52 protein-coding genes and 2 riboswitches (2 of these 54 cut by a window edge) are annotated in these 56,591 nt (G+C 64.2%); of the genes, 20 read left to right on the top strand and 32 right to left on the bottom strand.

Going from position 1 to position 56,591, the window contains the following annotated elements; all coding sequences use genetic code 11:
• The 4 genes from ACCO56_RS01045 to ACCO56_RS01030 all read right to left on the bottom strand — a co-directional run.
• A protein-coding gene (locus ACCO56_RS01045; protein ID WP_433636790.1) for an ABC transporter permease crosses the window boundary here: on the bottom strand, nt 1-82 show its start. 968 nt of this gene lie to the left of the window's left edge; 82 of the gene's 1,050 nt are visible here — the first part of the coding sequence; the start codon lies at nt 80-82; the stop codon falls past the left edge of the window.
• A complete protein-coding gene (locus tag ACCO56_RS01040) occupies nt 72-1,625 on the bottom strand; it encodes an ABC transporter ATP-binding protein (RefSeq protein ID WP_433636788.1) in 1,554 nt (517 codons plus the stop codon). The genes ACCO56_RS01045 and ACCO56_RS01040 overlap by 11 nt, the downstream gene beginning before the upstream one ends.
• Before the next feature lie 117 nt (nt 1,626-1,742).
• Nucleotides 1,743-2,792 carry a BMP family protein gene (locus ACCO56_RS01035; protein ID WP_433636785.1) on the bottom strand — a complete coding sequence of 350 codons (1,050 nt, stop codon included), beginning with the start codon at nt 2,790-2,792 and terminating at the stop codon, nt 1,743-1,745.
• A gap of 89 nt (nt 2,793-2,881) precedes the next feature.
• Entirely contained in the window at nt 2,882-3,457 is a 576-nt protein-coding gene (locus ACCO56_RS01030) for a Pycsar system effector family protein (RefSeq protein ID WP_433636783.1), read from the bottom strand.
• Between the two features lie 111 nt (nt 3,458-3,568).
• On the opposite strand from ACCO56_RS01030, the gene ACCO56_RS01025 reads away from it, so the two are divergent.
• Together ACCO56_RS01025 and ACCO56_RS01020 are read left to right on the top strand one after the other, a co-directional pair.
• Nucleotides 3,569-7,270, top strand: a complete 3,702-nt coding sequence (locus ACCO56_RS01025; RefSeq protein WP_433636780.1) for a FecR domain-containing protein — start codon at nt 3,569-3,571, stop codon at nt 7,268-7,270.
• Entirely contained in the window at nt 7,270-9,252 is a 1,983-nt protein-coding gene (locus tag ACCO56_RS01020; RefSeq protein ID WP_433636778.1) for a CHASE2 domain-containing protein, read from the top strand. The genes ACCO56_RS01025 and ACCO56_RS01020 overlap by 1 nt, the downstream gene beginning before the upstream one ends.
• 270 nt (nt 9,253-9,522) lie before the next feature.
• Here ACCO56_RS01020 and ACCO56_RS01015 read toward each other — a convergent pair whose 3' ends face one another.
• The 9 genes from ACCO56_RS01015 to ACCO56_RS00975 form a co-directional block, all read right to left on the bottom strand.
• Nucleotides 9,523-11,103, bottom strand: coding sequence for an FGGY-family carbohydrate kinase (locus ACCO56_RS01015; protein WP_433636775.1), 1,581 nt, complete (start codon nt 11,101-11,103; stop codon nt 9,523-9,525).
• Nucleotides 11,100-11,795 (bottom strand): HAD family hydrolase, encoded by a 696-nt coding sequence (locus tag ACCO56_RS01010; protein ID WP_433636773.1) that lies wholly within the window; start codon nt 11,793-11,795, stop codon nt 11,100-11,102. The genes ACCO56_RS01015 and ACCO56_RS01010 overlap by 4 nt, the downstream gene beginning before the upstream one ends.
• 63 nt (nt 11,796-11,858) lie before the next feature.
• Nucleotides 11,859-13,337 carry a mannitol dehydrogenase family protein gene (locus tag ACCO56_RS01005; RefSeq protein WP_433636771.1) on the bottom strand — a complete coding sequence of 493 codons (1,479 nt, stop codon included), beginning with the start codon at nt 13,335-13,337 and terminating at the stop codon, nt 11,859-11,861.
• Between the two features lie 103 nt (nt 13,338-13,440).
• A complete protein-coding gene (locus ACCO56_RS01000) occupies nt 13,441-14,211 on the bottom strand; it encodes an L-iditol 2-dehydrogenase (protein ID WP_433636769.1) in 771 nt (256 codons plus the stop codon).
• Nucleotides 14,208-15,206: an ABC transporter ATP-binding protein gene (locus ACCO56_RS00995; protein ID WP_433636767.1), complete on the bottom strand. Its 999-nt coding sequence runs from the start codon at nt 15,204-15,206 to the stop codon at nt 14,208-14,210. Before ACCO56_RS00995 ends, ACCO56_RS01000 begins: the two co-directional genes overlap by 4 nt.
• A 9-nt stretch (nt 15,207-15,215) precedes the next feature.
• On the bottom strand, nt 15,216-16,040 hold the full coding sequence (locus ACCO56_RS00990) for a carbohydrate ABC transporter permease (protein WP_433636765.1): 825 nt from the start codon (nt 16,038-16,040) through the stop codon (nt 15,216-15,218).
• Between the two features lie 9 nt (nt 16,041-16,049).
• Nucleotides 16,050-16,922, bottom strand: a complete 873-nt coding sequence (locus tag ACCO56_RS00985) for a carbohydrate ABC transporter permease (protein ID WP_433636763.1) — start codon at nt 16,920-16,922, stop codon at nt 16,050-16,052.
• A gap of 90 nt (nt 16,923-17,012) precedes the next feature.
• Nucleotides 17,013-18,323 carry an ABC transporter substrate-binding protein gene (locus tag ACCO56_RS00980; RefSeq protein ID WP_433636761.1) on the bottom strand — a complete coding sequence of 437 codons (1,311 nt, stop codon included), beginning with the start codon at nt 18,321-18,323 and terminating at the stop codon, nt 17,013-17,015.
• Between the two features lie 137 nt (nt 18,324-18,460).
• Entirely contained in the window at nt 18,461-19,366 is a 906-nt protein-coding gene (locus ACCO56_RS00975; protein ID WP_433636759.1) for a LysR substrate-binding domain-containing protein, read from the bottom strand.
• 101 nt (nt 19,367-19,467) lie between these two features.
• Between ACCO56_RS00975 and ACCO56_RS00970 the strand changes: the two genes are divergently transcribed.
• On the top strand, nt 19,468-19,650 hold the full coding sequence (locus ACCO56_RS00970; RefSeq protein WP_433636757.1) for a hypothetical protein: 183 nt from the start codon (nt 19,468-19,470) through the stop codon (nt 19,648-19,650).
• 4 nt (nt 19,651-19,654) lie between these two features.
• Here ACCO56_RS00970 and ACCO56_RS00965 read toward each other — a convergent pair whose 3' ends face one another.
• Nucleotides 19,655-20,614 (bottom strand): sugar-binding transcriptional regulator, encoded by a 960-nt coding sequence (locus tag ACCO56_RS00965; RefSeq protein WP_433636755.1) that lies wholly within the window; start codon nt 20,612-20,614, stop codon nt 19,655-19,657.
• A gap of 191 nt (nt 20,615-20,805) precedes the next feature.
• On the opposite strand from ACCO56_RS00965, the gene ACCO56_RS00960 reads away from it, so the two are divergent.
• Nucleotides 20,806-21,936: a glycosyltransferase family 4 protein gene (locus ACCO56_RS00960; protein ID WP_433636752.1), complete on the top strand. Its 1,131-nt coding sequence runs from the start codon at nt 20,806-20,808 to the stop codon at nt 21,934-21,936.
• A gap of 3 nt (nt 21,937-21,939) precedes the next feature.
• Here the strand turns inward: ACCO56_RS00960 and cobD are convergent, their stop codons facing one another.
• On the bottom strand, nt 21,940-22,965 hold the full coding sequence (gene cobD / locus ACCO56_RS00955) for a threonine-phosphate decarboxylase CobD (RefSeq protein WP_433638277.1): 1,026 nt from the start codon (nt 22,963-22,965) through the stop codon (nt 21,940-21,942).
• A 1-nt stretch (nt 22,966) separates the two neighbouring features.
• Between cobD and cbiB the strand changes: the two genes are divergently transcribed.
• Nucleotides 22,967-23,935 carry an adenosylcobinamide-phosphate synthase CbiB gene (gene cbiB, locus ACCO56_RS00950; RefSeq protein WP_433636750.1) on the top strand — a complete coding sequence of 323 codons (969 nt, stop codon included), beginning with the start codon at nt 22,967-22,969 and terminating at the stop codon, nt 23,933-23,935.
• 223 nt (nt 23,936-24,158) lie between these two features.
• Here the strand turns inward: cbiB and cobO are convergent, their stop codons facing one another.
• From cobO to ACCO56_RS00930, 4 genes are read right to left on the bottom strand one after another with little or no spacing between them, the layout of a single operon-like run.
• Nucleotides 24,159-24,773, bottom strand: coding sequence for a cob(I)yrinic acid a,c-diamide adenosyltransferase (gene cobO, locus ACCO56_RS00945; RefSeq protein WP_433636748.1), 615 nt, complete (start codon nt 24,771-24,773; stop codon nt 24,159-24,161).
• A 1-nt stretch (nt 24,774) separates the two neighbouring features.
• Nucleotides 24,775-25,290, bottom strand: a complete 516-nt coding sequence (gene cobU, locus ACCO56_RS00940) for a bifunctional adenosylcobinamide kinase/adenosylcobinamide-phosphate guanylyltransferase (protein ID WP_433638275.1) — start codon at nt 25,288-25,290, stop codon at nt 24,775-24,777.
• The gene (locus ACCO56_RS00935; protein ID WP_433636745.1) at nt 25,283-26,014 is read right to left on the bottom strand and encodes a CbtA family protein; all 732 of its coding nucleotides are present in this window, start codon (nt 26,012-26,014) and stop codon (nt 25,283-25,285) included. The genes cobU and ACCO56_RS00935 overlap by 8 nt, the downstream gene beginning before the upstream one ends.
• 15 nt (nt 26,015-26,029) lie before the next feature.
• On the bottom strand, nt 26,030-26,209 hold the full coding sequence (locus ACCO56_RS00930) for a CbtB domain-containing protein (protein ID WP_433636743.1): 180 nt from the start codon (nt 26,207-26,209) through the stop codon (nt 26,030-26,032).
• A 35-nt stretch (nt 26,210-26,244) separates the two neighbouring features.
• Nucleotides 26,245-26,436: riboswitch (cobalamin riboswitch) on the bottom strand.
• A gap of 61 nt (nt 26,437-26,497) precedes the next feature.
• Nucleotides 26,498-26,700, top strand: a riboswitch (cobalamin riboswitch).
• A 35-nt stretch (nt 26,701-26,735) separates the two neighbouring features.
• On the opposite strand from ACCO56_RS00930, the gene ACCO56_RS00925 reads away from it, so the two are divergent.
• The 7 genes from ACCO56_RS00925 to ACCO56_RS00895 are packed head-to-tail and all read left to right on the top strand — an operon-like array spanning nt 26,736 to nt 35,198.
• Entirely contained in the window at nt 26,736-27,266 is a 531-nt protein-coding gene (locus ACCO56_RS00925; protein ID WP_433636741.1) for a DUF1636 family protein, read from the top strand.
• Complete coding sequence (gene cobW / locus ACCO56_RS00920; protein WP_433636739.1) at nt 27,263-28,300, top strand: cobalamin biosynthesis protein CobW; 1,038 nt, start codon at nt 27,263-27,265, stop codon at nt 28,298-28,300. Before ACCO56_RS00925 ends, cobW begins: the two co-directional genes overlap by 4 nt.
• 6 nt (nt 28,301-28,306) lie before the next feature.
• Complete coding sequence (gene cobN / locus ACCO56_RS00915) at nt 28,307-31,645, top strand: cobaltochelatase subunit CobN (RefSeq protein ID WP_433636737.1); 3,339 nt, start codon at nt 28,307-28,309, stop codon at nt 31,643-31,645.
• On the top strand, nt 31,642-33,033 hold the full coding sequence (gene cobG / locus ACCO56_RS00910) for a precorrin-3B synthase (protein ID WP_433636736.1): 1,392 nt from the start codon (nt 31,642-31,644) through the stop codon (nt 33,031-33,033). The genes cobN and cobG overlap by 4 nt, the downstream gene beginning before the upstream one ends.
• A gap of 46 nt (nt 33,034-33,079) precedes the next feature.
• A complete protein-coding gene (locus ACCO56_RS00905; RefSeq protein ID WP_433636734.1) occupies nt 33,080-33,712 on the top strand; it encodes a precorrin-8X methylmutase in 633 nt (210 codons plus the stop codon).
• Nucleotides 33,709-34,440: a precorrin-2 C(20)-methyltransferase gene (locus ACCO56_RS00900; RefSeq protein ID WP_433636733.1), complete on the top strand. Its 732-nt coding sequence runs from the start codon at nt 33,709-33,711 to the stop codon at nt 34,438-34,440. Before ACCO56_RS00905 ends, ACCO56_RS00900 begins: the two co-directional genes overlap by 4 nt.
• Nucleotides 34,437-35,198, top strand: a complete 762-nt coding sequence (locus ACCO56_RS00895; protein WP_433636732.1) for a precorrin-3B C(17)-methyltransferase — start codon at nt 34,437-34,439, stop codon at nt 35,196-35,198. Before ACCO56_RS00900 ends, ACCO56_RS00895 begins: the two co-directional genes overlap by 4 nt.
• On the opposite strand, the gene ACCO56_RS00890 is transcribed toward ACCO56_RS00895, so the two are convergent.
• A complete protein-coding gene (locus ACCO56_RS00890) occupies nt 35,165-35,929 on the bottom strand; it encodes a cobalt-precorrin-6A reductase (protein ID WP_433638273.1) in 765 nt (254 codons plus the stop codon). The two genes, ACCO56_RS00895 and ACCO56_RS00890, sit on opposite strands and share 34 nt — an antisense overlap.
• A 22-nt stretch (nt 35,930-35,951) precedes the next feature.
• Between ACCO56_RS00890 and cbiE the strand changes: the two genes are divergently transcribed.
• Genes cbiE through cobM form a run of 3 tightly spaced genes read left to right on the top strand, consistent with a single transcriptional unit; the run spans nt 35,952 to nt 38,337 of the window.
• Nucleotides 35,952-37,172: a precorrin-6y C5,15-methyltransferase (decarboxylating) subunit CbiE gene (gene cbiE, locus ACCO56_RS00885; protein WP_433636730.1), complete on the top strand. Its 1,221-nt coding sequence runs from the start codon at nt 35,952-35,954 to the stop codon at nt 37,170-37,172.
• Nucleotides 37,151-37,576 carry a cobalamin biosynthesis protein gene (locus ACCO56_RS00880; RefSeq protein WP_433636728.1) on the top strand — a complete coding sequence of 142 codons (426 nt, stop codon included), beginning with the start codon at nt 37,151-37,153 and terminating at the stop codon, nt 37,574-37,576. The genes cbiE and ACCO56_RS00880 overlap by 22 nt, the downstream gene beginning before the upstream one ends.
• Nucleotides 37,573-38,337 (top strand): precorrin-4 C(11)-methyltransferase, encoded by a 765-nt coding sequence (gene cobM / locus ACCO56_RS00875; RefSeq protein WP_433636726.1) that lies wholly within the window; start codon nt 37,573-37,575, stop codon nt 38,335-38,337. Before ACCO56_RS00880 ends, cobM begins: the two co-directional genes overlap by 4 nt.
• Here the strand turns inward: cobM and ACCO56_RS00870 are convergent.
• Nucleotides 38,304-39,419, bottom strand: a complete 1,116-nt coding sequence (locus tag ACCO56_RS00870; RefSeq protein ID WP_433636724.1) for a cobalt-precorrin-5B (C(1))-methyltransferase — start codon at nt 39,417-39,419, stop codon at nt 38,304-38,306. The two genes, cobM and ACCO56_RS00870, sit on opposite strands and share 34 nt — an antisense overlap.
• 53 nt (nt 39,420-39,472) lie before the next feature.
• Here ACCO56_RS00870 and cobA point away from each other — a divergent pair, with 53 nt between their 5' ends.
• From cobA to cobT, 5 genes are all read left to right on the top strand, one after another.
• Nucleotides 39,473-40,279 carry a uroporphyrinogen-III C-methyltransferase gene (gene cobA, locus ACCO56_RS00865; RefSeq protein WP_433636722.1) on the top strand — a complete coding sequence of 269 codons (807 nt, stop codon included), beginning with the start codon at nt 39,473-39,475 and terminating at the stop codon, nt 40,277-40,279.
• Between the two features lie 149 nt (nt 40,280-40,428).
• Nucleotides 40,429-40,842 (top strand): endonuclease domain-containing protein, encoded by a 414-nt coding sequence (locus tag ACCO56_RS00860; RefSeq protein WP_433636721.1) that lies wholly within the window; start codon nt 40,429-40,431, stop codon nt 40,840-40,842.
• A gap of 154 nt (nt 40,843-40,996) precedes the next feature.
• Complete coding sequence (locus ACCO56_RS00855) at nt 40,997-42,313, top strand: cobyrinate a,c-diamide synthase (RefSeq protein WP_433636719.1); 1,317 nt, start codon at nt 40,997-40,999, stop codon at nt 42,311-42,313.
• Between the two features lie 3 nt (nt 42,314-42,316).
• Nucleotides 42,317-43,087, top strand: a complete 771-nt coding sequence (locus ACCO56_RS00850) for an adenosylcobinamide-GDP ribazoletransferase (RefSeq protein WP_433636717.1) — start codon at nt 42,317-42,319, stop codon at nt 43,085-43,087.
• Entirely contained in the window at nt 43,084-44,097 is a 1,014-nt protein-coding gene (gene cobT / locus ACCO56_RS00845) for a nicotinate-nucleotide--dimethylbenzimidazole phosphoribosyltransferase (protein ID WP_433636714.1), read from the top strand. Before ACCO56_RS00850 ends, cobT begins: the two co-directional genes overlap by 4 nt.
• 59 nt (nt 44,098-44,156) lie before the next feature.
• Here the strand turns inward: cobT and ACCO56_RS00840 are convergent, their stop codons facing one another.
• The 11 genes from ACCO56_RS00840 to ACCO56_RS00790 all read right to left on the bottom strand — a co-directional run.
• Entirely contained in the window at nt 44,157-45,722 is a 1,566-nt protein-coding gene (locus tag ACCO56_RS00840; RefSeq protein WP_433636711.1) for an adenylate/guanylate cyclase domain-containing protein, read from the bottom strand.
• Between the two features lie 22 nt (nt 45,723-45,744).
• Entirely contained in the window at nt 45,745-46,110 is a 366-nt protein-coding gene (locus ACCO56_RS00835) for a response regulator (RefSeq protein WP_433636709.1), read from the bottom strand.
• Nucleotides 46,111-46,137: 27 nt separating this feature from the next.
• The gene (locus ACCO56_RS00830) at nt 46,138-48,894 is read right to left on the bottom strand and encodes a response regulator (RefSeq protein WP_433636707.1); all 2,757 of its coding nucleotides are present in this window, start codon (nt 48,892-48,894) and stop codon (nt 46,138-46,140) included.
• Nucleotides 48,891-49,652 (bottom strand): Tll0287-like domain-containing protein, encoded by a 762-nt coding sequence (locus tag ACCO56_RS00825; protein ID WP_433636705.1) that lies wholly within the window; start codon nt 49,650-49,652, stop codon nt 48,891-48,893. The genes ACCO56_RS00830 and ACCO56_RS00825 overlap by 4 nt, the downstream gene beginning before the upstream one ends.
• Nucleotides 49,653-49,776: 124 nt before the next feature.
• Nucleotides 49,777-51,024, bottom strand: coding sequence for a sensor histidine kinase (locus tag ACCO56_RS00820; protein WP_433638271.1), 1,248 nt, complete (start codon nt 51,022-51,024; stop codon nt 49,777-49,779).
• A gap of 11 nt (nt 51,025-51,035) precedes the next feature.
• Entirely contained in the window at nt 51,036-51,737 is a 702-nt protein-coding gene (locus tag ACCO56_RS00815; protein WP_433636704.1) for a response regulator, read from the bottom strand.
• Between the two features lie 75 nt (nt 51,738-51,812).
• Nucleotides 51,813-52,349 (bottom strand): Spy/CpxP family protein refolding chaperone, encoded by a 537-nt coding sequence (locus ACCO56_RS00810; protein WP_433636702.1) that lies wholly within the window; start codon nt 52,347-52,349, stop codon nt 51,813-51,815.
• A gap of 212 nt (nt 52,350-52,561) precedes the next feature.
• Nucleotides 52,562-53,065 (bottom strand): thioredoxin domain-containing protein, encoded by a 504-nt coding sequence (locus tag ACCO56_RS00805; RefSeq protein ID WP_433636700.1) that lies wholly within the window; start codon nt 53,063-53,065, stop codon nt 52,562-52,564.
• Between the two features lie 62 nt (nt 53,066-53,127).
• Nucleotides 53,128-54,699 (bottom strand): hydantoinase B/oxoprolinase family protein, encoded by a 1,572-nt coding sequence (locus ACCO56_RS00800; protein ID WP_433636698.1) that lies wholly within the window; start codon nt 54,697-54,699, stop codon nt 53,128-53,130.
• A gap of 72 nt (nt 54,700-54,771) precedes the next feature.
• Entirely contained in the window at nt 54,772-55,770 is a 999-nt protein-coding gene (locus ACCO56_RS00795; RefSeq protein ID WP_433636697.1) for a zinc-dependent alcohol dehydrogenase family protein, read from the bottom strand.
• Nucleotides 55,771-55,791: 21 nt separating this feature from the next.
• Nucleotides 55,792-56,591: the 3' portion of a M24 family metallopeptidase gene (locus ACCO56_RS00790; protein WP_433636695.1), read on the bottom strand. 301 nt of this gene lie beyond the right edge of the window; only the last 800 of its 1,101 coding nucleotides appear in the window; its start codon lies beyond the right edge, outside the window — the gene reads right to left on this strand; it ends in the stop codon at nt 55,792-55,794.

Raw genomic sequence — 56,591 nt, 5'->3', positions numbered from 1 at the left:
TGACCAGCGTTGCGGCGATGGCACCGAGCGGGAAGAGCAGAAGGACGGCCAGCGAGGGCGCGAGTTTGGGTTCAAGCCGCACGATGAGCGACCTCCGCATGCCCGGCCATCAGCTCTCCCAACTCCCGGATCGAACGCTCGCCGCGGGCCGAGGGCATAGACAGCCTGCCTTTCGACATTACGACGACGCGATCGGAAAGCGCCAGGATCTCCTCTAGGTCTTCCGAGATCAAAAGGATGGCCGCACCACGCTCCCGCGCCTCCAGCAACTTGCGATGGACATAGGCGACGGCTCCAACGTCGAGACCGCGCGTCGGCTGATTTGCGAGGATGATCGAGGGCTCGGCATCGAGCACCCGGCCGAGGATCAGCTTCTGCATGTTGCCGCCGGAAAGCAGCCTTATGCGCGTTTCGGGCGAGGGACATTTCACGTCGTAGTCGCGAATGACGGCGGTCGCGAAGTCTCGCGCGGCGCTCCAATCGACAAAACCGCGCCGGCTGAAGCGGGACGAACGGTATCGCTCCGAAATCACATTCTCGGTGACGCTCATGTCGCCGATCGTGCCGACGGCGTGGCGGTCCTCGGGAATGCGCCCAATTCCGCCGTCGAGCGCGATGCGAGGAGACCAGCCGCGAACCGCCGCTCCGGCGAGGACGATCTCGCCGGCCGAAGGCATTGCGGTCCCGGCGATCACGCCCGCGAGCGCGGACTGGCCGTTGCCGGAGACACCGGCCAGACCGGTAATCTCGCCACCACGGAGGGTCAGGGACACGCCTTCGAGCCTTGACCCCGTGCCGCCGGGCTGCGTGGAAACGTCCCTCAACTCGAGCAGGGGCGGGCCAAGACGCAGCGGACTCACGGGCGGCGAGACGACTTCCTGGCCAACCATCAGGGCAGCCAGTTCCGCGCGGCTGACGCCGGCCGTCGGCCGCTCTCCCGCAAGCTTGCCTCCGCGCAGCACGAGAACGCGGTCGCTTACGGCCATGACCTCGTTCAGCTTGTGCGAGATGAAGATGATCGACAGGCCCTTGGCGACGAGGAGCTTGAGCGTGCGGAACAGCGCCTCGGTCTCCCCCGGCGTGAGAACGGCGGTCGGTTCGTCGAGGATGAGGATCCGAGCGTCGCGGTAGAGAGCCTTCAATATCTCGACGCGCTGCCGTTCGCCGACGGATAGGGAGGCGACGACGGCCGAAGGCTCCACGGTCAGGCCAAAATCGGCGGAGAGCTTGCGGATGCGCTCACGCGCCACCGCACGGTCGAGGCGCGGCCGCCAGAGCGCCTCGGTGCCGAGCGCGATGTTCTCCATGACGGTCATGTTGTCGGCCAGGGTGAAATGCTGGTGGACCATACCAACGCCGGCCGACAGAGCCGCTTTGGGGTCGCCTGGCGGCAGATGCCTGCCGAAGACTTCGACCGTTCCCTCGTCGGCTACATAGTGGCCGAAGAGAATGTTCATCAGCGTCGTCTTGCCTGCGCCGTTCTCGCCGAGAAGCGCGATCACCTCGCCTCCGCCCAGCTCGAACGAAATGGCGTCATTGGCAACCAGAGGCCCGAATCGTTTGGTGATGCCGGTCAGGCGCAGGACCGGTTCACTGTTCTGGCTGCTCGATCTCGGCTGGACCATCAAGGCACTTCCATCGCGGCGCGTTCCCAGTGAGGCAGCCGCGAGACATCGACAAGGGGTGGAATAACTTCCACCCCTTACTGTGCTCTACGTCTCCCATCAAGACAGTGGGAACGGCTAACTCGACTTCGGCTCGGCGTCGTTGATCTCGACGACGAAGGAGCCGTCCTTGATGGCCTTTTCCTTCTCGGCCACCTTGGCCTTGACCTCGTCGGGCACCTTGGACTCGAAGGTTCCGAGCGGCGCCAGAGAGCAGCCGCCGTTCTTCATGAAGGAATAGACGCCGTAATCTTCGGCCTTGAAGGTGCCGGCCTTGACCTCGGCGACGGCCTTGTCGAGCGTCGGCTCGAAATGCCAGAGCGCCGACGCGACAACTGTGTCGGGGTAGTCGGCCTGCGTATCGATCACGTTGCCGATCGCCAGAACACCCTTTTCCTTGGCCGCGTCGGAGACGCCGAAGCGCTCGGCATAGAGGAGGTCGGCGCCGCCGTCGATCTGGGCGAAAGCCGTCTCCTTGGCCTTGGGCGGATCGAACCAGGAGCCGATGAAGGAGACCTGGAACTTCGCGTCGGGCGCGCTTTCCTTCACGCCGGCCATGAAGGCATTCATCAGCCGGTTGACCTCGGGGATCGGATAACCCCCGACCATGCCGATATTCTTCGATTTGGTCATGGCGCCGGCAATGATGCCGGAGAGGTAGGAGGCATCCTGGATATAATTGTCGAACACCGCAAAATTGGGCAGCGCGTCGTCCGGCTTGAAGCTGGAGCCCGCGAGAAAGGCAATGTCAGGATAATCCTGCGCGACGCTGCGGGCAGCATCTTCGACGCCGAACACCTCGCCGATGATCAGCTTGTGGCCGGCCTCGCAATATTCCCGCATCACGCGTTCATAGTCGTTGTTGGAGGTGTTCTCCGAATAGACATACTCGATATCGCCACGTTCCTTGGCTGCGGTTGCGGCCTTGTGCAGGCGGCTGACCCACTGCTGTTCGACCGGAACGGTGTAGACGGCCGCAACCTTGATAGGATCGGCGGCAAAACCCCTGGATGGGAAGGCCCCCAGCGCGGCAAGCGCCGTGCCGGCGCCGGCCGCCTTGAGCAACGAACGGCGAGAAAGGAAGGAGTGGGCAGCTTGGAGTGCCATGGTGTTCGACCTCTGGTTCATGAGTTCTTCCGTTGATCCCACCGCTATTATTTGATTCGACGTTAGGCGAAATCCCGAACAGCGGCAATCAACACATCGCCCCGTGAGATCTAGAAGCCGGCGCCCATTCCGAGCAGCAGGATATAGGCGACGACCGTCACGATGAGCGCACGGAACGACAAGGTGACGAGCCGATACTTCGAACGGTTGATCGCCGAGAGGTTATCCACATTGCCGATGTACTCTCGGAACAGATATTCTGGGTCTCCCGTGTCATGGGCGGCGATGAAAGCGGCGCGATTGGCCGGCCATCCGCCCCAATAGAGGGAGGTCGAGGTCGTGCGGTGACGCGGCAGGACGACCATGATCGAAGAAACCATCGATACGATCGCGGAGACGGCGAGAGCCGCCGAAAAAAAAATGACGACGGGATCGCCGGCCAGGTAACGATTCAGGGTGAAGACACCCCGCCCTTCTGTGGATGAGACCAGAAAGGCGATCATGAAGGTGAAGATATAGGCCGCCTTCTGGTCGGCGATGCGGATCTGGTCGTAGAAGACGTCGTTTATCTTGCGCAAATGGTCCAGGTAGAGTTTTGGATCCTTCGGCAGGACAAATGCCGGCACCTCTACTCCTTTCGGCTGGTCCTGAACGGCCTTCATACGATTAAATACCTCGATCCCCATGTAATTTTCCACATTGTTTGCCGCATTCGAAAAGCAACGGCAACGAAAACTTGACACTAAATTTGATTTGGTTGCATACCTTCCGCGCGAGAGGGGAAAAGCAAAGAAAACATGCGTATGTTTCGGGCGGGAGTTGCAGTACTCGCGGTCGTGGGTTGCGTCGTCGCGGCGCGCGCCGAAGTAGTTCCGCGCGCCTTTCCTGCCGCGGGCTCGGTCATTGCAAGAAAATACGGCGAAGAGGTCCGCTTCATCGACCTGGCGGGCTGGCGCGGCGTCGAGATCGCGCAGAACCTTCTGGCCGGCGACACACTGCGCACCAACGCGACCGGCCACTTGGCCATTCTGTTTTCCGACGACACGCAGGTTCGCATGGGTCGCAACACGACCCTCGTCGTGAAGAAGATAGGGGAAGCCTCCGACAGCGAATTCGCTCTGGAGAACGGCACGATCTGGGCACGGGCCGCCCGCGGCGGCGAGGGACTGATGGTGGAAACGCCAGCGGCCGTCGCCGCGATCCGCGGCACGGACTGGACGATGACGGTCGAGGGAGACAAGACGTCGCTGATCGTCCTGGAGGGGGTGGTCGAGCTGTCCAACCCCTTCGGCTCGGTCAGTGTCGCCCGCGGCGAAGCGGCCGTGGCGCGTATCGGCCAGGCGCCGACCAAGGTCGTCATCGTCGATCCGGTCGACCGCGAACAGATGCTGTTTTATCTGACGCTTCACCAGTCCTTCGCGTGGATGCCCGGCTCGCCTCTCTCCAGTCCGGACATGCGCGCCGAGCGCGTCCGGATTTCGGCCAAGCCGGAGGCCGCGCGCAGCGCCGAGGATTGGTTGGCGCTCGCCGAGATTTCGCTGAGCTATGACGGCAAGCAGGCTGCCGCCCAAGCAGCCAGCCATGCACGGGGCTTCCGACTGACGGCCTCGCAGCAAGCGCGCCTCGATCTGATCGACGCGCTTGCTGCCGGCTCGGACCGACGTTACGCCGACGCCGCCCGGCTGTTCGAGCGGGCGGCGCCTCGCCTCGATCCGAAACGTCGTGCGATCGCCGCCTATGGCGGCTACTTCGCCAGGGCTCTGGCCAACCCGGACCATGTCGAAGCTCCGCCCGCTATCCGGAACGGCGGCCCGTATGCTGCCCTCGCGGAAGCCTGGGCCGCCGGTTTTCTCAGGGATATCAAGAGCGCCCTGGAAGTTCTGAAGCGGGCGGAGGCGCAATATCCGGACGACCCCTCACTGCCTGCCTACCGGGCGCAGCTCGCCTTGCTGTTGGATGACCGCGAACAGGTCCTGTCGGGCGTCGAACGATCGCTCGCGATCGATCCGGACGATCCCAACGGCCTGGAAGCGCGCGCCCACTACAAGGCGGGCATCAAGAGCGACCTCGAAGGGGCACTCGCCGACCTCGAGCGTGCTGCGGTAACCGCGCCCGGCTCGGCCACCGTTTGGAACGCCATCGGCAATGTCCAGAGCGAGCGGGGCGCGGAACGCGAAGCCGAAGCCGCTTTCAAGCGCGCCATCGAACTTGAGCCGAACGATCCCGTCGCCTACGCCAATCTTGCCATCCTCTACCTCAACCAGGACCGGGTGAAGGAAGCAAAGACCCTGATCGACAAGGCGATGACCGTCGATCCGTCCTTCGACATCGGACTCGTCGCACGGGGCCGTTACCATCTGCAGAGCGGTGAGCTCGACCAGGCGATGCAGGACCTGCTCGCCGGCTCGACGGCCAATCCTGCCTATGCCCAAGCCCTCCTGCTTCTGGCTGGGGGCTATTTCGAACGAGGAGAGCGCGAGCCGGGAGAACAGGCGCTCGAAAACGCCAACCGGCTCGATCCGAACGATCCGGCGACCTCCAGCCTCGCCACGGCCATCGCCATCGACGACTATGATTCCGATCGCGCGATCGAGAGCGCCCAGGAAACGTTGAGACGATCGCAAGCGCGCGGCGGCGATTACGCGCCCCTCAGCGCCAACAAGGATGCCGGCTCGCTGCTCAACGAAGCCTTCCGGCTCCAAGGCCTCAATGCCTGGGGGCGGTACTATGGCGACGTCACTTTCGATCCCTTCTCCGGGGCGGGCTATGTCGACCAAGCGCTTGCGGGCAGCATCAACCAGTTCGCGCTCAAACCCAATTTCGGCGACACGATTGCCGACGCCAGCGTGAACAGGACAGCCTTCTCCTCGTTCTTTCAGGGCCTCATGCTCGACCCAGCGATGCTGTCCGGCCGGTCGCGAAGCGCCAATCTGTTCAGGCGGCCATTCGTCGAGGGCTCGCTTGGAGGCGGCTTCGTCAAGAAGGGAGACGACTGGGGCTGGACGTCCGAGGCCGAACTACAAGGCTATGTCGCGGGGCCCATTCCGTGGAGCTTCTATGGCCGGTTCGATGCCGGCCAGTCCGACGAATTCCGCGAAAGCACGCCGCCTGGTTTCCCCGTCCCCAACGCCCAGTTCGATCTCAATTACGAGAATCTCAGCGGCACCGGCTACCTGACGGCGCGTCCGACGCCAAACGACAGGGTGGTGGTCTATGCCGATGTCAGGGACGACGACGCCGACCTGCGCAATGCGATCTTCATCCCGCTGCAGCCGATCGAACTCGTTCCGGGGCTGAATATCGACGCCCTCTCCTACGATCGAACCGTCAACGACAAGACGGGCAATGCGGGCGTCGCCTGGAGCCATACGTTCGGCTATCGCAACGTCGGGAATGTCGCGCTGTTCGGCTCGGGCTTCCGGCGCAAGAGCGAGCAGTCCGCCGTCATCTATTCCGATCTCGGTTTGGGAATCATGCCGATCGGCCTGCGCAATGCCGAGACAACCACCAATCAGACAGCCTATGTCGCGGCCGCGAGCCACCTCTATGGAATCGGCGACCTCATCCTGCGATATGGCGTGGAGGGCGGAACGATCGACCAGGAGACCGAGGAAATCTCTTCGATCGCCACGATCTTCGGCCCTTTGGACTCGACGACAAGCTCCGATTTCGGACTCGGCTTCGGCCGGGCGTATCTGGACGCGGTCTACGATGTCGCTCCGAACCTCAAGGTCGAGGCGGGCATCTTCGGCACCTATATCAATGGCGATGCCGACAGCCTGACCCGGATCGACCCCCGCGTCGCGATAGCCTGGGCTCCCGTCGAGGACCACTGGCTGCGCGTCGGCTTCATGCGTGAGACCTCGGTCGCCACCTCCACCACGCTGGCGCCTATTGGGGTGCTGGGCCTTCAGTCGGACCAGATCCCGCTGGCCACCGGCGGCTATTCCGATGTATTCGCGGCACGTTGGGATGCCCAATGGACGGATTGGTTCTTCACAGCCGTCGACTACCAGCACCAGCAATTGTCGGATCTGTCGATCCTGGTTCCGCTCTCGCTCGACACGATCGACCTGACCGAAGGGAGGATCGACCGGGTCAGTTTCACGGCCAACACCTGGCTCACCCACGGCTTCGGCGCCTTCGCGACTTTCGCATATGCGGATTCGGAAGATCGCGATCCGAACAGCCCTGCCTTCGGCCAAGCCCTGCCTTTCGTTCCGGAGACCGCGGCGCGGTTCGGGCTCACCTACGTCAATCCGATAAACCTCAAGGTCACGGCAGCCGCGACCTATGTCGGCCCCCGCTCGGGCAATGCCTTCGGCGATCGTCTCGACGGCTATTGGACAGCGGACGCATTCCTGACCTGGGAACCCCTGGACAAGCGTTTCGAGCTGGAACTCGCCGCATATAATATTTTCGACACCGACTTTTCCGTGGCTTCCGATACTCCCGGCTGGGGGCGCACGTTGACCGGGACGTTCAAGGTCCGGTTCTGATGTCTTCAGGCTTGTCTTCAGGCAAGCAACGCTCTGCTCTGAACAGGATCGGGCGCCTGCCCGGTTTGGCCGCGACCGTGATCGGGACGCTGGCGATCCTCCTACCGCTGTCTCTCACGGCTCCATGGCGCCTGCTGGACGCTCGCAGCTTCGACTATCTCTCGACGCTGTCGCCCCCTGCCCGGCCGGCGGACGGGCCTATCATCGTGGCGATCGATGAACCCTCCTTTGCCGAAATCGGGCAGCAGTGGCCTTGGCCGCGCGACCTGCACGCCCGGCTGGTCACAGCCCTGAGGAACGCTGGCGCCAGGACGATCGGCCTCGATATCATCTTCGCCGAACCGTCCCGACCCGAAGCAGACGCGCTCCTGGCCGCGGCACTTGGACCGGACGTCGTGTTGGCGGCCGATCTGACGGATATCGATGCGCCGCAGGCGATCCAGATGGTCCGGGTGGAGCCGCTGTTGCAGTTCACCGAGGGCGGAGCCGTGTCCGGCCTTGCATCGATCGTACTGGACCGCGACGGCACGCTCCGGCGCCTGCCCCGCTTTCCCGACAGCTTCGCTGCGAGGCTGCTGGAGAGGAACGGCAGTCACTCGCCGGAGGTCCCAGCAGGGGCGTTGCTCCAATCCTTCGGCCCCGCCAGAACCTATCCCACCGTCTCATACTACCAGGCGCTCGCCCCCGACGAGTTCCTGCCGGCTGGGATTTTCTCGGGAAAGGTCGTCATCGTCGGTGTGTCGATGCAGGCGGCGCCCACGACCGATGCCGGAGGAGCCGAAGCATTCGCGACGCCACAGACCTTGCGCACGGGCCGGCTCACATCCGGCGTGGAAATCCATGCGACGATCTATGACAATCTGCGTGGCGAGCTGTTCGTCCGCGAGGCGCATCCCGCCCTGCTTTTCCTGACCGCGGCGCTCGCAGCCGGCCTTTCCGGGTTGACCGTGCTGCGCGGCACGGGATGGCGGACCATTGCGACCGCGGCCGGCGCGATCGTCCTTTGCACCGGAGCAAGCTTCCTGCTCCTGCGCTTCGGACGGCTGTTCGTGCCGCCGATCACACCCTCTCTCGCCTTCCTGACCGTCGCGGCGGCGCAAGGGGCGCGCGATTATGCCGCCGAGCGGCGCCTGCGAAAAACGATCACGCGCGCCTTCTCGCAATATCTTGCCCCGGTGCTCGTCGAACGGCTGGCCCGCGATCCCTCGCAACTCCGCCTCGGGGGCGACAAGCGCAAGCTGACGATCCTGTTCTCCGACGTGCGCGGTTTCACCACGATTTCCGAACGGCTCAAGGACGATCCGCAGCGGCTGACCGCCCTGATCAACAGGCTGCTCAATCCCTTGTCGCGCGTGATCCTCGCCGCCGGCGGGACCATCGACAAATATATCGGCGATGCGATCATGGCCTTCTGGAACGCGCCTCTGGAGGATCCTGACCACGCCGTGAATGCGATCGCAGCGTCGCTCGACATGCTGAAGGCCGTAGAGGATCTCAATATGGAACTGGCTGCCGAAGCAGCCGCCGACGGAGCGGATGCGCTGCGGCTCGCGATCGGCGTGGGGCTCAACACAGGCGAGTGCGTCGTCGGCAATATGGGTTCGGATATCCGCTTCAACTATTCCGTTCTCGGCGACTCCGTGAACCTCGCGGCACGGCTCGAAGGCGAGACGAAAAGCTACGGCGTGTCTCTTCTGCTAGGTGAGGAGACCGCCCGCCTTGCCGCCGGTCGCTACGAGGTAGTCGAGCTGGACCGCGTATTGGTCAAGGGCAAGACGGAACCGGCCACGGTTTCGACCGTGGTGCCCATCTTCGATCCACAAGCGAGGAAGGCGCATAGACTGTTCCTGGACGATGTCTATTCCAGCCGGCCCGTCCAGGCACTTGCTCGTGTCGAATGGCTTGCCGAGAGGACGCCGGCCCTGGCCGGATATTATGGCATCATGCGCGCTCGCCTGGAGGAGGATATAGGCGGGCTTTGATGTGGTGCGTGCGACAGGTCCCCCTCTCCGTCTCGGCTTCGCCGAGCCACCTCTCCCCCACGCTGAGCGTAGGGGAGAGGAAGCGCCGGCCGCATGCTTGGCGCCCTTCCTCTTCCCCATGAATGGGGGAGAGGTGGCTCGGCGAAGCCGAGGCGGAGAGGGGGAACTGCCAGGCAATGAGGAAAGTCGCCTTTCCAGATGCGTGAATGTCCCCGGTCCAAACAATCCTGAGGTGCGAGCGCAGCGAACCTCGAAGGACGCACTGACTTACTACATCTGGTCCAACGCCTGGCGGTGCCGGTGCATTTCCAGGAAAATCCGATAGTCGCGGTCGAAGCGCGCGCGAGCCTCAGGGGCCGGGTGGCGTTCGACGCCGGTCCGGCTCATCGCCCTGCCCGCCGCGTTGAGGTCAGGATAGAGTCCGGCTGCGACTGCGGCGAGCATGGCCGTTCCTAGCAGCACCGCATCCTCGGTCTCCGGTTCGACCGTTATCCATCCCGTCGCGTCGGCATAGAGTTCCATCAGGAGGGGATTCCTGGTGTGGCCGCCGGCCACGTGCAGCCTGTCCGCCTGATATCCGGCGGCGGCGACCGAATCGAGGATATGACGGATGCCGAGCGCGATGGCGACGGCCGTCCGCCAATAGAGCCGGCAAAGGCTGTCGAAAGAAGAATCCAATGTGAGCCCGCTGACCACCCCGACGGCATGAGCGTCGGCGTGTGGCGATCGATTGCCGTGAAAATCGGGCAGAACATGCAGACGGCCGGCAAGGTCTCGTCCCTCGACCTGCCGCAACTCCATGATCCTTTCGACGATTCGCCGATGGGTCTCGGCATCCGGGCTCCTGCCCTGCCCGTGCCAGCGCACGATATGTTCGAGCAACGCCCCGCTCGCCGACTGGCCCCCTTCGCTGAGCCAAACACCCGGCAGGGCCACGTCATAATAAGGCCCCCAACAACCGGCAAAACGTCGAGGTTCGCTGGACATCGCCATGACGCAACTCGACGTGCCGGCGATCAGCGCGAGGTGGCGCTCGATTGCGGATGTCTTGCCGGCAAGCCCTCCAAGGGCGCCCAGCGCACCAGCATAGGCGTCGATGACGCCGGTTCCCACCCGGCATGCCATCGTCAGTCCGAGCTGTTGCGCGGCCCTGGGCGTGAGCGCTCCGAGGTCGGTGCCCGGAAGCGAAGCCCGGCGCGGCAGACCGGCCCGGTCGAACAGATCTTCTAGACCCATCGCCGTGAAGAAATCCGGACGCCAGCCGTCCTCTTCATGGGCAAGGTAGGTCCATTTGCAGGCGAGCGTGCATTGGGAGCGCGCCGTCGAGCCCGACGCCTTGAACGTGAGGAAGTCGGCGAGATCGAAGACATGACCGGCGCGGGCCCAGCTTTCCGGCAGATGGCGCTTCAGCCACATGAGCTTCGGCACCTGCATCTCCGGCGACATGGCCCGCCCTAGAAAATCGACCACCTGGTGGCCGCTCGCCATGCATTCATCGGCTTCGGCCAGTGCGCGATGGTCGAGCCAGGCGATCGTATCCCAGCGCGCTTCCCCGCCGGCAGACACGCTGACATGCTCCCCCGCGCTTCCGCGCACGACCAGCGAGCAGGTCGCGTCGAAGCTGATGCCAACGATGTCCGAAGCAGCGACGCCTGCCCGCTCGCGCGCCGCACGCACGGCCGCGCAGACGGCCGACCAGATGTCCTCGGAATCGTGCTCGGCATGATCCGGCGCCGGCCGGTTCATCGCGATGGGATGCTCGGCGCGGCCCAATAGCTTTCCGGTCCGGTCAACGATGGCGGACCGAGCACTGCTCGTGCCGACATCGACGGCGCAGACCAGTTCGCTCATCGAGACGCCTGCAACCTCCCGTCCGATCCGGCGAGCAGAACCGGAAGTTCGCTCATGTCGTGGAATACGGTATCCGGCCCTAACGCCGCGATCGCAGTACGCAGGCCCGGCGTTGCCGCATGGGAGCCGCCGGCAAAGGCGAGCACGCGCATTCCGGCCTTCTGTGCCGCTTCGACGCCCGCCGCGCTGTCTTCGATAACGACGCAACGGGAAGGCGTCACGCCCATTTCGCGGGCGGCGTGAAGGAAGAGATCGGGCTCGGGCTTGCCGCGTTTCACCATGGTGGAACTGTAGATGTGCGGCTCGAAGAATTCCAGCAGCCCGGTGACGCGCAGGGACAACCTGATCCGGTCCGGCTGGCTCGACGAGGCGACACAGCGCGCGACGCCCAGCTTCGCGATGGCATCGTGGATCCCCGCGATCGGCTTCAGCTCGCGTTCGAAACGCGCATAGACGGCGCTGCGGACCTCGGCGAGATGATCGTCGGACATGGCCAATCCGAACTCGCTCTCTATCAGGCCTCGGATCGTGGCCATGCTCTTGCCGAGGAAGAGATCATAGGCGGCATCCTCGCTGATGCGCACGCCGAGCGCGGCAACGACTTCGAGAAGCACGCCCACCGAGATCGGCTCGCTGTCGACCAGCACGCCGTCGCAATCGAAGATGACAAGGTCGGGAGGAAGGATATTCATGGCACCGCGCGGAACGGGAAGAAAGACGGGAGGGGCGAAAGCGCTCCCTCCTATACCGATCGATCAGGAAGCGCCATCCAGATAGAGCCTCAAAGTTTCGGCCGTGCCCTTCGACCACAGATTTTCCAGGCTCAATCGGAAGGTTTCGGCGAAGGTGGCAGAACGGCCGACTTCGCCATAGATCTCGTCCATGGCGAGCCACGCCGATGGTTCAGCCCTGGCTTCCCGCGCCTTCCGTTGAAGCCGATCCCAGTTCGGATCGTTCGGGGCGATCTCGACGCCGCTGTCGGTGATGCCGAAGCAGTACCGGCACCAGAGCGCCGACTCCAGCGCGAGCCCGGCAATGCCCTGCCCGGAGGCGAGTCTGTCGGCGATGGTCGGTATGATGAATTTCGGTTGCCGGTTCGACCCGTCCAGGCAAAGCCGTCGAATCGTGTCGCCGATGCTTGGATTGGCGAAGCGCCTTTCGATCAGGCTGTAGTAGTCCTCCAACTCGACGCCCGGGACCGGCGGCACGGTCGGAATGATCTCCTCACGCTCCAGCCTGGCGAGGAAGGCGCTCACCAGCCTGTCTTCCATCGCCTCATGGACGAAATGTATGTCCATGAGACCGGCGGGATAGGCGATTGCCGCGTGACCGCCATTAAGAATGCGGATTTTCATGAGCTCATAGGGACCCACGTCGGCGACGAAGGTGACCCCCGCCTTCTCCAGCATGGGCCGACCGTCGGTGAAATCGTCCTGCAGGACCCACTGGCGGAACGGTTCGCAGAAGACCGGCCAATTATCCTCGACGTCGAATTCGTCGGCGAGCAGACGCCGCTCCCGGTCGGTGGTGGCCGGCGTTATTCGGTCCACCATGCTGTTCGGAAAGGCTACATGATCCCGCACCCAGCGGGCGAGTGCGGGATCGGTGAGAGCAGCCAGCCCCCGCACAGCCTCGCAGGTGACGCGCCCGTTATGGGGGATGTTGTCGCAGGACATGACGGTGAAGGGCCGCACGCCTGCATCCCGCCGCTGCTTCAGCCCTGCCAGAATCAGGCCGAAGACCGTTTTCGGCTCGCCGGGATTCTTGGAATCGGCGACGATATCGGGATGCTCCGGATCGAACTGGCCGGACGCCGGATCGATGAAATAGCCACCCTCCGTAATGGTCAGCGAAACGATGCGGATGGCGGGGTCGGCGAGCCGGAACAGAATGGCGTTGGCCTCCCCAGGCACGAGATACTCGATCATCGCGCCCGTCACTCGGGCTTGCCGATGGCCGCTGTCTTGCTCGACGACCGTGGTCAGCCAGTTCTGCTCGGCGAGCTTTTCACGGCCGGCCTTCTCGCTTTCGAACACGCCGGCGCCGACGACCGCCCAATCATGGTCAAGACCTTCATTGAAGAGATCGTCGAGATAGACCGCTTGGTGAGACCGATGGAAATTGCCGACGCCGAAATGCAGGATGCCGGCTCGCAACGTGCTTCGATCATAGCGCGGGACGGCTACATTTCCGGGAAGCCGGTTCAGCGTTGTTGACGAGAGTTTGATAGCCATGCGTGCCGTCTCCAGTGATCGTTCGACTGCGCGAGCAGTCGACTACGGCTTCAAAATCCCTTGCCCGGTCCGCGAAGCGGCGAGCATGGCAAGGCAGGGGCGCTCAGCTCATCCAGTTGCCGCCGTCGACATTGTAGGTCTGGGCGACGACGTAATCGGCCTCGGCACTCGCCAGGAACACCGCCATGCCGGCCAGATCCTGCGGCGTGCCCATTCGGCCATAGGGAACCGCCGCGCCGACCTGCTTCTTCTTCTCACCGGCCTGCAGACCCTCATATCTGGCGAAGAGGGAATCGACGTGATCCCAATGCTCGCCATCGACAACCCCCGGGGCGATGGCGTTGACGTTGATGCGATACTTGATGAGGTCGAGACCGGCCGATTGGGTGAGGCTGATGACAGCGGCCTTGGTCGCGCAATAGACTGCAACCAGCGCCTCGCCGCGGCGCCCCGCCTGGCTCGCCATATTGATGATCTTGCCGCCCTCGCCGCGCGCGATCATGGCGCGCGCCGCGGCCTGCATCGTGAACAGCGTGCCTTGCACGTTGACGGCGAACAGCCGGTCGTAGCTCGCCTTCGAAATCTCGACGATCGGTGCGAGGTCGAAAAGCGCGGCGTTGTTGACCAGGATGTCGAGGCGGCCTGCTCGCGTTACCACCGAACTTACCGCCTGCTCGATCGAGTCCAGGTCCGTCACATCGAGCGGAACCGCATAGGCGCTCGAGCCGATCGCCGACGCCGTCCGCTTCGCGGCGTCGATGTCAATGTCGGCAACCGCAACACTCGCACCCTCGCGTATATAGGCTTCAGCAAAGGCCCGGCCGATACCTCGGGCGGCACCCGTGATCAGCGCCGACTTCCCAGCCAGCCTCATAAGGCCCTCCCATCCGCGCCAAAACGATGCAGCTTGCTCGGATCGGGCGTAAGCCAGACCGCTTGCCCGTGTTCCACGCCGATCTCGCCCGGTGCCCTGACATTGATGGTCCCGAGACCATTCGTATGGACATGGACGAAAGTATCCGCGCCGAGATGCTCGGCGACGCCCACCGTACCCTTCCATTCGCCGGACGAGGCGGAGATGGCGAGGTGCTCGGGACGGATGCCGATCGTCTTCGCCCCATGCTTCGCGGCCGGCGCGCCCTCGATGAAATTCATCCTGGGCGAGCCGATGAAACCAGCCACAAAGAGGTTGCTCGGGCTGCGGTATAGTTCCAGCGGCGAGCCGACCTGCTCGATCTTGCCGGCGTTCAGCACGACGATCTTGTCGGCCATCGTCATGGCCTCGACCTGATCATGGGTGACGTAGACCATGGTCGTGCCCAGTTGCTGGTGAAGCTCGCTGATCTCGAGCCGCATCGTGCCACGCAAAGCCGCATCGAGATTGGACAGCGGCTCGTCGAACAGGAAGGCCTTGGGCTGGCGCACGATGGCCCGGCCGATCGCGACGCGCTGCCTCTGGCCCCCGGAAAGTTGGCCGGGCCGCCGTTCCAGATAGTTTGTCAGGTTGAGCACGCGGGCAGCGTCCTTGACCTTCTTGTCGATGGCGGATTTGTCCTCGCCCGCCATTTTCAGAGGAAAGGCGATGTTGTTGTAGACGCTCATATGCGGGTAGAGCGCATAGGACTGGAACACCATGGCCAGACCTCGCCTGGCGGGCGCCTCGTTGGTAACGTCGCGCCCGTCGATGAGGATCGTTCCCTCGGTCGTGTCCTCCAACCCGGCGATGAGCCGCAGCAGGGTCGACTTCCCGCAACCGGACGGTCCGACGAAAACCACGAACTCGCCGTCGGCGATGTCGAGGTCGATCCGCGGGATGACGCTGGTCGCCCCGAAGGATTTGGACACACTCTTGAGCGTGATTTTTCCCATGGCTTCCACCTATTTGACGGCGCCGAAGGTCAGGCCGCGGACGAGCTGGCGTTGGGAAAACCAGCCCATGATGAGGATGGGCGCGATGGCGAGCGTCGAAGCCGCCGAGAGCTTTGCCCAGAACAGGCCCTGGGGGCTGGAGAAGGAGGCGATGAAGGCCGTGAGAGGCGCCGCGTTGGTGGTGGTGAGGCGGATCGTCCAGAAGGATTCGTTCCAGGCCAGGATGATGTTGAGCAGCATCGTGGAGGCGATGCCGGGCACCGCCATCGGCGTCAGCACATAGACGATCTCGTTCAGCAGCGAGGCGCCGTCCATACGCGCAGCTTCCAGTATCTCGACCGGAATCTCGCGAAAATAGGTATAGAGCATCCAGATGACGATCGGCAGGTTGATCAGCATCAGCATGACTGTAAGGCCGACCCTTGTATCGAGCAGGCCGGTGTCGCGGAAGATCAGGTAGATCGGTACGAGGACCGCGACAGCGGGCATCATCTTGGTCGACAGCATCCACATCAGCACGTCCTTCGTCCGCTTCGTCGGTGAGAAGGCCATCGACCATGCGGCAGGTATGGCGACGATCAAGGCGAGGATCGTCGAGCCGACCGCGATGAAGACCGAGTTCATGAACGGCCTGAAATAGTCGCGCTGCGACTGGACCTCGACATAGTTCTCGAGGGTTCCCGACGGGATCAGGCTGATGCCGGCGATGGCCTCGGACTCGGTCTTGAAGCTGGTAATGATGGTGTAGAAGATCGGAAAGAAGATGATCAGCGCCACCACCCAGGCCAGAACGGTGAAGGAGATCGTGCTGCTCGTGGAAACCCTTCGGGCCATGACCGTCTCCTATCGATCCAGGTTTCTGCCGACGGCGCGCATCAGGAAGATGGCGACGATGTTGGCGAGCACGACGGCGATCACACCGCCGGCCGATGCCCCGCCGACGTCATAGCCGAGCAGCGCAGTGCGGTAGATCAGAAAAGGAAGATTGGTGGTCGCGTAGCCCGGCCCGCCATTGGTCGTCACCAGGATCTCGGCATAGACGCCGAGCAGGAAGATGGTCTGGATGAGAATAACGACCGTGATGGCGCGCGCGATGTGCGGCAGCGTCAGATACCAGAATCGGCTCACGACGCCGGCGCCATCCATCTCCGCGGCCTCCTTCTGTTCACTGTCCAGCGATTGGAGCGCGGTCAGAAGAATGAGCGTGGCAAAAGGCAGCCACTGCCAGGCAACGATGATGACGATCGAGAGCAACGGAAATTGAGCGAACCAGTCGATCGGTTGGCGCCCGACGAATGTGGCGATATCGGCAAACACGCCATAGCCGGGGTGCATGATCATGTTCTTCCAGACCAGGGCGGCGACGGGCGGCATAACGAAGAAGGGTGAGATGACAAGGATGCGCACGATCCCCTGGCCGAGAATCGGCTGGTCGAGGAGCAAGGCCAGAGCGATGCCGCCGATGACGGTGATCAGAAGCACGCCGACGACGATGACCAGCGTGTTCCAGATCGACTGGAAGAAGGCCGGGTCGGTGTAGAAATACTGGTAGTTGAAGAAGCCGGCGAAGCTGACATTGGCCGGGTTGAGCAGATTGTAGTTGAGGAAGGAGAACCACAGCGTCATTGCCAGCGGAACGATCATCCAGATCAGCAGCAGGATGACCGAAGGCGCCATCATGAAGCGAGCAAGCGTGCGTGTCTGTCGGGTAGCCATGGGTTCGACCCCGCCCCTTCGCGCAATGCCACGGTTTCCGGAAAGAGACCGCCCGAGTTCGAGGCGGGCGGCCAGTTCGCGAGAGGATCGTTATTTGACGTATCCGGCGCGGGTCATCTCGCGCACCGACACCGATTGCGCCTGGGCGAGCGCATCGTCGACGCTCATCTGTCCGGCAAGCGCCGCCGAGAAGAGCTGCCCGACCGTCGTGCCAAGCCCCTGGAATTCAGGGATCGCCACAAACTGCACTCCGACATAGGGAACCGGCTTGACTGCCGGCTTGGTTGGATCGGCGGAGTTGATCGAGTCTAGCGTCATTTTCGCGAAGGGCGCCGCCTTCTGGTATTCCGGATTCTCGTAGAGCGAAGTGCGCGTTCCCGGGGGCACGTTGGCCCAGCCTTCTTTGGAAGCGACGAGGTCCAGATAGTCCTTGCTCGTCGCCCAGGCGACGAACTTCTCGGCCGCTTCGGCCTTCTGCGTGCCGGCAGGAATGGCAAGAGACCACGCCCACAGCCAGTTGCCGCGCTTGCCAAGCCCATTGTCGGGGGCCAACGCATAGCCGACCTTGTCGGCCACAGTGGAATCCTTCGGGTTCGACACGAACGAAGCCGCCACCGTGGCGTCGATCCACATGCCGCATTTTCCCTGCTGGAAGAGCGCCAAATTCTCGTTGAAGCCATTGGACGACGCGCCTTGCGGGCCGGCATCGTTCATCAGTTTCACGTAGAAGTCCATCGTGTTCTTCCATTCGGGCTGATCGAACTGCGGCTGCCATTTCTCGTCGAACCAGCGCGCGCCGAAGGAATTGGCGGTGGCCGTCAGGAAGGCCATGTTCTCGCCCCATCCCGCCTTGCCGCGCAGGCAGATGCCGTTGATGCCGGCGGCGCGATCGGTGATCTTGCGCGCGGCATCGGCCACGAACTCCCAGGTCGGTGCCTCCGGCATCTTGAGCCCCGCCTTCTCGAAGAGGTCGGTGCGATACATGATGAAGGAGCTCTCGCCGTAGAAGGGAGCCGCGTAGAGCTTGCCGTCGACCGAAAGGCCATTGGCGATGGCCGGGATGATGTCCTTGACGTCGTAATCGTCTCCGAGATTGTCGAGCGGCAACAGCCATTGCTGCTTGGCCCAGATCGGGACCTCGTAGGTGCCGATCGTCATCACGTCGTACTGGCCGCCCTTCGTGGCGATGTCGGTGGTGACGCGCTCGCGCAGCACATTCTCCTCGAGCGTCACCCACTGCAGCTGGATGTCTGGATTCTTGGCGGTGAAATCGTCCGTCAGCTTCTGCATCCGGATCATGTCGCCATTGTTGACGGTCGCGATGGTGAGGGTTTCGGCGTGAGCCGCGAAAGCGAAGAGGCTCGCGGAACAAAGACCGAGGATATACGAACGGAGCTTCATGCTACTTCCTCCCAAAACAAGTGAGCATTTGCCTTCTATGTGGGCAATTACTCACTCAAACGGCATCCAAGTCAAGGCGAATTCCTTGCTGCAGCGCAACAGAATCCTGCCATGTACCAGACTCGAAGGACGGGCAGTCAGGAAGCGGCAGCGCCGAGCCAATCCCGAACCGCCGAAAGGATCCAATCGCGGAAGACGCGGATCTTGGGTGAATTGCGGCGCGCTTCCGGATAAGCGAGCCAATAGCCATGGCCGTCGTCGCAGACCAGATCAAAAGGCTGGATCAACCGGCCGCTTTCCAATTCCGCACGATAGAATGCCGGCGTCAACAGCGCGACGCCACGTCCGGCCATCGCGGCGGACGCTTCAAAAGTCTGGGCGCCAAGCTGGCTGCGCGGGCGTTTCGGAAGCGACTCACTCGAGACGCCCGCTTCCTCCAGCCATTTTGGCCACCAGGGATCGGCCGAATCGATGATGGGCAGACGCATCAGGTCGGCCGGTTCCCTGACGCCCCCGATAGAGGCCGCAAGAGCCGGACTGAGCATAGGGGTGAACAGGGCTCGCAACAGAAGATGCGATGCTAGGCCCGGCCAGTTGCCGCCACCGGCCCTGATGACCACGTCGACATCGTCACGACCGAAGTCGACCAGATCGGTCGAAGTCTGGAGCCGCACGGCAAGAGCCGGGTGCGCAATCTGGAAAGAGCCCATGTGGAGGGCAAGCCATTGCGCCGCGAAAGTCTGCACCGAGTTTATGACGAGCGTGCCCTGCGCGCCGTGCTTCGCCGTCTGGTAAGCCGCGCTCAGAAGTTCGAAGGCTTCGCTGACGGCTGGTGCGAGCTCGCGGCCGGTTTCGGTGAGGACAATCTGGCGTGGACGACGCAGGAAAAGCGGCGCCCCGATACGATCCTCCAAAACCTTGATCTGATAGCTGACAGCCGCCTGCGTCATGCCAAGCTCCGCCGCCGCCTTGGTGAAACTGCCGTGTCGGGCTGCCGCCTCGAAAGCTCGGACTGCCGTGAGTGGCGGAAGCTGAAGAGCCATGACGCATTAAATCTCCTTATGCATACCGCCAGAGATTCGATTGGAAAACAAGAGGTGCTCATCCGAGATTCTAGCCAACGGACCGAAGCTAGGAGAACGCCATGCCAACCAGGATCAACAAACCAAGAGTACTGGCCGGGGCCGGCGAAAGTTGGGTCGCCCGGATAACGCTCGGGCTCTTCAGATCACGCCATGTCAGGCTCGACCCCAGGACGCTGCCAGACTATCTGAAGCGGGACATGGGGTTCCTGGACGGCCGCGGCCCCGGCAACAAGGGGTGCTGATGCGTCAGGTGGACGCCAGCAAGGCGGCGGCGGTGCGCTCGTCGGTGATCAGCCCATTGACCAGGCGGCGGGTCAGCGCGCCGAGGATGCCGGGCAGCTTGCGCTCCCCCATCGCGGCCGCCACCACCAGCGACCGTTCGCGCGACGGGATCGGCGCGGACGCCACCCTCTCGTTGGTGTGACCTTCGATCAACCGGCCTTCGCGATCGAAAGCCCAGCCGACGATCTCGCCAACCGCGCCGGCCTTCTGCAGGGCCTTGAGCTCGGCTTCGGAAATGAACCCATCCTCGTAGAGCGGCGCCTTCGGCCCCATATCGCCGATGCCGACGAAGGTGACGTCGGCTTTCGCCGCCAACTCGACCGTCGGACGAATCATCGCCTGCCGATGCAGCATCTCGCGCTCGGCGGGCGAGGTCACGATGACCGGCAAGGGCATGGGAAAGCTGCGCGCTTTCGTCTTGTCCGCCATCGTGAAAATGACGTTGTAATAGGCGGCGGAGCCGTCCGGCGTGATGTTGCCGGTGAGCGATACCAGCTTATGTTGCGGGCAATCCACGGGTGAAAGCTGCTCGACCGCCGCCTTGAGCGTGCGGCCCGTGCCTATTGCCAGCACCAATGGCTCGGGCTCGCGCAGGCGGCGCTCGATTTCCGCCGCGACGGCTTCCGCTATGCCGAGGGTTGTCGAGGTCGAGTCCGGATCGCTCGGAACCACTTCCGCAAGATCCAGCGCGAACCGGGATGTCAGCCTTGACGCGAGATCGAGGCAGTTGGCGATCGGATGATCGAGCCTGACCTTGACCAGCCCCTCCGACACAGCCAGCGAGACAAGCCGTTGCGCGCTTTGGCGGGAGACGCCCAGTTTGGTCGCGATCTGGTCTTGGGTGTTGCCGGCGACGTAATAGAGCCAGCCGGCACGGGCCGCGTCGTCGAGACGCGGCTTACCCGCTTCTTGCCTGCTGTTCATTTGTCTCACCCGCCCTCGCAGTTCGGCACCCTAAACGTTTTGACCCGGGAGCAGAATAGGAGCAAATGCTATTCAAAACAACAATTGCTCAGAAAACGGCAATCCGGACTTTACGGAGAGACCATCTTCCTTCCGAGCCGCAAACATCCTAGGAACGAGCCGACCCTACCACGGATTTGCGAACAGCTTCGATGCCGCCGAAACGGCTCGCTCTCATCACCAGCCAGGCTTTCTCCCTTGCCAACTTCCGGGGAACGCTGATCACGACGCTCCGGTCGCGCGGGGTTGAGGTGCTGGCGCTCGCCCCCGACTACGACGAGGTGACCCGTGCTGCGGTCGAGGCTCTTGGCGCAAAGGCCATCGACTATCCGGGCACGCGCACAGGGACCAATCCGCTTCGCGATCTATCGGACACGATCAGGCTCGCCCTATTGCTCAGACGGCTCGAACCGAGTGTTTCGCTCGGCTACTTCATCAAGCCTGTCACTTTCGGCACCATTGCCGCGTGGCTCGCCGGCATTCCCAAGCGCTTCGCGATGATCGAAGGGCTCGGCTACGTCTTCATCGGAGACCAAGAACGCCAAGGGCTCGGCCGTCGCCTCTTGCGCGCGCTGGTGACGAGGCTTTACCGCTTCGCCCTGGCCCGCACGGAAAAAGTTTTCTTCCTTAACGACGACGATATAGCAGAGTTCGCCAACTCCGGGCTGGTCGACCGCAGCAAAGCCATGAAGCTGGGGGCGATCGGCGTCGACCTCGATGCGTGGCAGCCTGCACCGCCAGTGGTCGCCCCCCTCACCTTTCTCATGACGGCACGGCTGCTGCGCGAAAAAGGCGTCGTCGAATACGCCGAGGCCGCCCGCCTGGTGAAGGCGAGACATCCCGAGACACGGTTCATCCTGCTCGGCGGACTCGATTCCAATCCCGGCGTGATTGCACAAGGTGAGGCTGAAGGTTGGGTGCGGGAAGGGCTTCTGGAATGGCCAGGACATGTCCCGGTTCGTCCATGGCTCGCTCAGGCCAGCGTTTACGTGCTTCCGTCTTACCGGGAGGGCGTGCCGCGCAGCACGCAGGAAGCCATGGCGATGGCGCGACCGGTGATCACCACAGACGTCCCCGGCTGCCGGGAAACGGTGCATGATGGCGTGAACGGCGTCCTAGTGCCGGCGCGCGATGCGAAAGCGCTTGCCGCTGCGATGCTGCGCTTTGTCGACAACCCCGAACTGGTCGTGACGATGGGGCGGGCGAGCCGCGCGATGGCGGAAGAGAAATTCGACGCCAGGCGTGCCGACACGCTGGTCGCCGATACGATCCTCGGCCGCTGAACTTTATCCTTTTCCGTCGTCGGACCAGTCGCGCAGCGCCGCTTCGATGCGGCCCGTCTCGCTGGAATCGGCTGGCAGGCCGACGCGCAGGTCATGCGGTCGTTCGGCGAAGTTGCGCACCAAAATGCCGCGACGACCGAAGGTTTGGAAAAGCCTCTGGGCTTCAGCCAGGCGAAAGAAACGGAAAAGATCCGTTCCCCCCGCTGCGGGCAGGCCGGAGCGGGCAAAAACCTCGTCCAGCATCGATGCCTCCCGCGCCAGCCGAGCCCGCATCGCCTCCTGCCAGGAACTGTCGGCCAGTGCCTTCAGGCCAAATTCGAGCGCCGGGCCGGCCACCGCCCAGGGACCGAGCCTCGCTTCGAGGCGCCGAACTTCCTCCTCCGCAGCGAGCGCGAAGCCGAGCCTGACCCCCGCCAGGCCAAAGAACTTGCCGAAGGAGCGCAACACGACAAGGCCGCCGCGACCGACATCGCCCGCCGCGCTCTCCTCGCGCGGCCCGACCTCCATGAAGGCCTCGTCGATGACGAGAAGGCCGCCCTTGCGCCGCATGGATTCAGCCAGGGAGAGCAGCCGGGAACGTTCCACCACGCGACCATCGGGATTGTTGGGATTGACGATGATAGCGAGGTCGGCATCGAACAGTGCCTCGAATTCGTTTACTTCGAGGACTTCGTGTCCGGCGATTGCCGCAGCGCGGCGATGCTCGGCATAGGTCGGCGAGAGCACGAAGGCGCGGCCGGCGGGAACGAGCGCTGCGACGAGCGGCAGCAGGATCTGCGTGCCCGGTGCCGGCGCGACATGTGACGCCGAAGGTGCGCCATAGGCTGTGGCGGCTGCCGCCGCGAGTTGACTGATACGCCCAGGCTCCGGCAACCGCGAGAAGCACGTGGCGGGCAGGTCGAAAAGCGGATAGGAGTGCGGATTGATCCCCGTCGAGAGGTCGATCCAGGGCTCGGGCGCATCCGGAAAGAGCGTACGGGCGCGGGCAAGGCTTCCGCCGTGATCGGTCACCGAAGCGGTCAGGTCCATCATGTCAATCCTTCTCGCGTTCCTGGCACTCTCGATCGAACGGGTGTTCGGCTACCCAAGCCGCCTGCTTGCCGTGATCGGCCATCCCGTCATGTGGATCGGCGCGTTTATTGCTGCGCTCGACAAGAGGTTCAACCGCACGAACGATCCCGATGCGACGCGTCGCGCGGCAGGTGTCGCCGCGCTGGTGGGAATCGTGGCCGCTACAGGCGTGGCTGCCTTGGCCGTGCAAAACATCGCCTTGGCGCTGCCGTTCGGCACCCTTCTCGCGGCTGTCGTTGCCAGCAGTCTCATCGCGCAACGCAGCCTGGGCGAGCATGTGGCCGCGGTCGCGCAAGCACTGGAGACGGAAGGCCTCGAAGGCGGTCGCCGGGCCGTTTCCCGGATTGTCGGCCGGGATCCCGAAAAGCTGGATGAGGCCGGCGTCTCGCGCGCAGCCATCGAAAGCCTTTCCGAAAATTTCTCCGACGGCATCGTCGCGCCGGCCTTCTGGCTCGCCGTCGCCGGCCTGCCGGGCGCGGCGATCTACAAGGCGGTCAACACGGCCGACAGCATGATCGGCCATCGCTCGCCACGGCATGAGGCCTTCGGCTGGGCATCGGCACGCTTCGACGACCTGATCAATCTTCCTGCCTCTCGTTTCTCTGCCCTGCTGATCGTGCTCGCTGCCTTCTTCGTTTCCGGCGCTTCGCCGAAAGCCGCCTGGCAGTCTGTCCGCCAGGACGCGCACAGGCATCGATCGCCCAATGCCGGCTGGCCGGAAGCGACGATGGCGGGAGCGTTGGGCCTCGCGCTCGCCGGCCCCCGTCACTATGGCGGTGTGCTGGTCGATGATGCGACGATGGGCGCAGGCGGCCGCCGCGAGGCGACAGCGGCCGACATTCGGCGCGCGCTGCTCCTTTATTGGTGGGCGGATGGGCTGCTGATCGGGATCATGGGTGCGGCGGCGGTGGTGTGGGTTTCGGTCTGAGCAGGCCAAGCAATCATCGCCGCATACCCCCCTCTGGCCTGCCGGCCATCTCCCCCTCAAGGGGGGAGATTGGCTGTGGTCACCGACGGCGCTTGTTCTGCCACAGCGACGACTGGCGAAGCCGCAGCGGGCGTCCGATCTCCCCCCTTGAGGGGAAGATGGCCGGCAGGCCAGAGGGGGGTGCGGCCGCGCAGGAACCAAAAACGGCATCGCTACACAAACATCAGAACTCGATGCCTTGTTGCGCCTTCACGCCTGCAGCAAAGTGGTGCTTCACCTGGCCCATCTCGGTGACCAGATCGGCCGCCTCGATCAGTTCCGGCTTGGCATTCCGCCCGGTGACCACGACATGCAATCCCTCGCGTCTGCCCTTGAGCGCCGCCACCACGGAGCGCAGGTCGAGATAGTCGTAGCGCAGCGCGATATTAAGCTCATCGAGGATGACCAGGCTGATCGAAGGATCCGCGATCAGCTCCAGCGCCTTTCCCCATGCACGCTCGGCCGCGGCGACGTCGCGTTTCAGATCCTGTGTCTCCCAGGTGAAGCCTTCACCCATCGTGTGCCAGACGATCTTTTCGCCGAAAACGGCAAAAGCATCCTTCTCGCCCGTGTGCCAAGCTCCTTTCACGAACTGCACGACGCCGACCCGCCTCCCGTAGCCGAGCATGCGCAAGGCCAGGCCGAAAGCCGCCGTCGACTTGCCCTTGCCGGGCCCGGTATTGACGATCAGCAATCCCTTCTCGACCGTCTTGCCGGCAACCTCGGCATCCTGCACGGCCTTGCGTTTCGCCATCTTGGCACGGTGGCGCTCGGCGTCCTTCTCGTCGATGTCTCTCATTCTACTTCACCTGCATCGTCAAGCCGGCCACCATGAACAGGACCCGGTCGGCCCGCGCCGCCACTTTCTGGTTCAGCCGCCCCTGCGCATCGCGAAAACGCCGGCCGAGCGGATTGTCGGGCACGATGCCGAGCCCGACCTCGTTCGAAACAACGAACCATGGGCCTCTCGGACTGGCGAGGATTTCAGCCAGCCGGGAACTCTCCGCCTCGACATCGTGCCCGGCCAGCATCTGGTTGCTGAGCCACAGGGTCAGGCAATCGACCAGCAAGGGCAGGCCGTCGGGAATAGCCTGGATCGTCACTGAGAGATCGAGCGGAGCATCGACCGTATTCCAGCGGCCGTCGCGCCGGTCGCGGTGCAATGCGATCCGTTCCTCCATTTCCGCATCGAAGGCCTGAGCCGTCGCCACATAGGTCCATGGCGGCGGCAGGGCTGTGACCAGGCTTTCGGCGTGACTGCTCTTGCCCGAGCGAGCCCCGCCGAGAAGGAGGGTCAAGCTGCCCTTCTCAGGCAAGGCGACCACTTAGCTCTGCCTCTTCACCGCCGACCCTGCAGCGGACCGCGCCGGCGACAGCGCCGAGGACAAGCCAGAAGAGCAGGTTGGTGACCGTGGTCGCCACGACGAAGGAATGATGCAGATCGGCCGGCACCGGCGAATCATGGCTCGCCGGCTGCGGCGCCCCGACAATATGCGGCGCAACGATCAGGGCCACGCCCACCAGCGCAAATACCGGGGAACGTCGAAACGCAATCAGAGCGAGCCCGATCGCGGTCGCGACAACGGTGGCGACCCACCAGACCTGGCGGTCGAATAGATCGGCGGCAGGCATGGCCGGCAGCTCCGGCGGCAGACCGAGGCCGGGCGCCAACGTGAAGACGGCAAAGCCGGCGAAGCCCCAGAACAAGCCCTGACGCCACCCGGCAATGCCCCCAGCGAGTTCCGAGGCGACGATCAGGATCAAAGCGAAGCCTATGCCGCTGACGATATTGGCCCCGACATTGTAGGCGAAACGCTCGAAGCCGTCTGCCGGCGCCCAAGCCTCTTCGCCATGGTCATGAGCATGTCCGGCCGCGGAGTGGTCTCCATGATCGTGGCCGGCACTGTCGCCGGCAGCCTCATAGGTTTCAGCCTGAAGGATGAGCGGCACGGTGGCGTAGGCTTGCAGAGCCGCGAGAACGACACCCGCGACAAGCCCCGCCAGCGCCGCGACGAACACGACGTTGCGAAACACGGTCATGATGGAGTTCCGCTCTTAGTGGCAGGGAAAAGCCATGGAATGGCGATAGTCGTGGGCGGCATTGTGGACGGCCTCCATGTGGGAGAAACCCAGAAAGCCGACGACGAAGATGCCGAGCAACCCGGCCAGCGCGAGCTGCAGATAACGCGACTGCGCGGAGACGGACGCACCGAGAGACGTGGAAACCGTGTTCATTCTCAATCCTTTCGCCCTCCACCCGAGGGCCGCGAACGTTCCTTACGTCGACGGCAGGTCTCCTGGCTCACGGCTCGGCGCTTCATCCCGCCTTCCCGGGCTCGATGCCCAGTGGCTGTCGGGAGAAGCTCGCCGCTCACAGTTGCGGGGGCAGCCGCGGATTTGGGAAATCCCTCACCGCATTCCCTCTTCATTCCCCGAAGGGAACCGTCGATACAGGCAGTCTTAACCGAAATCGTCATTCCGGCAAACCATATTTCCGACGCGTTGACAGCCGGATGCGACGCGGCCTACAAACTCCGCGACGGTCTCCTCTGAGCAATGAGAGGAGCTAAGAGGGAATGCGGTGAGGGTTCTTGTCCCGAATCCGCAGCTGTCCCCGCAACTGTAAGCGGCGAGCTTTCGGCCGATTGCCACTGGGTTACACCGGGAAGGCGGCGCGAGAGCTGGGACCCGTGAGCCAGGAGACCTGCCGTCCCTGATCAATCCTGAAAGCCTGGCGGGTGTCCCGGGCAAGGAGCGCGGTTTGGAGTTCGACGAAACAATTGCCGTCGGTGATCCGTGCGTCGAGGCATCGACCTCGGCGGTATCGGTCGTGACGATCGTCGTGTGCAGTTCCTGCCGCGACGCCTCCGGTTCCGATGCTCGCCCCCGTCCAGGCGAATTGCTGGGCGCAGCGACGCGGGAAGCGAACACCTTCCCGGATGTCCGCGTCGAGCAGGCCGAATGCCTGGGCAATTGCAAGAGAAGGCTCTCCGCAGCCTTCATCAAGCAAGGCGCCTGGAGCTACGTCTTTGGCGATCTCGGCACCGACGCCGCCCACGATCTGATTGCCGGCGCGAAGCTCTTCCAGCAATCGACGGACGGGCTGATGCCCTGGCGCGGGCGGCCCGATTGTCTGAAACGCGGGCTCGTCGCCCGCATCCCTCCCCCGGAGCATTTTGCAGCCATGTGGGATCACATGGCGTCGCACAAATGCGGCCAAACCAAAGAGATGGAGCGCCGTGCGCCCGATGCGACGCCCGGCGTTCCGAGAACCCTTAAGGACAATCCATGACCGCTTCCGCCGATCGCGTCCCCTGCACCGTCGTCACCGGTTTCCTCGGTGCGGGCAAGACCACGCTCATCCGGCACATGCTGGAGAACGCCAACGGCAAGCGCCTCGCCATCATCGTCAATGAATTCGGCGATGTCGGCATAGACGGCGAGATCCTCAGGGGCTGCGGCATCGAGGCCTGCCCCGAGGAGAATGTCGTCGAACTGGCCAATGGCTGCATCTGCTGCACCGTCGCCGACGATTTCGTTCCTGCCCTCGACCAGATCCTTTCCCGTTCGCCAAAGGTCGACCACATTCTGATCGAGACGTCGGGCTTGGCTTTGCCAAAGCCGCTGGTGCAGGCCTTCCAGTGGCCCGCCATCAAGGGACGCGTCACGGTCGACGGCGTTGTCGCCGTGGTGGATGGGCCGGCGCTCGCGGAAGGCCGCGTCGCCTCCGACATGGACGCCCTCCAGGCGCAGCGCGCGGCCGATGATTCGCTCGATCATGAGGACCCTGTCGAGGAAGTGTTCGAGGATCAGGTGGCGTGCGCCGATCTGGTCATCCTGTCGAAAAGCGATCTGCTCGATACCGATGCAGCCGCCCGCGCGAGCGCGCTGGTCGAGGAACATCTGTCGCGCGCGGTCAAGATCGTGCCTTCGACCCATGGCAAGGTCGATCCGTCCATCCTGCTCGGCCTCGGCCTGGCGGTGGAAGACGACATAGAGAATCGCAAGACCCATCATGACGACGAACTCGACCATGATCATGACGACTTCGATACTTTCGTCGTCGATCTTCCGGCGATCACGGATCCCGAGCTGTTGGCCCGGCGCGTCAGCACCGCTTCGGAAGCCGAGAAGGTGTTGCGCGTGAAAGGGTTCGTCGACGTCCAGGGCAAGCCGATGCGGCTCCTCGTCCAGGCGGTCGGCCCGCGCGTCTCCCATTACTACGACCGCGCCTGGGCTCCCGGCGAAGATCGCCGGAGCCGGCTGGTGGTGATCGGCCTCAAGGGGCTGAACCGGCCGGCGGTCGAAAACATTCTCGCCGGATAGGCCATCGTGCATATCCTCGCCGCCACCACCGCCTCGCTCGACGATTTGATCGAGCCCGTCGACCTCGGGCAGGCGCCGGCGGAGATGGTGGCGCTGTCCTTCACCGACAGCGACCTGGCGGCCCTTGCGACGGCGTGGAAGGCCGAGGGGGACGTGATGCCCTCCATGAGGCTCGCACGGCTGCGCGACCTCCGCCACCCGATGTCGGTCGATCTCTGGATCGATCGGGTCGCGCGCCACGCCAAGGTCGTCTTGGTGCGCATTCTCGGCGGGCATGAGTGGTGGCGCTACGGTTGCGACCGGCTGGCGGCGGTGGCCCGCGAGCACGGCATCCGCCTTGCCCTGCTGCCCGGGGAATGTCGAGACGAGGATGCAGCGCTGATCGCCCATTCGACCTTGCCACGCTCCGAGCTCGACGAGCTCCTGGCCTATTTCCGCGAAGGCGGACCGGAGAACATGCGTGGCCTCATGCGCCGTCTCGCCGGGCACGCCGGCACGGATGTGGTCGCCCGGCCAGCGGAACCGCTGGCCAAAACAGGCTGCTATGATCCGGACGCAGGCGTCGTGGCCGTAGAGACGCTGCTCGCCGGCCGGCCGGCCGGCGCGCCGATCCTACCGATGCTTTTTTACCGATCCATGCTGCTTGCCGCCGACATCGCGCCGATCGATGCGCTCTGCACGGCTTTGCGCGAGCGCGGCATCTTCCCGGCGCCGATTTTCGTGCCGAGCCTGAAGGACCCGGAGGCCGCCGCCTTTATCGAGGAAACAGCGAAACGCTTCGCGCCGCCGCTGATCGTGGCCACGACAGCCTTCGCCAGCGGAACGGAAACGGGCGAAACGCTGTTCGACCGCATCGGGGTGCCCGTCTTCCAGGCCGTGGTCGCCACCACGCGCAGGGAGGCCTGGGAAACGGGGCAACGCGGGCTCGCTCCCGCCGATCTCGCAATGCATGTCGTGCTGCCTGAACTCGACGGGCGCATTATGGCCGGCGCTATTGCCTTCAAGGATGAAGGCATCCGCGACGATGCGCTCGCCTTCAAGGGCATGGTGAACGGGCCGGAGCCGGACCGGATCGAGCAAGTCGCCGATCGGATCGCGGCCTTCCGTCGGCTGCAAGCAACACCGCGCTGCGATCGGCGTGTCGCGATCCTGATGCCGGACTATCCCGGCGCGGCGGGACGTACCGGCTATGCCGTCGGTCTCGACGTGCCGACGAGCGTGCTGGCCATGCTGCACGACCTCAAGACCGAAGGATATGCTGTCGAGAACATTCCGGATACGCCCCGCGACCTGCTTTCCCGCTTGGAAAGCGGAAACGAAGGTGCTTCGCCGGACAGATATCGGCAGTCTCTGGCTGCCATTCCCTCCGAAGCGCAAGACAAGGTCGCGGCTGCGTGGGGCGAACCCGGCCATCTCGACCTGACTTTCCGTGCGGCACGCTTCGGCAACGTCACGGTCGCGCTTGCTCCCGATCGCGGGCGGAGCGAGGACCGGCGCGCCGACTATCACGACCCGTCGCTGCCGCCGCATCACAGGCTGCTCGCCTTCGGTTTCTGGCTGCGGGAGGAACTGGGCTGCCACGCGCTCATTCATGTCGGTGCGCACGGCACGCTGGAATGGCTGCCCGGCAAGACCGTCGCCCTCGGCAGCGCGTGTTTCCCCGAGATCGTCACCGGCCCCCTTCCCGTCATCTACCCTTTCATCGTCAGCAATCCCGGCGAGGCTGCACAGGCCAAGCGCCGGATCGCGGCCGTCACCATCGGGCATCTTCCGCCGCCACTTGCCGGAGCCGGGCTCGACCCGAACCAGCAGGCCCTCGAGCGCCTGGTCGACGAATATGCGCAGGCCGACGGCCTCGACCGGCGCCGCCGGGACCGACTGGCCAAGCTGATCGTCGAGACTGCCGGAAAGACCGGACTGGCGCGCGAGGCCGGCGTCAGCGAAGCGGATGATGCCGACGCCGCCTTGATGCGCATCGATGCGTGGCTATGCGACCTCAAGGACCTCGCGATCAAGGACGGCCTTCATGTCTATGGCCGGTCCCCCAAGGACGAAACCGATCCGCTGCGCCAACGGAGCGCGGAAGCCGAAAGGAAGGCGCTGCTCGACGCGCTCGACGGGCGGCATGTCGCCGCCGGTCCGTCGGGCGCGCCGGCGCGTGGGCGCACCGACGTGCTGCCGACCGGACGCAACCTCTTCACAGCCGACCCCCGCACGATGCCGACGCCGACCGCCTTCGAACTCGGCAAGGCCGCGGCCGACGAGGTTTTGCGGCGCTATCTGCAGGATCACGGCGACTGGCCGCGCTCACTGGTGATTGACCTCTGGGGTAGCGCCAGCCTGCGCACCGGCGGCGAAGAGATCGCTCAAGGCCTCGCCCTGATGGGCTGCCGGCCACGATGGGATCCCGCGACCGGCCGCGTCACCGGCGTCGAAGTGCTGCCGCCTGCCATGCTTGGCCGGCCGCGGATCGACGTGACCTGGCGGATCTCCGGCCTTTTCCGCGACATGTTTCCGACCCAAATCGCCCTGCTGGATGCCGCGGTAGCGGCGATCGCGGCGCGCGACGAGGCGCCCGGCGACAACCCGCTGGCCGAGACGGCACGCAAGGCCGGCGCCACCCCCGCCCGCATCTTCGGCTCCTCGCCCGGCAGCTATGGGGCCGGCGTCGAGGATCTGCTTGCCAGCGGCAAGTGGGAAAGACGCGAGGAGATCGGGCAGGCCTATCTCGAGGCCACCTCGCACGCTTTCGGCGGCGCCGATGGGGAAGGCCGCGCCCTGCCCGGCGCCTTCGCAGACCGGGTAGCGCAAGCCGAACTGCTCATTCATACCGGCGACGATCCCGGCCGCGATATCCTCGAAGGTTCGGCCGACGTCGCCTTCATCGGCGGTTTCGCTGCCGCGCTTGCCGCCCTCGGCCGCAACGCCGACGTCATCGCCCTAGACACCACCGACCCTTCCCGGCCAAGAGCGCGATCGGTCGGCGAAGCGGTCACCCGCGTAGTCCGCGCCCGCGCCATCAATCCCCGCTTCATCGAGGGGCAATTGCGGCACGGACCGCGTGGCGCATCGGAATTCGCCGAGACCGTGGACCGGCTTGTCGGCTTCGCCGAAATGACCGGCGCCATCCCGGGTTCGCTGATAGAGGCGGTGCATGATGCCTATCTGGGCGACGGCCGGGTGCGTGACTTCCTGGTGCGCGAAAACCCTGCCGCGGCCCGCGCCATAGCCGAGCGCTTCGCCGCGGCGCGGCGGCGCGGCCTCTGGCACCCGTTGCGCAACTCCGTCGACGACGATCTTGCCGCCCTGATAGCCGAAGCGCGTTCGCAGGAGGTGGAGGCATGAGCCTGCTCCGAGGCGCCTGCCCCACCCTCGCCGCTCCGATGGAGACGGGTGACGGGTTGCTTGCGCGCATGCACCCGGTCTCCGGCGGGGTGACGCCGGCAACGCTGGCCGCGATCGCCGAGGCGGCCCGCCGTTTCGGGAACGGACTTCTCGAAGTCACCGCGCGCGGTAGCCTGCAGATCCGTGGGCTGACGGGAGATTCCGCACCGCGGTTTGCAGCGGCCGTCGACGCGTTGGACATTTCGGTGCGTTCCGGAGTGCCCGTCGAGACCGGCCCGCTCGCGGGACTGGATCCCGAAGAAATCATCGATCCCCGACCGCTCGCCGACGATATCCGCGAACGTGTCGCCGCCGTGGGCCTTTCCCAACGGCTCGGGCCAAAAGTATCCGTCGTGGTCGATGGCGGCGGCAGGCTGAAACTTGTTGCCCTTGTCGCGGATGTGAGATTGGAGGCTGCTGCGACTGATGGCGCGTGGCGGGTGGCCGTCGGCGGGACGGCAAGCACGGCGACCGTATTGGGCGTGGTCCCGGCGGCAGACGTTGCAACAACCGTGGTTACCCTTCTCGAGACAGTTGCGGCGAAAGGACGGAGAGCGCGGGCGAAAGAACTTTCGCTTGAAGAACTGCGCTCTACGTTGCCCCCCTCTGTCCTGCCGGACATCTCCCCCTCGAGGGGGGAGATTGGACGGCCGCTCGGGTTTCGCCAATCTTCAATCGTAAGGAATGCGCCGGCGTCGAAACTGCCAATCTCCCCCCTTGTGGGGGAGATGTCCGGCAGGACAGAGGGGGGCAACGTAGAGCAAAGCCCTATCGGCATTTTCCCTCTCTCCGACGCCCGCCTTGCGCTCGGCATCGGCCTCCCCTTCGGCCAAGCCACGGCGACGCAGATAATCGGCTTCGCCGAACGCGCCGAACGACATGGCGTCGACGAAATTCGCCTGGCACCCGGGCGGGCTTTGCTTGCGCTCGCGCCGGTGGCCGAAGCCGCCGTGCGGCTGAAGGAAATGGCCAGCTTTATAGGCTTCATCACCGACCCGGCCGACCCCCGGCTTTCCGTCGTCGCTTGCGCCGGTGCTCCGGCTTGCGCGTCGGGTCATATCCAGGCGCGTGCGATCGCGTCGGAAATCGCTGCCGATGCAGCCGCAATCCTGGGCAGAGGTCAACTGCTCCACGTCTCGGGCTGCGCCAAGCAATGCGCCAGACCGGATCGCGCCGCGTTCACCCTCGTCGGCACGGCAAGCGGGGCAGAACTTTACTCCGGCGACGGCACGGCAGGCGAACCGCTTGCCCGCGTCGCCAATGACGCCGCGGCCGACGCATTCCGGCGCGCGGGGGAATTCCATCGGCAGGAAAAGAACAAGCGCGACAAGGCCGCCGCGGCCCGTTAGAGGGCTCGGGCCGGCAGGAAGTCGCCAGATAGCTTTGGGAAACAGCATGTCCGCATACGACTACATCAAGGACGGAACGGCGATTTATGAGCGTTCCTTTGCCATCATTCGGGCCGAAGCCGACCTGTCGCGCTTTTCCGATGCCGAAGCCGATGTCGCCATCCGCATGATCCACGCCTGCGGCCAGGTCGAGGCAGCGTCGCAATTCGTCTTCTCTCCCGGCTTCGTCACCGCAGCCCGCGAAGCTCTCCAAGCGGGCGCGCCGATCTTCTGCGATGCCGAAATGGTCGCCCATGGCGTCACGCGCGCCCGCCTGCCGGCCGGCAACGAGGTGATCTGTACCCTGCGTGATCCCCGCACCGCCGGTCTTGCCGCCAGGATCGGCAATACGCGTTCCGCGGCCGCACTCGAGCTCTGGGGAGAACGGCTCGGCGGGTCGCTGGTGGCGATCGGCAACGCGCCCACCGCCCTCTTTCACCTACTCGATATGCTGCGCGCGGGAGCGCCCAGGCCGGCGGCGATCATCGGCATGCCCGTGGGCTTTGTCGGAGCAGCTGAATCCAAGGAGGCGCTGGCGGAAGATTCGCAGGGCGTGCCTTACGCCATCGTGCGCGGACGCATGGGGGGCAGCGCCATGACGGCGGCGGCGGTCAACGCCTTAGCGAGGGCCGGGCTGTGACAGGCTTGGGGCGCCTCATCGGCGTCGGGACCGGCCCCGGCGATCCCGAATTGCTGACGCTGAAGGCGATCCGCGCGCTCGGCGCGGCGGACGTCGTCGCCCATTTCGCCAAGCGCGGCAATGACGGCAATGCACGCCGGACGGTCGCAGCGCATCTCAAGCCAGATGTGGTCGAACTCTCCCTTCTTTATCCGGTCACGACCGAGATCGAAAAAAGCCATGACGACTACAAGACGGCGATCGGTCGTTTCTACGAGGACTCGGCCCACGCCGTGGAAAGCCATCTCGCGGCCGGACGCACGGTGGCCGTTCTGAGCGAAGGCGACCCACTCTTCTACGGCTCCTATATGCATCTCCATGTTCGCCTCTCCAGGCGGTTCGCGACGGAGGTCATCCCCGGGGTGACGGCGATGTCCGGCTGCTGGTCGCAAGCCGGTGTGCCGATCGTCCAGGGCGACGACGTGCTGACGGTGCTTCCCGGCACGATGGCGGAAACGGAACTGGCCCGCCGGCTCGCCGACACCGAGGCCGCCGTCATCATGAAGGTCGGCCGCAATCTGCCGAAGATCCGACGCGCGCTCGAAGGGGCGCGGCGGCTCGACGACGCCCTCTACGTCGAGCGCGGCACGATGGAGAACACGCGGTCGGTGCGGCTCGTCGAAAAGCTGGACGACGGCGCGCCTTATTTTTCGATCGTCCTCGTTCCCGGCTGGAGGGGACGACCATGAGCGGCAAGCTGTTCATCATCGGCACGGGCCCGGGCAATCCACGGCAGATGACGCCAGAAGCCCGGGATGCCGCCGCCCAGGCGACCGACTTCTTCGGTTATGGCCCCTACCTAGACCGTCTCGAACTCGCCGAGGGACAGCGCCGCCATGTCTCCGACAATCGCGAGGAACTGGCGCGAGCCGGGGCTGCGCTCGACATGGCCGCTTCAGGCCGGACGGTGGCGGTCGTCTCGGGCGGCGATCCAGGTGTCTTCGCCATGGCCGCCGCCGTGTGCGAGGCGGTCGAGGCAGGACCGCCGGAATGGCGGGCGATCGACCTCGAGATCGTTCCGGGCGTCACCGCCATGCTCGCCGTCGCGGCGCGAGCCGGTGCGCCGCTCGGTCACGATTTCTGCGCGATCTCGCTTTCGGACAATCTCAAGCCGTGGGAACTGATCGTGAAGCGTCTCGAAGCTGCCGCTTCGGCCGGTTTCGTCATCGCGCTCTACAATCCGATCAGCCGCGCCCGTCCATGGCAACTCGGCAAGGCCTTCGAGTGCCTGCGCACAATCCTGCCCGGCACGACGCCGGTGATCTTCGGCCGTGCCGCCGGCCGACCCGACGAACGGATCGATGTGTCGTCCCTTGCCGAAGCCGATCCGGCAAAGGCCGACATGGCGACCTGCGTCATCATCGGCTCGCCCGACACCCGGATCGTCGAACGGCCGGGGCAGCAGCCGCTCGTCTATTCGCCGCGCTTCGCGGAGGCCAGAACATGATCGACCAGGGCCAACGCCGTTTCGACGCTTTCGGCCTTGGGCACAGCGGGCTCGTCGGGCCGGCGGAGCATGACGACCGGAATGTCGAGACGGCGTGCTGCAAGCAGCTTGCCGTAGCTGGCGGTGCCGCCGCTGTTCTTGCACACGATCGCGTCGATGCGATGCGCCTTGAGCAATTTCAGTTCGCCAGCTTCCTCGAAAGGACCACGGCCGAGAACGTAAACGGCATCCGGAACGGCGAGCGGCGGCTCGATCGGATCGACGCTGCGGATGAGGTAGAAATGCTGGGGCGCATGCTGAAACGCGGCGACCTCCTGACGCCCGAGCGCCAGGAACACGCGGCGCGGTACCTCGCCGAGCGCGCGGAGCGCATCGTCGGCATCCGTCACTGTCAGCCAGCGATCCCCTTCCGCCGGCCGCCAGGCTTCGCGATCGAGCCTCAGGATCGGCACGCCGGTCATGGCCGCCGCGCGGACGGCATTCGCCGATATCCGCGCAGCATAAGGGTGGGTCGCATCGATCAGGAGAGAGATGCCTTCGCCGCGCAGATAAGCCGCAAGGCCTTCCGCGCCGCCGAAGCCGCCGCTGCGAACGGGTACGGGCTGCGCGGCCGGCTCGCGGGTGCGGCCGGCCAAGGAGAGGGTAACGACAAGGTCGTTGCGCGCGGCAAGCCTGCCGGCCAATTGCCGGGCTTCGGTGGTGCCGCCGAGGATCAGAATCCGATGGGTCATCATGTCTTCTAGAGATACGGGCTTGACCGCATCAACCGGAAAGTGGCTTGCCATCATCGGCATCGGCGAGGATGGAATTCCCGGCCTCGGCGACGAAGCGAAACGCTTGATTGCAGGCGCCGAGATCGTGTTCGGCGGCAAAAGGCATCTGGCGCTCGCCGGCGACCTGATCAAGGGAGAAGCGAACCCTTGGCCATCCCCTTTCGACAGCACCATGGCCGATGTGCGCGCCCTGCGAGGGCGCCCGGTCTGCGTGCTCGCCTCCGGCGATCCGTTCCTGCATGGCGTCGGCGTCACGCTCGCGCGCCATGTCCCGCTCGGTGAAACGACCGTCATCCCGGCGCCGTCGTCTGTCAGCCTCGCCGCTTCCCGGCTGGGCTGGGCCTTGCAGCATATCGAGACCGTGTCGCTGCACGGCAAGCCGATCGAACTGCTCCGCCCGCTGCTTCATCCCGGCCGCAGGATCATCGCGCTGACCTCCGATGGGCATGGACCCGAGGCGGTCGCCAAGCTGCTTCGCGGAGCGGGCTTCGGCGGTTCTCGGCTCGTTGTGCTCGAAGCGCTGGGAGGCGTGGACGAGAGGATCACACGTCAACACGCCGACACGTTCACGATGACGAACGTCGACCCTCTCAACGTCGTGGCGATCGAAGTCGTGGCCGGCGACGGAGCGCGCATTCTGCCGCTGACGCCGGGTCTGGATGACGAATTCTTCGAGCATGACGGCCAGATCACGAAGAAGGCCGTACGCGCCGTAACGCTTTCTGCCTTGGCACCCCGCTGCGGCGAGTTGCTGTGGGACATCGGCGCCGGTTCCGGCTCGATCTCCATCGAATGGATGCTGGCCGATGCCTCGCTGCGCGCCATCGCCATCGAGGCCGATCCGAACCGTGCGGCAAGGATCGGCAGAAACGCCAGCACCCTCGGCGTGCCCGGCCTTGCAGTCGTCACCGGCACCGCTCCCGGAGCACTCGCGGGGCTCGCCCGACCCGACGCCGTCTTCGTCGGCGGCGGCGGCAGCGACGATGGCGTCATGGCGGCGGCCATCGACGCGCTCGAATCCGGCGGCCGGCTGGTCGCCAACGCCGTGACGCTCGAAATGGAAGGCGTGCTGCTCGCCCTGCATGTACGATATGGCGGCGAGCTGACTCGCCTTGCGATTTCGCGCGCGGCCCCCATCGGCACGATGGAAGGCTGGAAGCCGGCCATGCCGATCACCCAATGGTCGTGGGTAAAGCCATGATTGTCGCGGGAATAGGCTGCCGGAAGGATGTCGGGACCGAAGCCGTGCTGGCTGCGATCGAAGAGGCCTTGTCCCATCACCGGTTGACCGTAGCCGAACTTGACGCAATCGCCACAGCGCCCCTGAAACGCGACGAACCCGCGCTCCACGCCGCCGCGTTCCAGCTCGGTCTGAACCTCATCGTCGTGGCGGAGGAAGCGCTGAGGGACGCCGAAGCCGACACGCTCACTTCCTCGCAGTCCTCACTGGACCATGCGGGTAGCCGATCGATTTCCGAAGCCGCCGCGCTTGCCGCGGCCGGCCCGGGCAGTCGGCTGCTGGGCCCGCGCTTCGCGGCGGGCTCAGTCACCTGTGCGATCGCTGTCGGAGCCGGATTCGATCCGATGCGGAGGAGGGCGCCATGACCGTCCATTTCATCGGCGCCGGACCCGGCGCCGCCGATTTGATCACGGTGCGCGGGCGCGACCTCATCGCGCGCTCCCCCGTCTGTCTCTTTGCCGGTTCAATCGTCCCTAAGGAGCTTCTCGATTTCTGCCCCCCTGGCGCACGCATTGTCGACACGGCACCGATGTCGCTCGATGAAATCGAGGCGGAATATGTCGCGTCGAAAGCCGCCGGCCAGGATGTAGCCAGGCTCCACTCGGGCGATCTATCCGTCTGGAGCGCGGTCGCCGAGCAGATCCGACGTCTGGAGAAGCTCGGCATTCCCTACACGATGACCCCAGGCGTCCCAGCTTTCGCGGCGGCCGCGGCCGCGCTCGGCAGGGAACTCACCATTCCGGAAATCGCTCAGAGCCTGGTGCTCACCCGCGTTTCGGGGCGCGCTTCGCCGATGCCCGCGGGCGAGAGTCTCGCCGCTTTCGGCGCGACGGGCGCGACGCTTGCCATCCACCTCGCCATCCATGCGCTCGACCGGGTGGTGGCCGAGCTCACGCCGCTCTACGGCGCCGAGTGTCCGGTGGCTATCGTCGCCCACGCCTCAAGGCCGGAAGAGAAGGTGCTGAGGGGGACGCTCGGGACGATCGAGGAACTCTTCGCGGCCGATCCCGTCGAACGCACCGCCATCATCTTCGTCGGACCTGCCCTGGCGGTTGCGGATTTCCGCGAGAGCTCGCTCTACGACGCCTACTATCAGCGCCGGTTCCGGGGGCGTGACACGCCATGAGAGGGAGCAAAAGGCGCCTGCCCCAGAAATCCGCCCGTTCGGTCGAACACCAGGATCTCCAGCTCGATGCCGGGATCGCCGAGCACGGAAGCGGCCGTCCGCCAGGCTTTTGCGGCTATCATGTCGCCAAGCGGGACGCCTTCGGCAACCGCCATCTGGAACGCTTCCGCGACCATGTTCGCGCCACGGATGCGCTCGGCGAGGTCCGCCATCGCGCCGGCCTCCAGCGCCACCTCGGCAAGCGCGTCGAGATCGGCGGCGCCGCGCTTCGAATGGACATCCAGCATCCCCTGGGCGAGCTTGGTCATCTTGGCGACGCCGCCGGCGATCGTCACCCGCCTCAAGGGATGTGCCCGGAGATATTTGAGCATGCCGCCGACGAAATCGCCCATGTCGATGAGGGCGATCTCGGGCAGATCGTGGAACTTCTGGACGGCTGCTTCGGACGCGGAGCCGGTTGCGCCGGCGACATGATCGAGACCGGCCGCCCGCGCTACGTCGATGCCACGATAGATCGAATGGATCCAGGCAGAGCAGGAATAGGGAATGACAATGCCCGTCGTGCCCAGGATCGAGATGCCACCGAGAATGCCGAGCCGGCCGTTCAAAGTCTTCTTGGCCATCTCCTCGCCGTTCTCGACGGAGATCTCCACTTCGAAGTCGCCACCCTCGCCGGCCACTTCGGCGATCGCCTGTGCGATCATCTTCCTCGGCACGGGATTGATCGAGGCCTCCCCCGGGGGGATCGGCAAACCGGCGCGCGTCACCGTGCCGACGCCTGGGCCGGCCTTGTAGGTGATGCCGCTCCCCTTCGGTCCGCGCCGCACCGTGCTCATGATCAAGGCGCCGTGAGTAACGTCGGGATCGTCGCCGGCATCCTTGACGATACCAGCCATGGCCCAATGATGCCCTGTCTCCCACCGCGCAAGAGCAAAGGCCCGCTGCTGGCCGCCGGGCAGGGTGACCAGCACTGGATCGGGAAAATCGCCCGACAGCAGAGCCGCGCAGGCGGCCTTGCTCGCCGCCGCGGCGCAGGTTCCCGTGGTCCAGCCACGGCGCAAAGGACGCTCGTTCTCAGCCATCAGGATCGCTATAGGCCGACGAGGCCCGCCCGTCACGAACGAAAGACGACGTCATGAGTCTCGAATCCGCAATCGCACGGCTTGCCCGAGCCACACCGGCTTTCCAGCCGGGCCACGTCTGGCTGGCCGGCGCTGGGCCCGGCAATGCCGGATCACTCACGCTCGACGTCATCGCCGCGATCTCGGCCGCCGATGCGATCGTCTACGATGCCCTGGTCGACGCGACGGTGCTCGACGCGGCGCGCCAAGGCGTCGAGCTGCATTTCGCGGGCAAGCGCGGCGGACGGGTTTCGGCCGCGCAGGACGACATCACGGCGTTGCTGATCGCTCTCGCCCGCAAGCAGCGCCGTGTGCTCCGCCTGAAGGGAGGAGACCCCTATGTTTTCGGCCGTGGAGGCGAGGAAGCGCTGGCGCTGGCGCGTTCGGGCGTTCCGTTCCGCATCCTGCCCGGTGTGACCTCGGCTTTTGGGGCGCTCGCCAGCGCCGGTATTCCGGCCACGATGCGCGGCTTGAACAAGGCGATCATCCTGGCTACCGGCCATGCCGCCGGCGAAGAGGAAGATCTGGACTGGGCAGCGCTTGCCGCCACCGGCCAGCCCATCGTCGTCTATATGGGACTGAGGAATCTCGGGCGGATCACGGCGGCTCTGCTGGCCGGGGGACTGCGGGACTCGACGCCGGCCGCCATCATCATGGCGGCGACAACGCCGGACGAACGGGTGCTGGTCTCGACCCTGGGCTTGATCGCTGGGGAAGCGGAAGCGCAAGGTTTCGCTGCGCCGGCACTGATCGTGATCGGCGACATCGTGTCGATGCGCGCCGAACTGGTGGAATTGGAAAGGCTCGTGCGGTCGGCATGAGATTTCAGAGAAACGCTAGGGGTCGGTTCTCGAAATTCGCGGCCGGAGCACTTAAGACATATCGGGATTTGCGCGACATAGCGGCAGGCGGTCTTCTCCCCGTCGGGACGGGGAGAAGATGCCGGCAGGCAGATGAGGGGCATTTCGAGATGCGTGGTCCGGACAAGAGAGCGACGGCGTTCTCCCGACATCTGCGAAGGTCGGACAATGATGCAGAGGGCGCCCTTTGGACCGAGCTTCGCAACCGTCGACTGAACGGCTTCAAATTCGTGCGGCAGTTTCCGATCGGGCCATATTTCGCCGACTTCGCCTGCCGGCAATGCCAACTCGTTATCGAAGTGGACGGTAGCCAGCAGGCTGAGAGCGGGCATGACCGCATCCGTGATGATTTCATGCTGTCGAAGGATTGGTCAGTGCTACGCATCTGGAACGTAGACGTGCTCACAGCAAAACAAGCCATCCTGACAACGATCTTGGCTGCCCTCGAATTCCGGCTGGAGCCCGAGATTCTGGCACCCGACTTACGGTTCCTAGCGTCAGCAACGTATCGAGGAAAAATGTAGATGCTGGTGCTGCCCCTCATCTGCCTGCCGGCATCTTCTCCCCGTAACAACGGGGAGAAGACCGCTTGCGGCAACCTCGCCTGCTCACCGCGACGGTCCTCAGAAGCGCGGTATCAGGCGGACAGCTCCATTTCTGCAATGCCGAAGACACGCAATGAACGCTAGCTCCGGTCTCATCATCGGCGCGGCGCGTTCCGGATCGGGCAAGACGAGCGTGACCATTGGACTGCTGCGCGCCTTCAAGCGCCGCGGTCTGCGCGTGCGCGGGGCGAAGTCCGGCCCCGATTACATCGACCCGGGATTCCACGCCGCCGCCACGGGTCTTCCTGGTGTCAATCTCGACAGTTGGGCCATGGCACCGTCACTCGTGTCTGCGCTCCTGAAACAAAGCACCGCCGAAGCGGACATGCTGATCGTGGAAAGCGCGATGGGGTTGTTCGACGGCATCCGTTCCGATCCCGGCCGGTCGGGTGCGGCTTCCGATCTTGCGCGCCGTTTCGGCCTTCCGGTTCTTCTCGTATTGGACGTTTCCGGCCAGTCGCAGACAGCGGCGGCAGTGGCCAAGGGTTTCGCCGTTTATGATCCGGCTGTCCGCATCGCCGGCGTCGTGCTCAACCGCGTCGGAAGCGAACGGCACCGTCGATTGGCCGCGGATGCCATCGAGGCGCTCGGTTTGCCCGTCGTGGGGGCCATCATGCGCGACCCCAGGATGACCATGCCGGAGCGCCATCTCGGCCTTGTCCAAGCCAGCGAATACGAGGCGCTCGAAGAATTCATCGGGCGGATGGCCGATGTGATGGAAGCCTCGCTCGATCTCGACCGCATCGCCGCACTGGCGCAGCCGGTCGCGCCCGAGGTCGGCGACTACGGCCACATGCTGCCGCCGCCGGGCCAGCGCGTTGCGCTCGCCCAGGACGCTGCCTTCACCTTCCTCTATCCGCATCTTGCCGGCCATTGGCGCAGCGCCGGCGCCGAAATCGTGCCCTTTTCGCCGCTCGCCGACCAAGGCCCATCCGATGATTGCGACGTCTGCTGGATGCCGGGCGGTTATCCCGAACTTCACGCCGGCCGCCTGGCTGCCGCCGAGAATTTCCGCGCAGCCATGACCGGCTTTGCCGAAACCCGACCGGTCCACGGCGAGTGCGGCGGCTTCATGGTGCTGGGCGAGGAGTTGGAAGATGCCGAGGGGAGGACGCACCGCATGCTAGGCTTGCTCGGCCACTCCACCAGTTTCGCCCGACGCAAGATGAATCTCGGCTACCGGCAGGCCAGGATCCTGGCGGACTGTCCGGTTGGCTTGGCCGGCGCGCTGATCCGTGGCCACGAGTTCCACTATGCCCAGGTTACAAGGCCCGGCTCGGACGAGCCGCTCGTCGACATCGCCGACGGGCTGGGAACGCCGATCGGTGCCTCGGGCGCGCGGCGCGGCCATGTCACCGGCACATTCTTCCATGCGATCGCGCGAGGCTGACTTTTGAAACGTCATTTCGGTCGTTTTGCCGACCTTGTCCTCTGCCTGACCTTCTATACGCGCCTCCCGCTCGGCTGGACGGCGGCGGAAGGCCGCAATTTCGCCGAGGCACAGTGGGCGGCCCCGCTCGCCGGCGCGGTGGTGGGGCTCTGCGGTGCCTTCATCTTCTGGCTCGGCTTCACCGTCGGCGCCCCATCGCTCCTCACCGCCGCCCTGACGCTCGCGGCGATCCTCTGCGTGACCGGCTGCCTGCATGAGGACGGGGCGGCTGATGTCGCCGATGGCTTCGGCGGCGGCGCGACGCGCGAGCGCAAGCTCGAGATCATGCGCGACAGCCGGCACGGAACCTACGGCATCGCCACGCTGATCGTCACCTTGCTCATCCGCTGGTCGGCCATGGCCGCGCTACCCACCCCATGGATGGCTCTTGCCGGCCTCATTGCCGCGCATGCCGCGTCCCGGGCACTGATCCCCGCCTTCATGATCGCCTTGCCGCCGGCTCGGCGAAACGGCTTGTCCGCCGGTGCGGGAACCCCGTCCTGGCCGGTGGCCGGCGGCGCACTTGCCATGGGCAGCATCGCGCTGCTCGCCGGGCTCGGCATTGTCGGTGGCGTGATCTCGGCCGTTCTCCTCGCCGCCTGGTTCTTCTTCCTCAAGAGGCTCAGCTTCCGCCAGATCGGCGGCCAGACCGGCGACGTGCTCGGGGCGCTGCAGCAGGGCGGAGAAATCATCATTCTCGTCATCGCCGCTATTCTCGCCCCGGAGATCTCATGAGCCGCTTTTCCTCGATCGACCAGTTGCGCGCAGCCTGTGCCGAACTCGGCACACCCGACGACAGCGCCGCCGGCGCCGCCTCCGCTCGCCAGACCACATTGACCAAGCCGCAAGGCAGCCTCGGCCGACTCGAGGACCTCGCGATCTTCCTCTCGGGTTGGCAGGGCCGCGCAGTCCCGGTTCTCGATCGCGTCACGGTGATCGTCTTTGCCGGTTCGCATGGGGTAACGGCGCAAGGCATCTCGGCCTTTCCCGCCGAGGTGACGGCGCAGATGGTCGCCAATTTCGCGGCCGGAGGTGCTGCAATCAACCAGCTTGCCCGCACGGCAGGAGCTGAACTGAAGGTGGTGCCCCTGGAGATCGAACGGCCGACGGCCGACTTCACCCACGGCCCCGCCATGTCGGATGAGGAATTCCTGCAGGCTGTCTCGACGGGGTATGAGGCCGTCTCTCCCGATGCAGACCTGTTATGCCTCGGTGAGATGGGGATCGGCAACACGACGACCGCCGCCGCGGTCGCCGCTGCGCTGTTCGGGGGGAGAGGCATGGACTGGGTCGGGCGTGGGACCGGAGTCGATGACGCCGGTCTGGTCCGGAAAGCGGCCGTCGTGGACACCGCGCTAGCCTTTCACGGCGCGCGCCTCGACGATCCGCTCGCCGCCCTCGCTTCTGTCGGCGGCCGCGAGTTGGCTGCGATCTTCGGCGCCGTGCTGGCCGCTCGACATCACCGCATCCCGGTCCTTCTCGATGGGTTCGTCTGCACTGCCGCCGCCGCCCCGCTGGCGAAACTCGCCCCGGACGGTCTTGCCCATGCGCTCGCGGCCCATGTCTCGGCCGAAGCTGGCCATCGCGAGTTGCTCGCCAGACTGGCGCTGCAGCCGCTCTTCGATTTCAACATGCGACTCGGCGAAGCGTCGGGAGCTTGCCTGGCCGTCAACATTCTCCGCTCGGCGCTGGCCTGCCATTCCGGAATGGCGAGCTTTGCCGAAGCGGGCGTGTCGGAAGGATAGATTGCTTTTCCTTTTTCGGCACTGCGAGCCAAGTGCGCTTTTGCTGAATGCCCGGGCAATCAGACGAGATAGGTCTCCATCACGCCGACGCCTCTCAGTTCCACGGAACGGCGCGGCTCGAGTTCCCAAGGAGCGCGCAGGGCGCGCCTTGTTGCATCCGAGATCTGGATGCGATCGGCAACGCCCTGGGACTCTAGCCGGCTAGCAATGTTCACGGTTTCGCCCCAAACGTCGTAGACACACCGATGCCGCCCAATCAGGCCCGCGATCACCGGTCCTGTGTGCACGCCAACACGGATCCGGAAACTGTCTTCCCCACATGCGAGAGGCTTCAGGGAGTCCAGCATGGATTTCCCGAGCCCCACGATCCTGTCGGCATGATTGGCTGCCGGCTCAGGCACACCACACACAGCCATGTAGGCATCTCCGATGGTCTTGATTTTCTCCACGGAATGCTTCTCTGCCAAGACGTCGAACATGCTGAACAACTTGTCGAGGCGCTCGATCAGGTCCGACGCCGGCAACCGTGCCGCTATGGGTGAGAAACCGACAATATCGGCAAAAAGGATGGTCGCTTCGTCGAACCGGTCAGCAATGACCTCCTCGCCCGCTTGCAGCCGCGCGACGATCTGACCGGGCAGGATCGCATGGAGCAGCGAGTCGGCGCGCTGTTTCTCAGCCTCGATCCGCCGAAGATACTCGTGTTCACGATCCACCCAACGCTTTTTCTCCAAGCTGGAATTGATCCGGGCGCGCAGCAGGACGGGGTTGAAGGGTTTCAGCACATAGTCGTCGGCTCCCGCCTCAATGCAGCGGACCACTGCGCCGACTTCGTTGAGCCCCGAAATCATAATGACGGGAATATGCCGCGAGCGACGTTCCGCCTTCAATCTTGAGAGCACCTCGATGCCGTTCATGTCCGGCATCAGTATGTCGAGCAAGATCAGGTCGAATTCATGCTCGGCGAGGAGCGCCAGCGCCGACGGGCCTGACTCGGCAGTGATGACGTGATGGCCCTCATGCTGCAGGCGGCGCGCGAGCAGATTGCGGTTGCTTCCGATGTCGTCGACGACAAGTATCCTGCCACCGTGGGCCGAATATGCATCGTGCTTCGCCTTGATCACGGCCCTCTCGAGCCCCGCAGCATCGATCTCAGCTTCGTCCGTGGTCTGCAGCCCTTCGACGTCGCGCGTGCGCGCGAGATCGGCAATGGCATCGACACGCGCCAAAAGCTCTGCCGCCGCGGCGAGCATGACCCTTACATCCTCTTCCAACGCGCGTTCGTGCCGTTCTTCGGCTTCCTCGAGGATCATTTCGGAGTAGCCAATGATCGCATTGAGCGGTGTTCGCAGTTCATGGCGCAATTTCGCCTCGGCCTCGGCTTCGACCCCAGCCCGGTCCAGATAGTCGGATTTGCCACCGATCAAGTTGTCGATGAGGCTGTTCAATTCTCGCGCGGCGGTGCCGACCCTCTCGAGATCCGGTTTCATCTGGACCAGGCCGAGATTCTGCACCTGGTCGGTCAGAAGCTCCTGGAATCCAAGGATTGCCCGCGCCGGGCCCGCAAGCCGCTGTGCCACATGGGCGGCGATCGCATGGCGTTGAAAATCGTTCTCGACAGTCATGGTTCCAAACAGTCGGATGGGCTTATCGGGCGAGCAGTTGTTCGATCTTCTGGACGAGGCGTGGCAGGTCAACCGGCTTGCTGTCGTAGTCGTCGCAACCGGCCTGCAGCGCCGCTTCCCGATCCCTGGCCATTGCGTGCGCAGAAAGCGCGATGATCGGTATCCCGGCGGTGGCAGGATCTGCCTTGATCCGTCGGGTAGCCTCCCAGCCGTCCATGACGGGTAGGCTCATATCCATGAGGACCAGGTCGGGCCGCTCGGAAATGGTGAGTTCCACGCCCGATTGTCCATTTTCCGCGACGAGAACTTCGAACCCGCGCCTCGATAGCCGCCGCGAGAGCATATCGCGGTTCATTTCATTGTCTTCCACCAAAAGGATTCTCGCCATCGTCGGCTCCTCCAGCCATGCGGCGGTTCAGCGATCGGCGGCGTCCGCCCCCGTTGACGCAGGTGAAATCTGGCGCTCGAGAGCCTCGACCAATTGAGACCTGCTGTTTGCACCCTTGGTCACGACGGCAACAGCCCGTTCGCGCAGCCATTTGAGCTCGCTCGTGGACAAATCTTTCGACGTAACGACCACGACGGGAACGTTCCGCAGTTCGGGCGATTGCTGCATTTCGTTGAGGGTCTGGAACCCATCCATTTCGGGCATCAACAGATCGAGCAGAACCAGGCGCGGCAGCAACCGCTTCATCAATTCGAGACCGCGCACGCCGTCATTTGCCTCATGGACGCGCCAGTCCCTCTTGACCAGGATCCGCCGAAGGAAATCGCGAGAGGCCTTGTCGTCGTCAATGACAAGCACATCGCGATTGCCCCCGCCGCAAGCCTCTATCGTTCGTATCAGCTTATCGGTGTCGATCGGCTTCGTCAGATATTCGACCGCGCCGAGCGAGAGACCGAGTTCGCGATCTGCAAGGATCGTCGCGAGGATCACCGGAATCTCGCAGAGCTCCTTGTCGCTCTTCAAGGAGCGCAGCACGGACCAGCCGTCCTGATGGGGCATGATGATGTCGAGAACGATTGCGACAGGGCGGTGGGCTCGCGCAGCTGCTATTCCTTCCTCGCCGCTTGCTGCCTCGATCGAGGCCAGCCCCGCCTCGGCCAAGGCGGTGGCGATCACGGTTCGGGCGGCCGGTTCGTCATCGATGATCAGAACCGCCTTGTCCGAACTCATCGATAGCGGGGCTTCGGCGGCTTGTGGCTCGGCCGGTTTTTCCTTGCATTCCGCCGGAATCTCCATCGTGAAGATCGAGCCTTTTCCAAGTTCGCTCTTGACGGTCACGACACCTCCGATCATTCGGCAGAAGCTCCGGGTGATGCTGAGGCCCAAGCCCGTGCCGCCATAGTTCCGGGTGGTGGATGCGTCTGCCTGAGTGAAGGCGTCGAAGAGCCTTTCTTGCTGCTCAGACGTCATGCCGATTCCGGTGTCGGATACCTTGAATATCAGCCAGTCGCCGTCGGAGCGCGTGTCACGTCGCACCGAGAGTGTTACGCGCCCCCCTTCGGTGAATTTGGCGGCGTTGCTGAGCAGGTTGAAGAGGTTTTGCCGGAGTTTCGTCTGGTCGGAATGCATTTCCCCGAGATCGCCCTCCAGGTCCAGCACGAAACTGTTTCGGTTTCTGGCCATCAATGGCGTGAGCGTCGCTTGGACATCGCGCAACAAGTCGGCGACGTCGAAATTCTCGAGGAAGATTTCCATCTTGTTCGCCTCGATCTTCGACAAATCGAGGATGTCGTTGATGAGCGCGAGGAGATGGCGGCCCGCGGCAGCTATCTTTTCCAGTTCTGGGACCGACTCGTCGGTTTGCCGCTCACCCGCCTCTTCTATCAGCATTTCGCTGTAACCGATGATCGCGTTCAGGGGAGTACGCAGCTCGTGGCTCATGGAGGCCAGGAAACGGCTCTTGGCCTCGTTTGCCGATTCAGCGTGGCTTTTCGCCCGCTCGAGTTCCACTTGCCTCTGCTTCAGTTCCGTGATGTCGGTGTACACGGCGACTGTACCGGAATCGGGGGTTTTTATTTCACTGACGCGGATCCAACGTTCGCCGAACCGAACCTCCTGGACAGAGCCCGCCGAATCCTTGTGGAGACGTAGCCTCTCCGCGAACCACTTCTCCTTCGATACGCCGCCAAGATCGACCTGCCCGCTCTCCAGGCGCCGCTTCAGAATATCTTGAAAGCTTTGCCCATTCAGAACGGCTTGCTCCTGGTCGGCAAAGATCTCGCAATATTTGCTGTTGGCAAGAATGACCTTGTCCTCCGCATCGAACAGCACAAATCCGTCAGATATCGCTTCGACTGCCGCCGCTATGGTTCGTCTTTGCCTTTCGGCTTCATCTTCGAGCCTTTGCTTTTCGATCGCGCTTGCCCGAAAAAGTCGAAGCGTGCGCGCCATGGCACCAAGTTCGTCTCCTCCCTCCTCCGGTATTTCGACGTCATAGCGTCCTTGGGCAAAGTCACCGACGACCTTATTCAACCGTCGCAAGGGCCCGATAATCGAATGAAGAACAAGCATGGTCAGAAGCGATCCGATCAACACCACGACGGCAACCAGAACGGCCGCTTCGGTCGCGGTCTTCTGAGTTTGTCTTACAGCCTCGTTGCGCGCGGCTTCCGCTTCGGTGCTCACCTGCTCCACGAGCCTGTTGAGGGTTGCATCCACATTTGTGCTGTGGGTGCGCGCTTCAGCCAGGAGAGCGTTGCCGATGATACGGTTGTCCTGGGTATAGGCGTCTGCCGCCTCCAAAGCTTTCTTCACATAAGCATCGGTCTCAAGACGGATCGCGCTGACCGCATCCGGCGATGATCTCGCGAGGCGGTCCAGATGTTCCATCAGCCGCTCACGCGCCTGCTCGGCGTTGCGCTGCGAATTCATCAACAAGCTCACGGACAGATCCGTGAGCCAATATCGCAATTCACCGAAGGTAACGTGCGCGGCCGCCGCAGTGGCGGCGTGATCGAACAATGCCTTGGTCTCCGCAGTGCGATCCGCACTCCGATAAAGCGCTTGTGTGAGAAGGATGGACGATACGATGAGACTGATAAGGCCACCGGCTGTCAGCGCCGCGACACGAGCCGCGATCGGTAGGTCGGCAAGACGACGCGCAAGGGATTTCGCAGGCGCGGTCACAGCTTGCACTTGATGCGCGGACTGTTCCAAAGTGCTCATTTGAACAGGACGATGCTGATTGCGCCTCCCAGATCGCCCGCTTTGCCGCCCTCCTTCGGATACCCCGTCACGTCTATTTCGCCCTTCGGCTCGCCGTGACAGGACAGGCAGGATTCCGTGTAGTATTCGGGAAGCAGCATTCGAAAGACCGGACGACCGTCCAATTCGGTGACTTCGGTATAGACCTCTCCTTTTTTGGTGTTCGGATCAGAAAAGACACTTTCGATGATCCGGGACTCCCAATCGTCCGGAAGCGACTTGCGGTTGCGCACGAGTTGCTCCGGCGCCGTTACGCGCACCCGAGCTTCGTTGCCGACCCTGGCGGCGAATTTCTCGTTCATAAGGCGCGCGAAAATGGCAGGCACGAAGCCCTTGAAGGCGATACCCTCACGGTTGATGTTGTCCTGCTGTTCATCCACGACCTCTCGCATTGCCTCGATCTGGGCGCCAAGCAGGCGCCGGTCGCGCGCGGTCAACTCGCCGGAAAGCGGGTCGTGTCCAGTTTGTTTTGAATAGACCGCGATAGCCTCTTTCGCGAACCGGTCGCTGTCGAGGTGCTTGTCCCCAAGAGCAGGATCATTGATGAGCGCCTGATAGTTCGAGACTATGTTTCGGCCCGAGCGAAGCAGCTCTGCCAGCCGCGCTCCCGTCGCGAGATCCTCGGCATCTTCTTCAGCTATGGCATAGGGCAGGGCCAACACGCAGCCGACAAGAGCGGCAGCAATGCCAGTTCGTCTCAAGATTGACGGCGCAGACATCTCCGTTCCCTTCCAGAGGAAACCAAGAAACCAAGTATAACACGATAGAGACCGGGAACGTAGAGAGAAGCTCAGAAGATCAGGCAAGCCCGAAATGAATATTCATGACGCTCTCCTCGGCAGCCTAAACGGAGATATCGGCTGCTATGCCGGCAGGAAACTCCACCACGAAGCGTGCCCCTCCGTCAGCCGGCGCCTCATAGTGCACGGTCGCGCCATGATGGCCCGCGATCTGGCGAACGAGCGAAAGCCCCAGCCCCCAGCCACCGGCCGCCTCGCCTCTTCCAGATGGGCGATAGAAGGGCTCGAATACGCGGGCTGTCTCGTCCTGCGGAATACCTTGCCCATGGTCGCGGACGCTGAGCAGCGCCTTTCCGCGAGTTCCCTCTACCTCGACCTCGATCGGCGGCGCGCCATGACGGAGCGCATTCTGGACGAGATTGCGCACCAGCCGGGCAAGCAGCCGCGGATCGCCCGACACGATAGCCGGCGTGCCGGAAACGGCAACGCCGCTTCGCGCCGCCTCCTCGGCGGCAAGGCCTAGGAGATCCACCGGTTCGGCATGATCGAGCTGTTCGAGATGATCAAGCCGCGAAGCGAGCAGGATCTCCTCGACCAGCGCATCGAGCTCGCCGAGATTGCGGACGATTTCGCTCTTTGTGCCCTTATCTCCCGTCTGCTCGTAGAGATCGATCGCCATGCGCAGGCGCGCCAGCGGCGAGCGAAGCTCATGGCTGGCATTGGCGAGCAGGGTTCGGTGGGCGGCAAGGAGGCGCTCGACATGGTCGGCAGCCTTGTTGAAACTGCGCGCCACGGCGGCCACTTCGTCGCTGCCGTCATCGGCGACTCGCGTGGCAAGCGCACCGCTCCCCCAAGCGTCGACACCTTGTCTCAGCCGCTCGAGCCGTCGCGTCAGATGGCGCACGACCGGATAGGCAGCAATCCCGATCAACGTCGCTATCAAGGCAAGATAGGCAAGTGGATTACGCCCCGCCCGCCAGGGCTGATGCATGCGTGCCGCCACGGTGCGACCGTCGGAAAGCCTCACGACCATGACATCCCTGCCGTGCCGCCGGGATCGCTCGAGGAGATCGGCGGGAAGCGGATCGCCCGCGCTGGCGACAAGCTGTCCGCCGGCGCTGTAAAGCGCAAGATCGGCATCGAGCGCCCGAGCCAGCCGGGTCAATGTCGCCTGAAGCGACGGCGCATCGGCATCGGCCGGCAGCATCGCAACAACGAAACGCTCGCGACGCGCTCCCCAACCTTCATCCTCGTCTTGCCCGAAATGCATGAAGACGCCGCTCGCTAGCGCCACCAAACCGAGGCTGGCGAGCAGAGTGAGATAGACCTTCAGGAACAGGCTGGCGTGCAGGAAGCGCCACGTCATCGTTCATCGTCCTGATACCGGGCAAAGACATAACCGCTGCCACGTACGGTCACGATGCGGCGTGGGTGCCTGGGATCGGCCTCGATCGCTGCTCGAATGCGCGAGATGTGCACATCGATCGACCGATCAAAGGCGTCGAGCTCTTCGCCTCTCACCATATCCATCAATTGCTCACGCGACAGGATACGGCCGGCGCTTTCGGCGAGCGTCACGAGAATGTCGAACTGGTAGCTCGTCAACCCCTTCTCCTGGCCGTCGATACGAACGGTCCGCGAGCCCGGGTCGATTTCGAGCCTGCCAAAGCGCAGGAGCCTGGCTGGCGCGCCCGATCCGGCGTTGCGCCTGCGCAGGATAGCGCGCAGCCGGGCGAGCAGCTCGCGTGGATTGAACGGCTTGGGCAGGTAGTCGTCCGCCCCGATCTCCAGCCCTACGATCCGGTCCGTCTCGTCGCCTTTCGCTGTGAGCATAAGGATCGGAACATCCGAGACAGCACGCATGCGCCGGCACGTCTCGAAGCCGTCTATGCCGGGCATCATGACATCAAGCACGACGATATCTGGCCCGCGACGCGACAGTTCTGCCAGGCCGGCAGCGCCGTCCGCCACCCGGTGCACGGAAAAGCCATTGGCCGAGAGGTAGTCCGAAAGCATGGCGGACAGTCGCGTGTCGTCATCGACGATCAGAACCTCTTCCGCCATGCCGTTCGTTCTCCTTGAGCATCGGGCACCATTGAGAACCGATCCGATGCCGTCGTCTTGTCGTCTAGGGGAGACTTACCATCGATGGAAAGCCCTGCGCTCCTTGAAATGCTGGAGGAGCTCAGCCCGTTGCTCGGGCGTCAGAACTTCGGCGGCGTCGAGAAGCGCCGTGGTCAGCTTCTTCGATGCATCATCCACTGCCTGGATACGCTCGGTGCGCAGCTTCTCTGCCGCCGCCCTGTCGATCGTCGATGCCCCCAGGATTTCCGCTATCTGGTCGCGGGCGTCGATGAAACCTTCACGGGTGGAGCGCATATCGTCGCGCGTCCTGCTCACAATTGCCTTGAGCTTCTCCGACTGTTCAGGTGTCGCCTTGATGGCGTCCAGAATGTAACCGAGCCGTCTCTCGGAAAAGCCTCTCTCGCCCATCCCGCCGTGCATCATGTGGCCATGCATGCCGCGGCCGAAGTCGTCGCTCTGCGCGGCGACGAGCCCAAGCCCGCCGAGGCCGACCAAGGCGATCACGCCAATGGCAAGCCATCGTCCCCACTGGGGACCTTTCGGCGACTTGGTGACGGCAGCCTCGGTTTCGTGGTTGTGATCCGTTTCCATGGAGCTGGTCCTTCGTCCTGTTGGGATTGAAGGGACCCTACGCCCGGCAGATTTCCCCTGTTCGGGGAGATTGTAAAGAAATGTAAAGCTGGCCGGGCAGCGCTGCCGCTGGTGGTTCTCTGCAGGCCGCCACCATCTTTCCAATCGACTGATCCTCTCGACAAGCGCGATCACTTGCCAGGACGAGCGGGCCGATTGGAATGGCGTTCACCCTATTCCGCTCCCGCCCGCAGGGCGGATGCGACCAGTGTACGCGCATCGATCGGGCCGACGAGACGCGTTCCGTCGACCTCCCGCTTGCCGTTTCCGAAGAAAACCATGCTCGGCGGGCCCGCCACGCGCAATTCCTTCATCAAGGCTTCACGCTCGGCATCGAGCCTGGTGAGGTCGACCTTCACGAGGCGAAATGCAGCAAGAGCCTCAACGACGCGCGAATCGGGAAACACGCGACGTTCGATCTTCGAGCAGATCGCGCACCAATCGGCGGAGAAATAGACCAAGACAGGTCCGTCGGCCTCGAGCCTCGCCAGCAAGTCCGACAGGTTGTCGACCTCGACAAACGGCAGCTTGGGCGGCGCGCTCAACGAAATCCGCGCGAAGGACACCGCACTCGTCCCGAAAACAAAACCAATGGCGAGGACAGCGGCAACCGTAGTGCAGCGGATCGTGCCAATGAGCGCAGACCGCGCTTGCAAGGCGTGGGTTCGAGTGTTCATGTCGGCGGTGCTCCGCAACGTTTTCGCGAGGAGCAGAGATCGCCAGCCGGCTTAAGGCAACCTTAAGCAGGCCTCCCCCAGCCGCCGCCATTGGCAGTGTCGATCAGAATCTCGTCGCCGGGCTCGACCACCAGGCCGCTGACGAAAGCATGGCGTTCGCGCGCTCCGTCCCGACGGACGATCGACAGCCCGTTGATGCCGCCATCCTCGCCGTCGGCAAGCCCCCAGGCGGGATGTCGGTTGCGGCTGTAACCTGCCGAGAGGACTGCCCTGCCGCGCGGCCGGTAGCTGACGGAAAGCCCCTTGCCGCCTGTATGCAGCCCCCGGCCCTCCTGGCTCTCGTTGAGACGCTTATGGCCGACATCTATGCCATACCGCGCCTCGCAGATCTCAACGGGACAGTTGAAGGTCTCGCCATGACTGGCCGAATACATGGCGTCCAGTCCATCACGGGCCGCGGTCGCGCCCCACCCGCCCATCTGCGGCTCGACCATGGTGTAGCGCCGGCCCGTATCAGGGTGGTCGCCCGCAATCACCGTGCCGCAGATCGAGGCGAAATGGCCGGCAGGCAGACGTTCCGGCATGGCCTCGGCCATGCACCGCCACAGCATGTCGTAGAGCCGAATGCGTGTCTCGAAGTAATAGCCGTGGGGGGCACTGCCCTCGGCATGGAAGATGGTGCCGGGCTCTGTGATCACTTCGAGGGCCCGGAAGGAGCCGGCGTTTGCGAAAAGCGTCGGGTCGGTCAACGCCTTGAAGATCATCTGGCAGGAGATCACCGCGCCGTCGCGGCTGGTGTTGTAGGGCGCGTCACGCTGCCTGGGATTGCCGGTCAGGTCGACCGTGAAGCGATCCCTCGTGATGGTGATGGAGGCGCGCCAGATCGCGCCATCGTCCTGTTCCTCTTCCACCGGATAGGTGCCATGCGGGATGGCCCCAAGCCCTGCATGGCCACGCCTTGCGCCCTCCTCGAAGAGGTCTCTCAGCGCGGCGTGATAGGATTCCGGCCCATAGGTTTCGACGAGCTGTCGGATGCGCGTCTCGGCCTTGCGGCTGGCCGCGACCTGAGCCCAGAGATCGCCGAGCACGAAATCCGGCAGACGCGAATTGGCGGCGATGATGTCGAAAACGGAAGGGATGGGCTTGCCTCTGTCGAAGAGCTTCACCGCCGGCAGACGCAGCCCCTCCTGGAATATCTCCGAAACGTCAACGGCCATCGAGCCCGGCGTCTTGCCTCCGACATCGTTCCAATGCGCGATGGACGCGGTCCAGGCGACACATTCGCCCTCGACGAAAACCGGCAGCGCGATGACCACGTCGTTGAGATGGGTGACGCCGCCATAATAGGGATCGTTGGTCACGAAGCAGTCGCCGTCGCCGATGTTCTCCAGACCATGCAGGGCGACAATACGTTTCACCGCCTTGTCGAGCACGCCGACGAAAGTGGGAATGCCGGCGCCCGAACTGACGAGTTCGCCGTCACGGTCCGTGATGCCGGTGCCGACATCGAGCACCTCATAGATGATCGGGCTCATCGCGGTCTTTTTCAGCACCGCGAACATCTCGTCGGCGGCCGCGACCAGACCGGCCTGGATCACCGTCGCGGTGATTGGGTCCTCGGCGCGATTTATCATGATCTTTTCCTCCGATCCGGGGCGGACGTTCGCCTGGGTGGTCCGCCCGACAAGGCAGCAGCCGCAGCGCTTTCAAAGACCCGTTTCGATCACCACCTTACCATGCGTCGTGCGCGGCTGGCTCAGATAGTCGAAGGCCTCGATGTACTTCTCCATCGGATAGACGCGGTCGATCCTGGGACGGATGCGGCCCTGCGTCAGCATGTCATGGATAAACGCCTCGCCCTTGGCGAGCATGGCGGGATCCTCGACATAGTTGAACACCGAATAGGGATGGAACACGGCATTCTTCTGGAACATGTCCACGACGGGCAGTTCAGGACGTGCAGTGTCGAGCGTCCCGTAGAAATAGATACGCGCATTGCGGGCGAGCGCCGGGCTGTATCGGGCGATGAGGCCCGCGCCGACCGGGTCGAAAACCATATCGACACCCCTGCCGCCCGTGATTTCCATGATCTCACCGGCAAGATCGTCCTTGCCGGTGACGATCACATGGTTCGCCCCCATTTCCCTGAGGTAGCCGACGTTCTCCGGAAAGCGGGTGGTGCCGATCATGGTCGCCCCGAGAATGCGGCCGATCTCAAGAGATGCCCCACCCGCAGTGCTGGTAGCCGCCGTCGCAAGGACGTGGCTGCCCGACCCCACTTTGGACACTTCGGCGAGCGGGAAATAGGCCGTCAGATACTGCATCCAGATCGAAGCGTTCTCCACGGCCGAGAGGTTCGGCACCGCTTTCGTCACGTAGCGCGCGTCGATGACGAGCGACTCCGTGCTCGCGCCCCTGTCGTAATAAAAATAAGGGAGCGTGGAGACACGTTCGCCGATGGCGAAGCCTGCGGTCTGCGGTCCGATCGCATCGACGATCCCTGCCGCCTCGATCCCGACGCGGGCGGGAAACCGCGGAAAGCTGAAGGAATAGTTGTCCTTCATCAGGTCCATATCGCCCCAGTTCAGGGCGAAGGCCTCGACACGAAGTCGGACTTCGCCCGGGCCCGGCTCCTCGATAGGCACCTCGCCGAGCTTGAGGCAGCGATAGCCTGAATAGTCATGGATCTGCCAGGCACGGGGCATAAGGTTCCTTTCGCTTCCGGCTCAGGCTTGCGCCACGTGGAGGTCGCGGGGCAGCGACGACAGGATCTCCGGACCGTCTTCGCGCAATATGACGATCTCCTCGAGTCGGATGCCAAAGCGGCCCGGCAGGTAGATGCCGGGTTCGATCGAGAACACCATTCCGTCCTCCAGCACGGTTTCCGACGTTGCCGTGATATAGGGCGGCTCGTGGCCGTCGATGCCCATCCCGTGACCTGTGCGGTGGACGAAATACTCGCCGTAACCGGCGTCGGCGATCACCTTGCGCGCCGCCGCGTCCACTTCCTTGGCCAGCACGCCCGGCCTGGCCGCCTTGAGGGCAGCCTGGACGGCCTTTTCGACGATGGTGTGGATCTGTCCGTAACCTTCCGGCGGCCGTCCGACCACGGCCATGCGCGTGATGTCGCTCGGGAAGCCTTCCGTGCGCGCTCCAATGTCGATCACGACGGCATCACCTTCCTGCAACTTGCGATCGCTCGTCTGGTGATGGGGGAAGGCGCCGTTGCCGGCCGCCCCGACGATCCAGAAAGACGGAACCGCGCCCTCCGACGCGAAGTGATCCTTCACCACGGCGGCTAGGTCCTGTTCGGTCATGCCCGGCCGGATCGAGCCAAAAGCCTTCTGCATGGCGCGGTCGGCGATAGCGGCATTCATCTTCAGCTTGGCGAATTCGGCCGCATCCTTGCGCATGCGCAGTGCGCCGACGGTGTCGGCCGTGAAGCTGTGGCGGGCGCCCGGAATGGCATCCAGCAGCAGAAGCGCGAAATCGGCGCGCATGGTTTCATCCAGCACCACCTTCTCGA

It is taken from the genome of Mesorhizobium sp. 1B3 (assembly GCF_050958605.1).
Classification (GTDB): domain Bacteria; phylum Pseudomonadota; class Alphaproteobacteria; order Rhizobiales; family Rhizobiaceae.
The sequence above is the reverse complement of the archived record's forward strand: the minus strand, read 5'-3'. Positions and strand labels throughout refer to the sequence as shown.

Bases quoted from the DNA above. Each gene is read 5' to 3' on its own strand.
- ACCO56_RS01040 (WP_433636788.1), bottom strand. From the start codon at position 1,625: ATGGTCCAGCCGAGATCGAGCAGCCAGAACAGTGAACCGGTCCTGCGC.
- ACCO56_RS01035 (WP_433636785.1), bottom strand. From the start codon at position 2,792: ATGAACCAGAGGTCGAACACCATGGCACTCCAAGCTGCCCACTCCTTC.
- ACCO56_RS01030 (WP_433636783.1), bottom strand. From the start codon at position 3,457: ATGGGGATCGAGGTATTTAATCGTATGAAGGCCGTTCAGGACCAGCCG.
- ACCO56_RS01025 (WP_433636780.1), top strand. From the start codon at position 3,569: ATGCGTATGTTTCGGGCGGGAGTTGCAGTACTCGCGGTCGTGGGTTGC.
- ACCO56_RS01020 (WP_433636778.1), top strand. From the start codon at position 7,270: ATGTCTTCAGGCTTGTCTTCAGGCAAGCAACGCTCTGCTCTGAACAGG.
- ACCO56_RS01015 (WP_433636775.1), bottom strand. From the start codon at position 11,103: ATGAGCGAACTGGTCTGCGCCGTCGATGTCGGCACGAGCAGTGCTCGG.
- ACCO56_RS01010 (WP_433636773.1), bottom strand. From the start codon at position 11,795: ATGAATATCCTTCCTCCCGACCTTGTCATCTTCGATTGCGACGGCGTG.
- ACCO56_RS01005 (WP_433636771.1), bottom strand. From the start codon at position 13,337: ATGGCTATCAAACTCTCGTCAACAACGCTGAACCGGCTTCCCGGAAAT.
- ACCO56_RS01000 (WP_433636769.1), bottom strand. From the start codon at position 14,211: ATGAGGCTGGCTGGGAAGTCGGCGCTGATCACGGGTGCCGCCCGAGGT.
- ACCO56_RS00995 (WP_433636767.1), bottom strand. From the start codon at position 15,206: ATGGGAAAAATCACGCTCAAGAGTGTGTCCAAATCCTTCGGGGCGACC.
- ACCO56_RS00990 (WP_433636765.1), bottom strand. From the start codon at position 16,040: ATGGCCCGAAGGGTTTCCACGAGCAGCACGATCTCCTTCACCGTTCTG.
- ACCO56_RS00985 (WP_433636763.1), bottom strand. From the start codon at position 16,922: ATGGCTACCCGACAGACACGCACGCTTGCTCGCTTCATGATGGCGCCT.
- ACCO56_RS00980 (WP_433636761.1), bottom strand. From the start codon at position 18,323: ATGAAGCTCCGTTCGTATATCCTCGGTCTTTGTTCCGCGAGCCTCTTC.
- ACCO56_RS00975 (WP_433636759.1), bottom strand. From the start codon at position 19,366: ATGGCTCTTCAGCTTCCGCCACTCACGGCAGTCCGAGCTTTCGAGGCG.
- ACCO56_RS00970 (WP_433636757.1), top strand. From the start codon at position 19,468: ATGCCAACCAGGATCAACAAACCAAGAGTACTGGCCGGGGCCGGCGAA.
- ACCO56_RS00965 (WP_433636755.1), bottom strand. From the start codon at position 20,614: ATGAACAGCAGGCAAGAAGCGGGTAAGCCGCGTCTCGACGACGCGGCC.
- ACCO56_RS00960 (WP_433636752.1), top strand. From the start codon at position 20,806: ATGCCGCCGAAACGGCTCGCTCTCATCACCAGCCAGGCTTTCTCCCTT.
- cobD (WP_433638277.1), bottom strand. From the start codon at position 22,965: ATGGACCTGACCGCTTCGGTGACCGATCACGGCGGAAGCCTTGCCCGC.
- cbiB (WP_433636750.1), top strand. From the start codon at position 22,967: ATGTCAATCCTTCTCGCGTTCCTGGCACTCTCGATCGAACGGGTGTTC.
- cobO (WP_433636748.1), bottom strand. From the start codon at position 24,773: ATGAGAGACATCGACGAGAAGGACGCCGAGCGCCACCGTGCCAAGATG.
- ACCO56_RS00935 (WP_433636745.1), bottom strand. From the start codon at position 26,014: ATGACCGTGTTTCGCAACGTCGTGTTCGTCGCGGCGCTGGCGGGGCTT.
- ACCO56_RS00930 (WP_433636743.1), bottom strand. From the start codon at position 26,209: ATGAACACGGTTTCCACGTCTCTCGGTGCGTCCGTCTCCGCGCAGTCG.
- cobW (WP_433636739.1), top strand. From the start codon at position 27,263: ATGACCGCTTCCGCCGATCGCGTCCCCTGCACCGTCGTCACCGGTTTC.
- cobG (WP_433636736.1), top strand. From the start codon at position 31,642: ATGAGCCTGCTCCGAGGCGCCTGCCCCACCCTCGCCGCTCCGATGGAG.
- ACCO56_RS00905 (WP_433636734.1), top strand. From the start codon at position 33,080: ATGTCCGCATACGACTACATCAAGGACGGAACGGCGATTTATGAGCGT.
- ACCO56_RS00895 (WP_433636732.1), top strand. From the start codon at position 34,437: ATGAGCGGCAAGCTGTTCATCATCGGCACGGGCCCGGGCAATCCACGG.
- ACCO56_RS00890 (WP_433638273.1), bottom strand. From the start codon at position 35,929: ATGACCCATCGGATTCTGATCCTCGGCGGCACCACCGAAGCCCGGCAA.
- ACCO56_RS00880 (WP_433636728.1), top strand. From the start codon at position 37,151: ATGGTCGTGGGTAAAGCCATGATTGTCGCGGGAATAGGCTGCCGGAAG.
- cobM (WP_433636726.1), top strand. From the start codon at position 37,573: ATGACCGTCCATTTCATCGGCGCCGGACCCGGCGCCGCCGATTTGATC.
- ACCO56_RS00870 (WP_433636724.1), bottom strand. From the start codon at position 39,419: ATGGCTGAGAACGAGCGTCCTTTGCGCCGTGGCTGGACCACGGGAACC.
- cobA (WP_433636722.1), top strand. From the start codon at position 39,473: ATGAGTCTCGAATCCGCAATCGCACGGCTTGCCCGAGCCACACCGGCT.
- ACCO56_RS00860 (WP_433636721.1), top strand. From the start codon at position 40,429: ATGCGTGGTCCGGACAAGAGAGCGACGGCGTTCTCCCGACATCTGCGA.
- ACCO56_RS00855 (WP_433636719.1), top strand. From the start codon at position 40,997: ATGAACGCTAGCTCCGGTCTCATCATCGGCGCGGCGCGTTCCGGATCG.
- cobT (WP_433636714.1), top strand. From the start codon at position 43,084: ATGAGCCGCTTTTCCTCGATCGACCAGTTGCGCGCAGCCTGTGCCGAA.
- ACCO56_RS00840 (WP_433636711.1), bottom strand. From the start codon at position 45,722: ATGACTGTCGAGAACGATTTTCAACGCCATGCGATCGCCGCCCATGTG.
- ACCO56_RS00835 (WP_433636709.1), bottom strand. From the start codon at position 46,110: ATGGCGAGAATCCTTTTGGTGGAAGACAATGAAATGAACCGCGATATG.
- ACCO56_RS00830 (WP_433636707.1), bottom strand. From the start codon at position 48,894: ATGAGCACTTTGGAACAGTCCGCGCATCAAGTGCAAGCTGTGACCGCG.
- ACCO56_RS00825 (WP_433636705.1), bottom strand. From the start codon at position 49,652: ATGTCTGCGCCGTCAATCTTGAGACGAACTGGCATTGCTGCCGCTCTT.
- ACCO56_RS00815 (WP_433636704.1), bottom strand. From the start codon at position 51,737: ATGGCGGAAGAGGTTCTGATCGTCGATGACGACACGCGACTGTCCGCC.
- ACCO56_RS00810 (WP_433636702.1), bottom strand. From the start codon at position 52,349: ATGGAAACGGATCACAACCACGAAACCGAGGCTGCCGTCACCAAGTCG.
- ACCO56_RS00805 (WP_433636700.1), bottom strand. From the start codon at position 53,065: ATGAACACTCGAACCCACGCCTTGCAAGCGCGGTCTGCGCTCATTGGC.
- ACCO56_RS00800 (WP_433636698.1), bottom strand. From the start codon at position 54,699: ATGATAAATCGCGCCGAGGACCCAATCACCGCGACGGTGATCCAGGCC.
- ACCO56_RS00795 (WP_433636697.1), bottom strand. From the start codon at position 55,770: ATGCCCCGTGCCTGGCAGATCCATGACTATTCAGGCTATCGCTGCCTC.